We start from the raw sequence: 51,923 nt of genomic DNA, 5'->3' as shown, positions 1-51,923 counted from the left end.
TCTTAAACGATCGGCATTATAGCGCATGCTAGGTCTTTTTGTTTTTGACGCACTCGATATCAAGAAGCTCTCAATATCAATAAGTACTCAATATTAAGAAGTACTCACAGGAGTGAAAAAATCATCATTCACCCGCTTTAACAAACGAGCTTAGCTCTTGCTGTGGATGTTCAGCCGTCAGTGTCTCTATCGAGTCTGCAACCAACACCTTACCTAGCGCTACAAAAACGAACTTATTTGCGATACTGCGTGCATCACCTAAGTGGTGAGTAACCATCAATACCGTAATGTTTCGCTCTGCGGCTAATCGCCTAACCAGGTTAAGCATTTCCTCACGAAGCAAAGGGTCAAGCGCAGAGAAAGGTTCATCAAGCAACCAAATATCATGAGGCTGAACAAAACAACGCGCTAACGCGACACGCTGACGTTGACCGCCCGATAAGTGCTCAGGCAGTCTATCTAAATACTCCGCGACACCCACTTGTGCAGCGGCCTGTTCGACTTCGTGCTTTTGGGTTGCCGTAAGCTTTAACCCTGGATGCAAGCCTAAGCCAATATTTTCACGTACGGTGAGATGGGCAAACAAATTGTGCTCTTGAAACAGCATAGCCAATGGGCGTTGATGTGCTTCTTTGCCAATCAGTGACTGTCCCGCTACAGAGATCTCACCCGAAGTGGGCTCAATAAACCCAGCAACCAGTGCCAACAGCGTTGATTTACCTGCGCCACTTGGCCCCATCAGCGCAACAATATCGCCCTGCTCAGCTTGAAAATCAAAGCAAAACAACTCTCTGTGATAGTGGTAGTCCACATCTTTCATCACTAACATCATCGGTTCCTCAACTCTTTAGCATCGAGCTTAGATCTTCGAGTAAATAAAAATTCAATCAGGCTAAAGCTGCCAACACTCAGTAACAGTAAGCTCACGGAAACCACAGCTGCGGCTTCCATTTGATAGCTGCCTAATAATTGGAATAGGTACAAGGGCAGAGTTCTAAAATCTTGGCTACCAAACAAAGCAATCGCGCTTAAGTCACCCATTGCTAACATAAAGCTGATCGAGAAGGCTTGTGCCATCGGTTTACGCAATGCGCGCCACTCCACTAGCCTAAAACGCGTGAAACCAGTCATTCCCAAACTTGCGCACACATACTGATACTGCTGAGACAAATGCAGCATAGGTTGAGCCAAGGTTTTAATTACGTAAGGAAGCGCCATTAAACTGTTTACTGCAATCACGATAAAGAAAGCTAAGCTGAAAACATCGGTGAATGAACGCAGTAATAAGAAGAGGCCCGTACTGATCACAAGCCCCGGCGTCACTAAGATAATAGTGCCAATCAGCTCGATTTTATCGGCTCGAAAATTCTTGTTCTGTAAACGCCATGCTCGACTAGTCAGCAGTATCGCGATACCAATACCAACAGCGATAACACTTGCTAATGACGCGACTTTAACCGAGGTCATTAACGCAGCCCAAAACGGCTCGCTGCTCAGTACGATTAATGCCTGCGAGTTAATGCCACTGACGATAACCATAGCTAATGGCGGCAATACCAGCATTGAGACGGTGATGATCCAAAAGCTATCCCAAGCTTTTGACCACCAGCAGTCCTTAACCAAATATTTCTCTTCCGACAATTGACTGGCTATCACTGAAATAGGTTTCGATAGACGTTGAATGCTCACAGCTAACACACCACACAGCAGCATTTGCCATATTGCGAGCAAGGCACCAGCCTGCAGGTCAAAGTCGAATTTAATCGCCTGATAAATAGCGAGCTCGATAGTAGTTGATTTAGGTCCACCGCCTAGTGCCATCACGGTAGTAAAGCTGGTAAAACACAGCATGAAGACCAAACCACACACATGTGGCAGTTGCTGTCTTAAACGAGGCCATTCAACCCATCTGAATTTGTTCCAATGACTCATACCCAAATGAGCACAAAGCTTATGCTGCTCGGCAGGTACGGTATCTAAAGCTTGTAAAAGTAAACGGCTAGCATAAGGCAGGTTAAAGAAGACATGTGCGAGCAAAATACCATTCAACCCATAAATCGAGAATGGTAGTTTAATATCGAAGTTCGCCAGAAATTTAGCTAACCAACCACTGTTACCATAAATAGCTAGCAAACCAAATACGCCAACTAATACGGGCAAAACCAAGGTCGAAGCAAACAGCCTTAACAACAAGGCCCGTCCAAAAAAATGTCTGCGACACAGCGCATGAGCAATAGGTATAGCAAAGCCAACACTCAGCACCGTTGAGAGTGTCGCTTGATAGAAACTGAATTTCGTTACATGCCAATAGTAAGGATCGGACCATACTTGGCTGATATCAAGAGAAGGGGCATTGCTTAGCAATGCCCCAACTGCTGAAACCACGAAGGCGGTAATGAATATCGCAACCCAAACCCCGACCTTAGGTGTTTTCTTTATCATAAATTGATTTTTTACCGTAAATGGTTCACTCCAAACATAACGAATGAACCTTTAAATACAGAAAGCTAGTTTTTTAAAAGTACGTTAGAAAACTCATTTTCTTAAATAATAAGTTAAATAGTAAGTTAAAAAGTAAGCGCACTCTGCCATTCACGAATCCAAGGCTTACGCTTCTCAGCGATCTCTTCTGGTGTGAAGCTTAGCGCTTTCTGAGGAACCGTAAGTTGCTCGAACCCTTTTGGTAGCTCAACATCGGTCACTGGGTACATCCAGTTGCCAGTAGGCATCGCCGATTGGAACTCATCACTTAAGATAAATGCCATAAACTCATCGGCAAGCTTTTCGTTCTTGCTTCCTTTAACCTTCGCTGCCACTTCCACTTGAGTGTAATGACCTTCTTCAAAGCTTGCAGCTGCGTACTTAGAGTCGCTTTCTGCAATGATGTGATAAGCAGGAGAAGTTGTGTAAGACAACACTAAATCAGACTCGCCTTCTAGGAACATAGAGTAAGCTTCAGACCAGCCTTTAGTCACAGTCACAGTTTTCTGAGCAAGCTTCTTCCATGCTGCAGTTGCTTCATCACCGTAAACCGACTTCATCCATAGCATCATGCCTTGGCCTGGTGTTGATGTACGTGGATCTTGATAGATAACCTTAAGATCGTCACGTTGCTCAACCAGTTCTTTCAGGCTCTTTGGCGGATTTGCTAGCTTCTCTTTGTTATAGATAAACGCAAAGTAACCAAAATCGTAAGGAACAAAAGTGCTGTCGTTCCAACCGTTAGGAAGTGTCACTGATGACGTATCAACACTGTGCTCAGCCAATAAGCCCGTAGATTTCGCTTCAGCCATGAGATTATTATCTAGGCCTAAAATGATGTCAGCTTTGCTGTTGCCACCTTCAAGACGTAAGCGGTTTAGAATAGACACACCATCTTCTAACGCGACAAAATTCACATCACAACCACACTTTTCTTCGAATGCTTTTTCAACGGCAGGACGAGGACCCCAATCCGCAGCAAAAGAGTCGTAAGTGTAAACCGTTAAGGTATTGTCTGCTGCGAAGGCAGAAAAAGAGGTGGCTGTAGTAACAGCAAGAGTTGTTAATGTTAATTTCACTGGACGCTCTCCATGGTCTGAGCGGCACAGGTTTGAGGGAGGAGAACGGTAGAGGTTGTTCCTAACTCAATTCCTACGCCAGCATTATCTGGTTCAGGTTTACGGGTCCCAAGTGTCTGCTTGATCTCAGCTCGCATTCATTATTTGAATGGTTCGCTCCCCGATGAGTGTTCAGGATTGTAATTTGATTTTTAACAATAAGCCATCAAGTTTGGATCAATTACGTTGATCGTAACCCCAACGTGGCACTAAATCTTGCTCGATACCAAGGTGATCAAGAATACGTGCCACCATAAAGTCGACCAGGTCTTCAATCGACTTAGGTTGATGATAAAAACCCGGAGCTGCAGGCATAATCGTCACGCCCATGGTCGAGAGTTTGTGCATATTCTCTAAATGCAACGTAGAAAATGGCGTCTCACGAACCACCAACAACAACTGTCCTCGCTCTTTCATAACCACGTCGGCTGCACGCTCGATTAAGTTATCTGATAGGCCATGAGCAATCGATGCCAAGCTTCCTGCAGAGCATGGACACACCACCATCTGCTTCGGTGCTGCTGAACCAGATGCAACCGGTGAGAACCAATCATCTTTGCCACACACCACCAGCTTTTCTGGGTCGCAATCTAAATGCTTAACCAAAGCTTGTTTCGCAGCATCTGGCCCAGCAGGTAACTTAAGTTCATGCTCGGTCGCCAACACCACTCGCGCTGCCGATGATATCAGCAAGTAGACCTGATAATCGGCGGCCAAAAGGCATTCAAGTAAACGCAGGCCATAAGGCGCACCGGATGCGCCAGTGAAAGCCAGAGTTATCGCTTTATCGTGTTTTGTCATGTTCTCAATTACTTCAAATTATAAGGTCGAGGATGCGTTAACCTTTGAGTGCCAATCCATCCAACAGTTTCTGGTGAATACCACCAAAGCCACCATTACTCATTACCAAGATTTGGTCACCCGCTTGTGCCTCAGAGACAATTTTAGCAACGAATGCATCCATGTTATCACTCACGTGCGCGGGTTGGTGACACGCATCGGCGACGTCTTGTACCGACCAATCAATGTTATCGGGTTGGAATAAGTAAGTAGAATCCGCTTGCTTCAACGAATCAGCCAGCGTTTCTTTGTGCACTCCACATTTCATTGTGGCAGAACGAGGCTCTAAAACGGCAATTATTTTTTTCGTGTCGACCTTATTACGTAAACCGCCCAGCGTAAGTTCAATTGCTGTTGGGTGATGAGCAAAATCGTCATAGACAGAAACGCCTGCCACTTCGCCTTTAAACTCTAGACGACGTTTGGTGTTGATGAACTTCGCCAACGATTCACACGCTAAATCAGGTGTCACCCCTACATGTCGCGCAGCTGCAATCGCCATCAAAGCATTATTGACGTTATGGTCGCCAACCAAATCCCAGTCGACAGTTCCTACGCATTCGCCTTGGAAGTACACTCCAAATTGAGACCCGTCTTTAACCAGCTTCTTGGCATCCCAATCACCTTGTTCACCACTCGATTCTGTCTCACTCCAGCATCCGCGAGATAAAACATCTTGAATAGCCGTATCTTCTTTAGGAGAGAAAATTCGGCCATTACCTGGCACAGTGCGCACTAAGTGGTGGAACTGACGCTTAATCGCCTCAAGATCATCGAAGATGTCAGCATGATCGAACTCGAGGTTATTCATTACCAAGGTTCTTGGGTGGTAGTGAACGAACTTAGATCGTTTATCAAAAAAAGCACTGTCGTATTCGTCAGCTTCGACCACGAAGAACATGCTTTCACCAAGGCGAGCAGAGATACCAAAGTTACCTAACACGCCGCCCACTAAGAAGCCAGGCGCATAGCCACAGTCTTCTAAAATCCAAGCCAGCATGCTCGATGTTGTTGTCTTGCCATGCGTTCCCGATACCGCTAATACCCAACGATCATGCAACAAGAACTCTTGCAACCATTGCGGGCCTGAGGTGTATCTAAGGTTGTTATCCAATACATACTCAACACACGGGTTGCCACGACTCATCGCATTACCAATCACCACGAGATCAGGCCTTGGTTCTAACTGGCTTGGGTTAAACCCTTCAATAATTTCAATCCCTTGAGACTCCAACAAAGTGCTCATTGGTGGGTAAACATTCGCGTCACTACCGGTAACCTTGTGACCTAATTGACGAGCCAATACCGCTGCACCTCCCATGAAGGTGCCACAAATTCCTAAGATATGAATATGCATAAATTGCTTCCAAACGCTTGGCTAAATGAACCATGTCTAAATCAAACTACTGCACTCATTATCATTAAATGGCGATTAAAAGCGAGTAGCAATGCAAAACAAATTTAGTCGACATAGTAAGTGAGATCTGCGTCGCTTAGTTCATTACCATTAAAAAGATCTAACCTTTAGAATTTAAGTAGGCGTCTAGGTGAATAAAGCCCGAGTAAGAGGCAAATTCTATAGTGCTCAAATCCCCCTAATATTGAGAGAAGTTTAAGGAAATAACATGTCTGAGATGCGCACCCTTGGTGAGTTCATTGTTGAGAAACAGAGTGACTTCCCCCATGCAAGCGGTGATCTATCATCCCTTTTGTCGTCTATTCGACTTGCTGCAAAAATTGTTAACCGTGAGATCAACAAGGCTGGTCTAGTCGACATCACTGGCGCTGTTGGTACAGACAACGTTCAAGGTGAAGAACAGCAAAAGCTAGACCTTTACGCGAACGACAAGTTTAAAGCGGCTCTAGAGGCTCGTGATCAAGTTTGTGGTGTTGCAAGTGAAGAAGAAGACGAAGCTGTCGCCTTCAATAAAGAGCTCAACAAAAACGCAAAATACGTCGTTCTGATGGACCCACTTGATGGTTCTTCAAACATCGATGTCAATGTATCTGTTGGTACAATCTTCTCTATCTATCGTCGAGTATCGCCTGTTGGTACCCCACCAACACAAGAAGACTTCCTACAGCCAGGACACAAGCAAGTAGCCGCGGGGTACGTAATTTACGGCTCTTCAACTATGCTTGTTTACACAACTGGTGCAGGTGTAAATGGCTTCACCTACGACCCATCTCTGGGCACCTTCTGTCTGTCTCATGAAAACATGATGATCCCTGATGAAGGTAAGATTTATTCCATCAACGAAGGTAACTACATTCGCTTCCCTACGGGTGTTAAAAAGTACATCAAGTACTGCCAAGAAAATGAGCCAAGCGACAACCGCCCTTACACATCACGTTACATCGGTTCTCTAGTATCAGATTTCCACCGTAATCTTCTGAAAGGCGGTATCTACTTATACCCGAGTACGCAAAGCCACCCTCAAGGTAAACTGCGTCTGCTGTACGAGTGCAACCCAATAGCCTTCATCATGGAGCAAGCTGGCGGTATTGCCTCCGATGGCGCCCAACGCATCATGGATATAAAACCAACAGAACTGCACCAACGTGTGCCTTTCTTTGTCGGTTCTAAGAACATGGTGAAAAAAGTAGAAGAGTTCCTTGAACTTAACCGAGACTAACCGTCTCGCTTATTTTTCAAGTTAACGCCATTAAAAAAGCCAGCATTTACATGCTGGCTTTTTGTTCGACAACTCAGAATACATAGATGTTACGGATAGATAACTATTTACGGATTGTCCCGCTTACACCAGTCACCCGAAAGTATTTCTTTATTAGCCGTTAGATCAAGCTGATACAAATATACCCATGCTAATCCAAATATAGTCTCTATTTGTTCGCGACGATACTCAACAGGAACATCTTCTAGCCGATCGAGCGAAGCCAAAACTTCATCGTTAATGATATAGACCTCGCCAACGACATTTTTCTTTCCAGAAATCATCGCCGGATAGGCACCTAAATCAAAAAGAGCGTATTCCTCAGGGGTGTCAAACCTTCCTAAGCATTCGTCATCCGCTAATCATTCACGACTCAAGTGTTACTCGAATTCAAATTGATAGAGAAGATCCACGGCACTGTCTAGCCCCGATACGGCTTCAACATAGAGATCCTGCATCAATCGATAACGAACAGTAAACTCACCTAACGAGTTAAAGATACCTACGCCATACTTCACCTGTAAACCAGGGAGAATGTAGCCGCTGACCGTAACCTGGGAATCATCTCCAGAGCCTGCAGTATCCAGTTGCAAGTCCTGTACGCCAAAAGCCTCACCAATTTCGCCGACAACCTTGCCGCTCTTCGCCAAGCTTAAGCCAATTAAGGTCGTTGTCATTGAACCATTCGACTCACCATCAATATCTTGACCACGCAAAATATAAGACAACGCATTGGCTTGCGGCATCGCAGGATCAGAATAAATTTCGATGGTCGGCTCTGTCGCCGGGCCTGTCACTCGAATACCAGCTGTCACATCATCCTGAGTATTATCAGGGTTACGTATCGCATTGATCGCTACATATGGCTGATCTGGAGGACCATTCATTAGAATCTTACCTTCTTTGATCAAGAGATCTTGTCCAAAGGATTGGTAAGTACCATCGACGATGTTTACCTCACCTGTGATAAAAGGACCTTGGTCTTTTTGAGCCACATTGAGCTTACCAACCAAGTCGCCTTCAAGACCGAATGCTGACAATTTAAAGTCATCACCAATGGAGATATTAATATTGGTCATCACATTGAATGGAATCGTGTCTTCGCTCTCTGGCTCAAGATCTTTATTCAAGATAACTTGATCAGAAGAGACGCCGACCGCTGACGGTGGTAAGTCTTCGACAACGATACGTCCCCACGGTAATGCGATATCACCCGTAATTTTTGCAAGCTCTGGAGTGACATCAATGGTCATGTCAGGCACGACCTTCACCTTAACCATAGGCGGAATATCAACCATCAACTCGTCGGCAAACACTCTGACATTAGAGTGCCATGCTTTAAGATCCTGCCAATCCCCGGAGCCTTCGATATCAAGGTGACCATCGGGTGTTTCAACATTGGCATCTAACTTCGCGCTGTAGCCGTCAAAATCGAGGTCAATACGACCATCTTTAATATCGACTGGTGTGACATCGCCTTTGACTTGAATACCATCAACAGAGAATTGACCAAAGACTTGAGGATGCATCAAAGAGCCTTTTACCTGTAGGTCACTCTCAAGATCGGCCTTCAACAGGTTGTATTCGCCGAGGATTGGCTGTAAGAAGTCCAGATGGAAAGTTGTCAGCTTAATTGCCGCATCGACCATTTTGTCTTCTGCGAGAATGTCTGGTAACGACACCGAGCCAGACAGGTCACCATTGTCGGAAACATCCAGTTTAAAGTCGGCGTTCAGTTGGTTGTCTTTCAACTGTGCATTCAATGCAACGCTTTCCCAACCGAGTGTGATTGGCTCACCAACTTGTTGAACAGCCTGACCTTTCGGCATATCGACGCTTACCGTCACCTCAGGTTCACCTTGTTCCGACCATTTGGCATGAGCGGTCGCATTGACTAAACCCTGTAATTGCGTTTCTTTAGGCATGAGGGCTTGGATCTGCTCAAAGTCGAATTGGTTAACGCCCAGTTTGGCCTCACCTGACTTTCCAGCGCGGATATCCTCATCCAGACACACGCTCGAACCCGATTGCTTCCAACAGTGCGCTTGAACGTCGGCATACTGCTTATCGACATCCGCCTTAATCGCAACGGGTTGGTCTAATACCCAAGGTCCCTGTTGAGTGGTAATTCTGACTCTGTCTAACGACCCATCCCAAATAAGAGAAGGCTTCTGAATCAATTCTCCAGAGATAGCCAAACTGGTCGACACTATATCGGATATCACATCAAGTGTTACGGTATGCTGCTTCTCACCGCCATTCACGGTTAAATCAATGCTTTCCACATTTTGTTCTTGATAGGTTAAGTTCTTAGCTTTCAATACAAGATCGGCTTGAGCTTCAGGCAATGGCAGAGGAACCACTGAGCCATTAAGCGATAAGGATTCTAGTGTTGCTTCGTTATTCCAATCGACCTTATCAACATTAAGTGCGAGATCGACCTTTGGCTCTTTCGTTGGGCCACTAAGCTGGATATTACCCATCACTTTACCCGTCAGCTCTGGAACACTCTTATCTAACTGTGGAAAATTAATCGCAACGCCCATACCCCATTGCTTATCCAGTTGCCCTTGAGCCTTAATCGAATTAACACCGTGAGCCAAGCTCAAACCACTGGTTTTCAGTTTAGGTTCACCGCTCGCGCTGCGATCTGACGCTGACAACTGCCCTTTGATATCCAGAGGGTATTCTCGTAGGATCCCCTCGATATCGAGCTTAGGTAGTTCAATCGCCCAACCACCCGCTTGTGTCAGTTCACCCGAAGTTACGATGCTTCCGCTAATGTTACCCTCGGCTTCTGGCCACTGCAGACCCGGTTGTATGTCTTTGAGCGTCACATCGGCTTGCCAATTAACGAGCTTCTTCCAGTTAGCTTTAACTACACCATTTAGTTCGCCACCCAAGGTATTCAGTTTCAAGCGTTCAAGTTCAATCTGTTCCGTGGTGCCTTTACCTTGTAGATCTATTGTTAAGGCAGGTATCTCCTTACCATCGGCTTCAGCTTTAAGCTGCACATTAAAACCATCTAATGAACCATCGGCTTTGAATTTCTCAATTGCAGCTTGGTAGTCACTTTTACCTGTCAAAGGCCATTGCGCTTTACCTCCCTCTAAAAGAAGGTCAAATGGCAGAGTCGGTTCTAAGGGTTGAATATCCCCAGACAACTTTGCCTCAATCAATTCGGAGAACTGAGACTCTAGGCTTAACTTAGCCACGCTGCCTTGTGCTTTCAGAGACAGTTTCTGACCAGCAAGATCGGTTTCTTTCACCAACGCCCCCAAAGAAAGCTCTAGCGGATAGCCGCCCTTGAGCTCAACCTTCGTCGTTAGGTTCGCGCTTGCTTGTGGCATATCGAGTTCGAGACTGGAAACGTCAACCGTGTGTTTACCCGCGCGAGCTTCTAACCCGAGGTGATTCACAACAATTGGCGCTTCTTGTTCTAGAGTGAAACGGTTGAGATCAAAACGCTCCAACACAATCTGTAAAGGAATCCAAACTTCAGGCAACTCGATAGCTGTCTTAGTTGCAGTATCTGGCTCGACAATTTCTGATTGTGGATCTTCAGTAGACTCTGCAAGTTTAACCTTAAGATCATTGAATAAGGTTGGCGATACTGTCAGCTTTTCCCCCTGCATACTCAGGGCAGTAGAGAACAAACCCCATTCAATTTCATGACCTAAGATATTCAGTTTGATATCAGATAAAGCGATTCGATTAATGACGATTGGTAGTGGTGTTTTTACCGATGTTACGGGCGGAGTAGGTTCTGCCTCTTCTGTAGAAGCTGGTGGCAATTCAGTAAGTGCAAAGTCCAGCCCTTGAATTGCTAAGCGGTCAACACATACTTTAGGGTCAAGCAGACAGCGCGGATTGATCGCCAATACCAAATTTTCAACCTTGGTATCGATATGCAGGCTATCATCTTTGAACTGGACATTATTAAGCGTAAAGCTTGGGAAAAGAGCGCCTTTAGTACTTTCCACTTTCAGTTGTGGCAATGCTTTTTCAGCGCCCCACAACACAGTGTTCAACCCCGAATTGGTGAACAAAACAAAACCTAGTAGGGCTATCAACAATAACAAAATAGACGTCAATGAAATCGACGCCCACTTTATACACTTACCCACCACTTTGATCATAATTCTGGCCCTAAACTAAAGTGCAGTTGGAACTCATCACCTTTTTTCGCATCTAGACCCCAAGCAAAATCTAAACTCACAGGACCGACGGGGGACGCCCAACGAATCCCGACACCAGTACCATGTTTCCACTCTGGCGTGTCATTGAATGCATCACCAATATCGTAGAAAGCCGCTCCCCACCAATTCCCAACTAAGCGATATTGGTATTCAAACGAACTGGTTGCAATGAATTTCGCCCCCGTTAGTGCGCCACTTTCATCTCGAGGAGAGATAGACTCATAGCCATAACCACGGATGCTATTATCACCACCCGCAAAAAATCTTAAAGAAGGAGATAACTTATCAAATTCGTCCGCAAAGTTTCCGCCGAATTGAAGGCGGGTTAAACCTCGGTGGTTATTACCAATGCTTCGAATCCATGCGGTTTGCCCTTGAAAACGTACGACTTGGGTTTCAGATAACAAGGTATCATCAGCCGCTTCAACCATGATGGTTTGTTTATCGCCCCACATCGGCATTGAACCGCCTCGGGTTCGAGTGCGTGAGAAAGAGACACCTGGCAACACAAACTGCGCCAAATCGTCTTGTAAACCTTGTTTATAGTTTTCGACTAGGTATCGAATGAATACCGTGCGTTGCCAACCATTATCTAGACGCCAGTACCTTTCTAAGGCTAAGTTTGACTCCAAACTCTTGGTATCACGGTTATCCAGATTCTTCATTCCATACTTAATTTGATAGTAGTCATTAAGCACGTCATCCAATGGGATTTTATAAGCCGCCGTAATCGTCTGCTCAGGCTTGGAGATCGATAAACTACTATTAAAACTATGACCTTTCTCATTAACCCAAGGTTTCTTCCATTTAAGGGTACCTTTTACACCCAAGTCTGTTGATACACCGATACCCGTTTCAATTTGGTTCCGCGCTTGCGGAGCAAGGCTTACCTTCATCGGAATTTCTCGACCTTCACCCAATTGACTTAAATCAGGCTCAACAAAGACTGAAGAGAACCAATCCGTATTGGAAAGGTTTTGGTTGTATTCACCAACTTTGGTTATCGAGTAAGGTTCGCCATCTTCAAATGGTTTAAGTGACTGCACCTTCTCTTCTTCTATTTGGCTACCAGTAACCTGAGTAGAGCCAAAGTGATAACGAATACCACTGTTATAATGAAGGCGGACATAAGCGCGGTTTAATTCAGGAGCGACTTCTAGTTTGCTAAGATCATACGCCCCATCGAAGTAACCTTTCGCTAATCCAAGATTGCGGATCGATGATTTTAAAGAGTCATAGTTACCATGATTCAAAATCGAACCTTTAGACAACTTGCTCTTAGCTATTAAGGCCAAAAAATCAGGATCATCTTTGGCTTCACCAGTCAGAACAATATCTGAAGCATAAATAACAACCGGCTCTCCCGGCTCAACCGTAACAGTCAATTCGGTATCATCTTCAGAATGAGTAAATGTGATATTAGGTTGGTAGTAGCCTAATGCATTCAACGCTTCGTTGATCATCGACTCCAAGCGAGATTGAAATCTTAATGAGACCGAATACTCTTCTTCAGGAATCGCACTCAGATAAGCATCCACATTATCTGCAAGCGCGCCATCCAACCCTTTAATATCAAGGGAAACGTCAGCAAAAGCGAGCGTCGATGACAGTAGAGTGCCAATCAGAACTGGTAAAGTTTTTCTTATCATGTTTAATTGGTGAAGAAGTTATCAATACGTTAATAAGTGAAAAGAAATCATACCGCTAAAACGACATTGAGTCTGCAATAAATCCGGCAATAACACGGTCTAATGTAAAGACTTAATCAATATTAACCGGCCGTTAATATGAGCCTCCAGTTAATATAAACCTAGATCTAATGTTAACTAACGCGGTAAACGTATGCGAAAAGGAATATAACATGCTAAACAAACAACAACTGGTTTCCGCAGCAACCGCATTACCGGGAAATGCTGACCCAATCCGAATCACTGAGCGCCATTTCGTCAATCAAACTGACTTGCTCAATGCTCCTACGGGTTCTCAACAAGAAGTCCTACTTGGTATGGGATGCTTCTGGGGAGCTGAGCGTTTGTTCTGGCAGTTGAACGGCGTTATTTCAACATCTGTTGGCTACGCTGGTGGATACACAATTAACCCCACTTATGAGCAGGTATGTAGCGGACAAACTGGCCATACCGAAGTCGTTCGTGTCATTTTTGATAGCGAACAAACATCTCTCGCTCAAGTACTTGAAACCTTTTGGGAGCGTCATGACCCAACTCAAGGGATGCGCCAAGGCAACGATTTAGGGACTCAATACCGTTCTGCGATATACACCTTCAGCGAAGAACAACAGACTATCGCTGAGCACTCTAAACGTGAATACCAACGAGCAATGACTGAATCTTTGGGCAACGAAATCACAACGGAAGTTCTGCCTGCTGGAAAATATTTTTTCGCAGAAACCTACCACCAGCAATACCTAGCTAAAAATCCGAATGGTTATTGTGGATTGGGTGGAACAGGTGTGTGCTTCCCTCCGCAATAATGTGTTATACCAATCACAGTAAGTAAGTGATCATAAATAGCGCAGGAAAAATGCTTGAGAACAAGGCAGAAATTTTTGATAAGTAGTTATTCTACAATCAAAATTTCTAACGATGTTATCGAGTGTTTTAACCAGCTAGGATGAACAGTTATTTACTACGATTGGTATTAGGCATACAAACTAGAACAACATCCATTAAAAAAGGGCTTCCGCTAGGAAGCCCTTTTTTAATGGAAATCTATTTGACGAAATGCAAATCTATAACAGTCAGTTACACCGGCAGCGCAGCAATGGTGCCGTTAACCTCTTTAAAAATCGTTAGCTTTTGTTTGTCTGAAACTTCAGGAAGAAGCACCTTGCCTTGGTCGAAGCGAAACTCTCCGATACCCTCTATAGCAAACTGGCCTTTGAACAGGACTTTAACGAAACGCGCCACCTGATGTGGACGGTAAGTAGAAAATTTTCTTAACATAATACAACCTCAATTCCATTTGAGTACTACAGCCACGTACCTGAACACCAACGTATTCAAAGCACATTAAATCGCTAATTCCTTTAGCAAACAGCAAGATAATCTATTGTTCATCTCGATATTGATGCATTATACCTTTTGGTAACAAGCCTGCAACTTATTTCTACACCGTACGATAAAAAAGTTAAAGAGGCATTTTTCAAATTTCATATTATACTTCCAGAGCAAACCAATAAGCGGAACAAAAATATAATGAAAAACAAAACTCTACTGGCTTTTTTAGCCGCAGCCTCTCCACTTTTCGCCAATGCTCATAATCTATCAGTCGGTGCAACTCTGCCTGCTGTCGATGTTAGCAACTATGGTGAAATCGTACTAAACGACGGAAATACTGGATATCAAGCTTGGGCAACCAATGATCTTCTAGGTAAAGTTCGCGTCGTTCAAGCTATTGCTGGCCGTAGCAGCTCGAAAGAGCTCAACGCACAACTGATGGCAGCAATTACAGCATCGAAATTCGCAGAAGACAGCTACCAAACCACTACCATCATCAACCAAGATGATGCGATTTGGGGGACTGGGTCTTTTGTTAAATCGTCAGCAGAAAGTAGCAAAGAAGAATTTCCATGGTCTTCTATGGTGCTAGATGAAGACGGAACCGTAGCGTCATCATGGGCTTTAAAAGAAGAGAGCTCAGCGATTATCGTTCAAGACAAGCAAGGTAAAATATTGTTTGTTAAAGAAGGGGCATTAAACGACTCAGAAGTCACTCAAGTTATTGAGTTGATTAAAGCGAGCCTTTAATAAGATATTCGCGTCTTTTTCGAGACCTGACCAAAGGATATTGTTATATTATAACAGTATCCTTTTTTAATTCTGTGGTTAATCATCCTGATGTGGAAAAACACACCTAATAATGTGAAACGTAAAACAGGCTTCTTGCTTGGGCTGATGCTCATGTTGAGCGTGTTAGCAGCGACACATATTGTGGATATCGACCCACATCATCACTCTTCACATCATTGTGAGCTGTTTTCGATAAATCAGTTCATAACGGCGCATTCACTTCCACAGATCCCAGAGTTCCATTCGGAATTTACTGTCGCTATCACAGAGTCAGTCGTTTCGTTACAGCGCCTGTATTTCGCTTATTTAGCACGTTCACCTCCTGTAAAGATTTCTTAATTACCACTACTTTTTAATTAACCTTTATTCAGGAAAAAAACATGAAACCTACTATTCTAGCCGTTGTTATCGGTATGACTGTCTCTACTAATGTTCTAGCTAACGAAGAATTCCGCTCTCACGAAGCACACGTGCACGGTAAAGTTGAGGTGAACATCGCTCAAGATGGGCAAGAACTACTTGTTGAAGTAACAGCTCCCGGCGCTGATGTGGTTGGCTTTGAACATGCTCCAGAAACTGCTGAGCAAAAGAAAGTATTTGAACAAGCGATTGCGCAATTAAACAAGCCAGATGAGCTATTTGGTTTCAAAAATGCAAGCTGTACTCTGAAGTTCAAGTCGGTGACGAACACCTTGGAAGGCGATCATGATGACCATGAAGGCCATGACCACGCTGAACACGATCATGACGACCACAAAGGCCATGACCATGCTGAACACGATCATGACGACCACAAAGGCCATGACCATGCTGAACACGACCATGACGACCACAACGGTCATGATCACGCAGAACACGACCATGATGACCACAAAAGCCATGACCATGCTGAACACGACCATGATGACCACAAAGGCCATGACCATGCTGAACACGATCATGATGACCATGAAGGCCATGACCATTCAGAAGGTGGGCACGGCGAATTCACTGTCGAGTACCATTACCAATGTTCAGATATTGCGAAGCTAGATACCGTGAGCACTCAATGGTTCTCTAAGTTCAGCAACACAAAATCAATGACGGTAAACCTTCTAACTGACAGCGCTCAAATTCAAGAAGTGCTTAACGCAGATCGTATTAGTTTTCGATTCTAATCAGTATTAGATTGAATTAAACGTAGATACGCAGCCAAGTAAGTAGTCACTTACTTGGTTGTGCAAATCGGTGTGTTCTGGGAATTTATTTTTCTAGTAGCTGTCCAGTAAATACACCGCTTTAATCATTGGAGCTAATATGTCTTTTGACAGTTCATCACTTGTGGTCAAACTCGAAAATATCAGCTTTCGTTGGAAGCCTGAATTACCCCCAACGCTAGAGATCCCCTCACTGCATATCCAAGCCCAAGAGCACCTTTTCATCAAAGGGCCTAGTGGTTGTGGAAAGTCAACATTGCTAGGGTTACTGACCGGAATCAACCAAGCTGAACAAGGTGAAGTTTCAATCCTTGGCCAAGACCTCACACAGCTAACACCTCGTCAGAGGGACAAGTTCAGAGCCGATCATATTGGCTATATATTCCAACAATTTAATCTGCTTCCTTACTTGTCAGTGATCGACAATGTGACGCTTCCTTGCCAGTTTTCTAAGATTCGTAAGCAGCAAGTCACTGAAAGTCAGAACAGCCTGCAAGCAACCGCTCAAGAGTTGTTGCTCAGATTAAAGCTACCTCAAGCTCTAATGGACAAGCCTGTTACCGAGTTGAGCATTGGTCAACAACAACGTGTTGCTGCCGCTCGCGCTTTGATCGGCCGACCGAAAATCATTATTGCCGACGAGCCAACCTCGGCTTTGGATCATGACAACCGAGAAGCCTTCATCGAATTGTTACTAGAGCAAGCAAATCAAGCCGGGTCTACTCTGATATTTGTCAGTCACGATCCAACATTAGAAAAGCTGTTCACTCGAACCATAGATTTAAAAACCGTTAACCAAGCTAAGGTTGTCGTATGAAAGTAATTACTCACTTAGCCCTAAAAAGCGTACTCAACCGTAAAGCCACCGCTATTCTGACGATTCTCACCGTGGCAGTATCAGTGATTCTATTACTCGGTGTTGAACGTGTAAGAACCGAAGCAAAGAGCAGTTTTGCTAATACGATTTCAGGTACCGACCTTATTGTTGGTGGCCGCTCTGGTCAGGTAAACCTACTGCTTTATTCGGTATTTAGGATTGGTAATGCAACCAACAACATCGACTGGAAAAGCTATCAAGAATTTAGCCAACATAATGCTGTAAAGTGGGCGATACCCATCTCATTGGGAGATTCACATAAAGGCTTTCGTGTAATGGGCACGAACCATAGTTACTTTGATAATTATCGCTATGGAAGTAAGCAACCACTTACTTTTCAACAAGGCAAAGAGTTCAATCAGCTATTTGATGTCGTGATTGGTGCCGATGTCGCGAAGAAGTTAGATTACAAGATTGGCGATCACATCATTCTGGCGCACGGTATCAGTGATGTCGCCTTCAGTCGCCACGACAACCTGCCCTTCACCATTGTCGGAATACTCGCGCCAACCGGCACACCAGTAGATAAAACGGTGCATGTTTCGTTAGAGGCCATTGAAGCGATTCACGTTGGTTGGGAATCGGGGGCTAACCTAGGCCACACACCGAATGCTGAAGCGCTAAAGCAACGTGACTTCCAACCAAAGCAGATTACCGCGATGATGGTTGGCCTTAAATCGAAGATCCAAACCTTTGCACTGCAACGAGAAATCAATAACTACCGCCAAGAACCTTTGAGCGCCATTATGCCAGGTATTGCGCTTCACGAATTGTGGGGAATGATGGCCGTAGCAGAGCAAGCACTACTGATTGTTTCAGGGTTTGTGGTAATCGCGGGACTGTTAGGGATGCTGAGTAGTCTACTCACTAGCTTGCAAGAAAGACGTCGAGAGATGGCCATTCTGCGCGCGATGGGAGCAAGGCCTCGTCATGTGTTCGGTTTACTGATCAGTGAAGCAAGTGCCCTAACCTTCCTCGGTATCACATTGGGTGTTGCCGTGTTGTTTGCGCTAATCGCAGTAGTTGCTCCTATTGTGCAACAAAGTTATGGTATCAACATATCGGTATCCGCAATCACACCCCATGAGTGGAAACTGCTTATGTTGGTGCAAGTTGCCGGAATCATTATTGGCTTTATTCCCGCTTTCAGAGCTTACCGTCAGTCATTGTCTGATGGCATGACTATCCGAATCTAAAATAGGAACCTACGATGCAACGCAAATTCCTACTGATACTTGGGTTACTTATGTTCCCATTTATCAGCACAGCTCACGCTGAAACCACTCAGACTGACGAATCGGTATTAACACTCGATTGGATTGACTTGATTCCAGAGTCAGAGCGAGCACAACTCGACTCATTTGGTATGCCTATGGTTAACCACGACAGTATGGACAAACCTCAACAATCGACACTTGGCGCTGTTCGCCCAGAGCTGAATGGCAGCACAGTCAAGATTCCTGGCTTTGTGATTCCATTGGAAGGCGATGAGAACATGATCACTGAGTTTCTGTTAGTACCGTACTTTGGCGCATGTATCCACGTACCGCCACCGCCGCCGAACCAAATCATCTACGTGAAGTTCCCACAAGGCGCTCCAATCCAGCAGCTATGGGATGTGATTTATTTAGTAGGTACACTAAAAACCGAGTCAATAAGCCACGACTTAGCTCAAACCGGTTATCTTATTGAAGGTACTGCGATTGAAGAATATGACGACATGTAGTCATTAGAAGGGTGGCTCACGGATGAGCTGCCGTCACTGAACGAGTGAGATCATTCAATAACAGTTTAATAACGATAATTTTATTCTAAATTATGCGATGTAATTAGACAAGTACGCTAGAACAGCGACGTAAGTAGCGAGTAATAACCCTATACTAAGCTGTTTCTTCAGCTTGTTATCATTGACTTGATTCATAACTCCTCCTTGAGAATTACAACAAATTTAACATTTTATTATCATTAGCAAAAGTAAAATTTTGTTGAAACCTTCAACTCTGCACGCAAAATCTAGCCACCAATAAGATAAAGAGTTACATTTTAGACAGTTAAGTCGTTTCCTTAGGGTACTCTTATGTCAGAAACCAAACAGCCAGTGATCATTGAGCATGCTAGCGATACACAGCAAAAGCATGAGAAAAAGCCTCATATTGCCGATAGTGCAAGCAGAATGCGGCACATCGCACAAAGCTTCGGCCTCGATTCCTTAATTGGTCATAGTGCAAAGCCAAACGATAAAGCTGAGAGTACGCTTATCGAACGGGCACTATTACGAGAGAAAAAACGTAGAGAGCTTCGCCAAAAGAACCTAGAACAGATTCTAAAGTTGGCACACTCTTCATGTAAGGATGAAGCGGCTGGAGATCCTGATCAGGACTGGCTATACCGTTTCTTCGATATGGCACAAGAGATCCACAATACATCGATGCAGAGGCTATGGGCTCAAGTACTGAAACGAGAAGTCACCAACCCAGGCTCGACTTCGATGAAAGCGCTGCAGATCTTAAAAGACATGACACCAAAAGAAGCGCTCACCCTGCAAAGAGCAGCGTCACTTGGTTGTAGCTTTGGTAGTGATAACAGCAGAAAACTGTTACTCGGCTTTAAATCCCATGCTGGAATCTTCAGCTTTGGTAAAAGGGACACCACCAACACCATCAATCTTGGTGGACACAACCTTCCCTACTCTAGCTTGCTCCACTTGATTGAACTCGGGATTATTCTGGGCACAGAACTAGAATCTGGAGAGATTGATTTCGATCCTGCTCTGCACTTAACTTATCAAGGTAAGGGCATGTCACTGGCACCATTATCAAAAGGGGTAAAGCTGATTTACTACCGATTCAGTCCAACAGGCAATGAGCTTTGCAACTTACTTGGCAACAAGCCTAACACGCAGTATTACGACCAGCTGATTGCGCTATTGAGCCAAAAATTTACGGTTCAAACAGAAGTTAAAAGCAGTGTGAACTACACCGTCTAGACAATCGATACTGTAAAAAATAGACGGTGTACGCTGTGAAGAGTATTGATAAGAGTGAAGAGAATCTAGAGGATAAGGTTCTTGTCTCGGAAAACCAAGGCTGCACTATTTATCCGCAGTGAATTAAGCAGATAAACAGGAGAGTAGCCTTAGTCATACCATCGATCTCAATTGGATAAAATATTACGCTTCTCTAAAGCCTCAATACACAATTCGACCAGTTCATCGAGTGTCTTTTCGCCCGCGGGTAGATCTATCTCAGGGCTCTGAGGCGCTTCGTAAGCTGAACTGATACCAGTGAAGTTCGGGATCTCTCCAGCACGTGCTTTCTTATACAGGCCTTTAGGGTCACGCTGTTCGCAAACCTCAAGTGGTGTATTGACGAACACCTCAAGAAACTCACCTTCCGGCAATAAATCACGCACCAACTGTCTCTCCGCTTGATGTGGAGAAATAAACGCTGACAATACAATCAAACCCGCATCCGCCATCAATTTAGCAAGTTCACCAATACGACGGATATTCTCTCGGCGATCCTGCTCAGAGAAGCCAAGGTCGCTACATAACCCATGACGCACATTATCGCCATCCAATAAGTAAGTATGGTAACCAAGCTGTGCCAAGCGATTTTCTAATGCTCCAGCGACTGTCGACTTCCCAGAACCAGATAATCCCGTGAACCAGAGCACGGCTGGCTTTTGTGATTTCAGATCAGAGCGGAATGTTTTATCAATCGAGTGTTGATGCCACACAACATTCTCATCTTTTGGTTTGAGTACTGCGGTCATAATTAGTCCTTTAAATAAACAGCATTAAAATGGGAAAAAATAAGGAATTAGGGTCAGCACCAAACCCGAATAAACAATCGAGATTGGGATGCCGATGCGCAGATAATCCGTAAGGTGGTAATTACCTACGCTATAAACAAGTAAGTTGGTTTGGTAGCCGTATGGCGAAATAAAACTGGCACTGGCACCAAACAGAACCGCCATAATAAACGGCATTGGGTCAACGCCATAACCGACAGCCATACTGTAGCCAATTGGGAACGAGAGTGCCGCGGCCGCATTATTGGTCACCAACTCAGTCAGGACCAACGTCATGAAATAGGTCGCGACTAGCGCTCCAAACACGCCCCAGCCATTAAAGGCTTCCATAAACATCAGCCCCATTCGCTCAGACAACCCAGATGAAATCATCAGTTGAGCAATAGAGAGTGCCGAACCAACGATCACGACAATATCGACGGGGAAGCGGCGGCGAAGCTCACCAAGTTGTACTACACCAAATGCCACTAGCAATAATAAAAATCCCGCTAGCCCTTTAATAATAGGGACTACATCAGCGAGCGATAACCCAATCACACTGGCAAAGCCGAGCAACACAAACGTCGATTTATCGGCATCAAGCTTGGCACTCGAGTCCAAGTCATTCATCAACACAAACTCTTTGTTGTGTTGCTGGCGCTGTTCTTCAAAGCGTTTACCGGGAACCAAAATCAAGGTATCACCAGCGGTCAATGTGATATTCCCTAGCCCACCTTCAAGGCGCTCATGGCCACGACGAATAGCAACTACAACTGCATCGAAACGGTCTCTAAACTGGCTTGTTTTGAGGGTTTTATTACAGAAGCTTGCCGACGAACTCACCACCACTTCAACAAAGCTCTGGCCGTTAAGGTGATGCTGGCCAAACAGGGTCAACCCTTGAATTTCTTGTAGTGTCGCTACGCTTTCAACGTCGCCACAAAACAGCAACCGGTCACGAGCTTGAAGAATAAAATCAGGGTCAATCGAAGCCGTGGTCTTACCGTCGCGAATCACTTCGGCTAAGAACAATTTTCTCAAAGCTCTGAGATTATTTTCGCTAACACTGCGGCCAACTAACGGTGAGCCAGGTTCAACTCGCGCCTCTAGAAAGTAAGGCAGATCGTCCTGCGACCCATCATCGTAGCTTGGTAAGAAGTAACTCAGAGGGATAAGAATCAAAACACCACCCACCAAGACCGCTAAACCGATCAAGGTTGGTGTGAAAAAGTTTAAGCTTGGCAATCCCGCATCTTCAACAAAACTATTGATGATCAAATTGGTTGAAGTGCCGATCAATGTCAGGGTTCCGCCTAAAATGGCAGCGTATGACAAAGGGATAAGTAACTTAGATGGCGCGTGCTGTTGATTGCGTTTGATCGCACCGATCAAAGAGACAACCACCGCTGTGTTATTAGTAAAAGAAGAAAGTAGCGCTGTGGAAATACCCAACTTCGCAACCACGGTACCTAGCCTACCTTCAGAGATATTGCGGCTAACCCAGCTGATTAAGCGAGTTTTCTCCAACGCACTTGATGCGAGGATCAGAAGAATTAAAGTCAGTAACGAGGAGTTAGTGAAGTTATTGGCTAGGCTCGACAAGTCGATCATACCAGCCATAAAAGCAATAAAAGCCGCGCCAGCAAAGATAAAGCTTGGCTTAATACGGGTAACGAGCAGGCAAGTAATGATGCCGAGCAAAATCGCTAATACAAATCCTTGTTGCCACATATACCCGTCCTTTATGGCGGAAACAATCGGTTTCCGCCTGATTCAATAAGCTGTTACTTGGTCGTTTATGACTTCAGTAGTTGGCTTAGATCTTTGGCATCCCAATGAGGGAAGTGCTTACGAACTAGAGCGTTGAACTCAAGTTCAAATGCAGAGAAGTTACCGACTTGCTGTTCAACAGAGTCCAAACGGTCTCGAATCAAACCAGCACCAACCGTCACGTTGGTTAGACGGTCGATAACGATGAAGCCACCGGTCTCGGCACTTTCACGGTATTTATCCAATGCGACAGTCTCGTTCAGTGACCATTCACACAAGCCAATACCATTCAGTGGCAACTCATCGACAGCGTGGGTCGACAGGTTGTTGATGTCATACTGGTGACGAACCGTTTCAACTTGACCGACGGTTTTCTTGCCTGCGATCTTGATGTCGTAAGCTTTACCCGGTTGCAGTGGTTGTTCTGTCATCCACACGATGTCAGCCAATACATGGTTAGTAGATTCAATTTGCGCGTTTTCCAGCACAATCAAATCACCACGACTGATATCAATTTCATCTTCAAGAGTCAGTGTTACCGCCAAACCCGCTTGTGCTGATTCAAGTTCACCATCAAAGGTCACAATGCTTGCCACCTTAGAAGTTTTACCTGAAGGCAACGCCTTGATTTCATCACCCACGCTGACACGACCAGAAGCCACGGTGCCAGCAAAGCCACGGAAATCTAAGTTAGGACGATTGACATACTGCACAGGGAAACGGAATTCGCCCGCAGAGCGTTTTTGGTCAATGTCGACGTTCTCTAACACTTCTAATAGAGACGGACCTTCGAACCATGCAAGCTCTTTGCTTGGCGCAGCAACGTTAATACCTTCAAGTGCGGAAACTGGCAGAATCTGAATATTAGTTTCGCCCTCTAGGTTTTCAGCAAACTCTAGGTACTGATCGCGAATCTCCTCAAAACGATCTTGCGAGTACTCGACGAGATCCATTTTGTTGACTGCGACGATGAAATGCTTCAAACCAAGCAGGTTAGAAATAAACGAGTGACGACGTGTTTGATCCAGTACACCCTTACGAGCATCAATCAAGATCACAGCCAGATCACACGTTGAAGCGCCTGTTGCCATGTTGCGCGTGTACTGCTCATGCCCAGGAGTATCAGCAATAATGAATTTACGTTTTTGCGTCGAGAAGTAGCGATAAGCCACATCGATCGTGATACCTTGCTCACGTTCAGCTTGCAAGCCATCAACAAGCAGTGCCAAGTCAGGCTTCTCACCTGTGGTACCCACTCGTTGGCTATCCGAGTGAACCGCTGCTAGCTGATCTTCATAAATCTGTTTTGTATCATGGAGCAAGCGACCGATTAAGGTACTTTTACCGTCGTCTACCGAGCCACAAGTTAAAAATCTAAGCATAGATTTATGCTGATGCTGACTTAGATAACCTTCAATCCCTAGTTCAGCCAATTCGGCTTCTACTGCACTATTCATTTTTCTTTCCTTAGATTCTTAGAAATAACCTTGGCGCTTTTTCAGCTCCATAGAGCCCGACTGATCATGGTCAATCGCTCGACCTTGACGCTCACTGGACGTCGCCACCAGCATCTCTTCAATAATGCCTGTTAGCGTATTCGCCTCAGATTCAACGGCTCCGGTTAGTGGGTAACAGCCCAAAGTACGGAAGCGAACGCTTTTCTCTTCAATCACTTCACCTTCTTGCAGTTCCATACGGTCATCATCAACCATGATCAGCATGCCATCACGCTCAACCACAGGGCGTTTATCAGAAAGGTAAAGCGGAACAATATCGATGCTCTCTAGATAGATGTATTGCCAAATATCCAGTTCAGTCCAGTTTGATAATGGGAATACACGAATGCTTTCGCCCTTATTCACCTGACCGTTGTAGGTGTGCCACAACTCTGGGCGTTGGTTTTTTGGATCCCATGTGTGGTTCTTATCGCGGAAAGAGTAAACACGCTCTTTCGCTCGAGATTTCTCTTCATCACGACGCGCGCCACCGAAAGCCGCATCGAACCCATACTTGTTTAACGCCTGCTTAAGGCCCTGAGTTTTCATGATGTCTGTGTGTTTCGAAGAACCATGTACGAATGGGCTACAACCCATCTCGATACCTTCAGGGTTCTTATGTACCAAAAGGTCAAAACCGTACTTTTCTGCAGTGCGGTCACGAAACTCAATCATCTCGCGGAATTTCCAGTCCGTATCAACGTGTAATAGTGGGAATGGAATTTTACCTGGGTAAAACGCTTTGCGAGCTAAATGAAGCATCACAGAAGAATCTTTACCGATGGAGTACATCATCACTGGGTTATCAAACTCAGCCGCCACTTCACGGATAATATGAATACTTTCCGCTTCGAGCTGTTTTAGGTGGGTTAAACGTTCTTGGTCCATTTCAGTGCTTCCTTTAAGGCTCGCGTTACGAGCAATTCATTACTTGGTCTGCCAAGCATGGGATTTAACTCATCCACTTGAGTGAATGGGAGTATTGGCACTAGAAGAAAACAGAAGCTTCGTGTTGAGCTATCCTTGCTATTCGTCTGCCTGATACGTCCTTGATATAGGCATTATGACGAGCCTCTCATATTACTGGAAATTCTAAAATTTCATTTTTTATTCGAAAAGCTGATAAGGGGTTTAATTTATCGATAAGCAGGTGAAATGAATGGACTAATCTCATCGATATCAATTGTGCATTGATTGAGCAGGTTTGGGAGGCGTCTTGCAGAACACCATAAAGTAATCGATCTAAGTCACGAATTAACATTCGTTGTAATCATTGTTTCATTGCATTTTGTTACATTACGCAACGAATTTTCTACTATCCACTTTGGAGCTACAAAATGAAAGTTGCAATGAAACCTTTGTCATTGGCTGTACTTGCGGGTCTTGGTTTGACTCTGGCAGGCTGTACAACAACACCAGATACCGATGAAGTGATTAAACTACGTGTCGTAGAGACAACGGACATCCATACCAACCTAATGGATTACGATTACTACAAAGACAAGCCATCGAAAAAAATTGGCTTAGCACGTACTGCAACTCTAGTAAAAGAAGCTCAAAGCGAAGTAACCAACAGCGTATTAGTTGATAACGGTGACTTGCTGCAAGGTAGCCCAATGGGTGACTACATGGCAGACAAAGGCATCGAAGCGGGCGAAGTTCACCCTGCATACAAAGCTATGAACCAACTAAGCTACGACGCTGCAAACCTAGGTAACCACGAATTCAACTACGGTCTTGAGTTCCTAGAAGAATCTATCAACGACGCTGATTTCCCGTACATCAGTGCTAACGTTTACGACGCAGAAACCAAAGAACACTACTTCACGCCTTATATCATCAAGACGCACACGTTCGAAGATACTGCTGGCATAGAGCACGAAGTAAAAGTGGGTTACATCGGTTTCGTTCCACCACAAATCATGACGTGGGATAAGAAGAACCTTGAAGGTAAAGTGATCGCTCGCGATATCATTGAGACGGCTAACGAATTAGTGCCTCAAATGAAAGCGGAAGGCGCTGAAGTTATCGTTGCTATCCCTCACTCAGGCGTATCAACTGACCCATACAAAAATGGCGAAGAGAACTCAACGTTCTACCTATCTGAAGTAGACGGCATCGATGCGATCGCATTCGGCCACTCTCACGCAGTTTTCCCAGGTAAAGGTTTTGATGACATTCAAGGCATCGACAACGAAACTGGCACAATGAACGGCGTTGCGGCAGTAATGCCAGGTCGTTGGGGTAGCCACGTTGGTGTTATGGATCTAACACTTGCACAAAAAGACGGTAAGTGGGAAGTCGTTAAAGGCCAATCAGAAGCACGCCCAATCTACGACAAGGTAGAAAAGAAATCTCTTGCTGCTGCTGATGAAGGCATCGTTTCTGCACTAGAAAAAGACCACGCAGGTACTCGTGAATTTGTTAACCAACCGATTGGTAAAGCAGACGATGTGATGTACAGCTTCTTGTCTCTAGTACAAGACGATCCAACTGTTCAAATTGTGAACCTTGCGCAAAAAGATTACGTTGAGCAGTTCATCCAAGGTGATCCAGACTTAGATGGCACACCTGTACTTTCAGCAGCTGCACCATTCAAAGCAGGCGGCCGTAAGAATGACCCAGCGAACTTCACTGAAGTTGAATCTGGTCAACTGACATTCCGTAACGCGGCTGACTTATACCTTTACCCGAACACGCTAGTTGCAATGAAGGTAACAGGCCACGAAGTAAAAGAGTGGCTTGAGTGCTCTGCTGGTCAATTCCAACAAATAGATGTTAATTCGACCGCACCACAGCAGTTGGTTGAATGGGACGGCTTCCGCACTTACAACTTTGATGTCATCGATGGCGTTGAGTACCAAATCGATGTTACACAACCAGCAAAATACGATGGTAACTGTAAAGTTATTAATGAAGGCTCTGAGCGTATCGTAGGTCTAACTTACCAAGGTAAGCCAATCGACGTGAAGCAAGACTTCCTGATCGCAACCAACAACTACCGAGCATACAGCAATAAGTTCCCAGGTACGGGTGAAGACTTCATCGCATTTGATGCACCAGATGAGAACCGTACTGTTCTAGCAAACTACATCTCTCGAGTGAGCAAAGAGCAAGGTCAAGTGAGCCCAACGGCTGATAACAACTGGTCATTTGCGCCAATCAAAACGGATAAAAAGCTAGATATCCGCTTTGAAACATCTCCAAGCGACAAAGCGGCAGAGTTCATCAAAGAAAAAGGGCAATACCCGATGAAACGTGTTGCGACTGACGATGTTGGTTTTGCTGTTTACCAGATTGACCTAACTAAATAGATTGCTTAAGTAATCCATAGTTAACGTTCTGAAAGGCTGAGTTTAACGACTCAGCCTTTTTCTTTTGTTATTTATAAACCGAATCCACTGCCCTACTTTTCTCACCGTAAACACCCGCTAATTCAACCCCCAAACAGCACCACTCAAACCGTCAATCGATTTAAGTCCCCACAAAAAAACACTAATCAGCTGTAAGTTTTTCTCTGCTCCTCCTGTCTATTTAATTTACTACACTCAATGAATGGCCAATAAGCCATTCATCTATAGGATAGATAAGGGTATTTGATGAGCACCGTCGAGAGTATTCAAGCATGGTTAAATACAGGAGAAGAATCGCTGCTATGGCTGATGCTTGGCATTATCGCGCTTTCTTACTTGCTTGAAGATCTGGCGATTGTTACAGCGGCAGGTTTAGCAACTCAAGGACTCATGCTTCCTCAATATGCGTTGCTTGCCATTTTCATCGGCATTGCCACAGGTGATCTCGGTCTCTACTACCTAGGCAAATCAGGACGTTATTTCCGCGGCGTTCGTTACAAAGCCCTCACCAACCGATACTTTCGTGCACTTCGTACTAAATTACGTCAAAACGCTTTCAGCAGTCTTTTTGTCATCCGCTTTATTCCTGGGCTTCGTACCGTCGGTTTTACCTTAAGTGGCTTTTTCGCAATCCCACTGCCTACTTTCTTGTTTGCCGTTATTAGTGCCACTGCGCTCTGGACTGGCATTGTCTTCTCTGCCATCTACTATTTAGGGACATCAGCGTGGCTGCAAGCCTCTGAATATCAATGGGTCATCATCCCGTGTGCCATCGCTTTGCTGTTTATCGGCAATCGATTAATGAATAGAACCTACTCTAGAGGATTATCATGAGTTCACCGCAAGATATTCGCATCATTCCAGCACATCAAATCAATGCAGGTATGCCCTTGCTTGAAAAAGATACCGTGCGCAGTGTCTCTCCTTATGAGTTTTTTCCAACGTGGTTCTTCTACACGCCAGTGGTGATTCAAAGCCTGATGCAAGGGTTGCGGCACTTTGACTGGGCACTGCCGCTCATCGCCAACCCGAGTATTAAGTTAAGCGGCATGGTCGGCGAATCAAAACACGAGATACTGAGCCTTGCTGGATCATCGAGTCAGCGTTGGATCTCTCCGTTTATCACCTTAACCAAAACGGATCTTAGCAGTAAGAAACAAGCCGAAGATGCGCGCAGCGCACTCATACAGTCGGATCTCGATTTCCCCATTGTGGCTAAACCGGATCTTGGCTGTCGAGGTGTTGGCGTTAAGCTGATCAACACACAAGATCAACTTGAGCAGTATGTTGAGTCTTTCCCAAATAATGCTCGCTTTCTATTGCAAGAAAAGGCGCCTTATCAAGCCGAGGCGGGTGTTTTCTATGTTCGCTACCCAAATAAAAAGCAAGGCGAGATCATCTCGATCACACTCAAGTACGCACCAATGGTGACGGGTGATGGCAGCTCGACACTCAAGCAGTTAATTGAAAATAGCCCGCGTGCTGGGCAGCTTAGTCACCTGTATCTACCGAGACATGAAGATAAATTAGATCAAGTGCTCGCAGAGGGCGAAGAGTTCCAACTCGCGTTCGCAGGTAGCCATAGCCGTGGCTGTATCTTCCGAGACGGCAATCAATACATCACTCAGGCTTTAACCGAACGCTTAGATGAGATATTCGACGACTTCGATGGCTTTCACTTTGGTCGACTCGACGTCAAATTCAAGGACATGCACAGCCTAATGAACGGCGAGGACTTCACCATCCTTGAGGTCAATGGCGCAAGCAGTGAGGCCGGGCACATCTGGGATCGCAACACACCGCTGCGAGAGATATTTTCGACGCTACTCCTGCAATACCGCATTCTTTTTGATATTGGCGCTCAACAGAAACAAAGAGGCCACCAGCCTCCTTCTTTTAAGAGCTTATTTAACGCGTGGCAAGAAGAGCGACGTCTTGTTCAACAATATCCGACCACCGATTAACTTTGTACGAGGATCATGAATGAACCCCATAGCCCAACCGAGCGCCCTCACTTCTTTCTCTCCTAGTATCAAGGGAGCGGTAGAGATATTGAATCAGGGTTTAGAGTTTTTGTTAGCCATATCTGACAGCGACTATCTGACACGAGCAAAGCCGCACGTCACAAGTTCTATTGGTGAGCATACTCGTCACACGCTCGATCTTTTTCACGCTTTGATTTTAAAAGAGAATGCGACCGTTGATTACAACACTCGTCGTCGTGGTCACCCCGTCGAATTCGATAGGTCGATTGCGTTGAAAGAGATCCATTACGTGATCAATTGGCTTGAACGATTAGACCGTAGAGATCTCGAAGCACCTATCATGATCCAAACCGAAGTTTCGATGGATACACAAGTATTCGCCAGCCTGCCTTCTACGCTAGAAAGAGAGGTTACCTTTGCTGCGCTGCACGCCAATCATCATTACGCGATGATCAAAGTGATCACGACCTTTCTTGATGTCGAAACATGCAACACCTTTGGTTATGCCCCAACCACCAGCAGCTATTTGAGGGAGCAATAATCATGTGTTCAGTATCTTGGCTGCTTGAAGACAATGGCTATCAGGTCTTCTTTAATCGTGATGAACAAAAGACACGGGCACTGGCGATGCCACCTAAACAATATCGAGTTAACGGCGTCGATATCATCATGCCACTCGACCCAACCGGCGGTGGTAGCTGGATCTGTATCAATGAGTTAGGGCTTTCGCTATGCCTACTCAATAACTATCAAGGCATCGTACCTGATGGACTTTTAGTCAGCCGTGGTTTGCTACTCAAAAATCTATCATCGAGTCGTAACATCAGTAAGCTCTCTGAAGCATTTCATCAGCTCGACCTGCACTCTTTTGCCCCATTTACCTTGCTGGCTTTCGCGCCGAACTTAACTCAACACCATGGTTTGGTTATCGCCTACATGTGGGATGGCATTCAACAAAAAATAGTCGAAACCGATTCTCCGCTGTTCTCATCCGGTGTTGATTTAGAGCGAGTGCAAGCCTACCGACAAGCAAAATACGATCAGCTTATGGCAACGGGTAAGAATCAACAGAACTTACTTCAATTTCACTCTCACCATCACAGCGAACAGCCTCATTTAGCGACCTGCATGCATCGTGAAGACGCGCACACCGTGAGCTTTACACACTTACGCAATCTACACGGCCAAGCCTCTATGTTTTACGTACCCGGCTCGCCTTGTGAACCCATTAAACCATGCCAGATAAATCAACAGCGTTTTACCTTCGATTTATCACCAGCAATCAATCTATAGATGGAGTCCATCATGAGAAAACTATTAACCATGGTCATGCTACTTGTTAGCCCTTACGTATTTGCCGCCGATGAAATCTACACCGAATTCTTTAGCAGCAAGGCGCTCGATGGCTACGACACTGTGGCTTATTTCACTTCAGGTAAGCCTATTGAAGGCAGTAAAAAATTCAGCACCGAGTACAAAGGCGCAGACTGGTATTTCTCTTCTGAAAAGAATCTGACTTTATTTGTTAATAATCCTGAAAAATATGCCCCTCAATATGGTGGTTATTGCGCTTGGGCTGTTTCAGCAAAAAGTGATTTTGCACCCGGAGACCCGAATCAATGGACGATTGTTGATAACAAGCTTTACCTCAACTACGACCAAGAGATTAAACAGCGTTGGGAACAAGACCGAGCACAACATATTCAAAAAGCCGACACCATTTGGCCGCAACTGATCAAATAAGGTAGCTTCATTATGATTGATAGTCCTTTTCGTTTACCACGTTACACGCCTTTTGGTTTAGGTGAGTCTGTTGTCGAGTGGGCAACTGGGCTATCTAAGCTAGATAAGCTCTATCAAGATAGACCTGATGAGTTATCTAGCTTTGAATTCATGCATCACACCTTGTCAGCATTGAATATCGACTATTCCGTTTCAGCAGGCGCCACTGATAATATTCCCGAACAAGGGCCAGTAGTCATTGTGGCTAACCACCCGCTTGGTGCGATTGAAGGCGTGATCCTTGCAGATCTCGTAGGATCGGTAAGAAAGGATGTGAAGGTGTTGGCCAATGAGTTGCTCAAGCGACTGCCTGAACTGGATGATCTTTTCATTGGGGTCGATGTCTTTAACAGTAAAGAATCGAAACGCACCAATGCTAAAGCTATTCGAGATGCCAATCGTCATTTAGCAGACGGTGGACTCTTGATTGTGTTCCCTGCTGGCGAAGTATCGAGTTACCGTAAAGGGGCCAAGACACTAACAGACATCGAGTGGAGCAAATCAGTCGCAAAGTTTGTTAAGCGTCACCAAGCCACCACGGTGCCTATCTTTATCAATGGCAAGAACAGTGAGCTTTTCTACCAAGCGGGCCGTGTTCATCCACTACTGAGAACGGCTTTACTTGGCCGCGAACTTCTTAATAAACAGGCGACGACTATCTCTATCTCGATTGGCTCTTCGATTCCGTATTCAGAGATCAAATCGTTTGAACAAGAGATGGATATCGTCAACTACCTACGACTCAATACCTACCTAATGAGTCAACAAGATAGCCCGAATACGCCAATCCACGCGCCCTCTTTTGACACCCAAGTGATTGCGCCTATTCCACCAGAAGTGTTGGCAATAGAGGTCGATTCTCTTCCTGAAGAGATGAAGTTACTTGAGCAAGGGGACTTCGAGGTCTACTGTACGCCAAGCCAATCTATTCCTAACTTAATGCGCGAAATTGGTCGAGTTAGAGAAGAGAGTTTCCGAGAAGTCGGAGAAGGCAGCGGGCTTGCCTGTGATTTAGATGAGTATGACCTTTACTACCACCAACTGTTTGTTTGGAACAAAACCAAGGCTGAATTAGTGGGTGCATACCGACTAGGTATGGTCGACAAGCTCATCGCTGAGCACGGGCTTGATCAACTCTACTCTCGTAGCCTGTTTAACTACAATCAAAAATTCATCGATACTTTAGACAACAGTATCGAGCTTGGGCGTTCTGTAGTGAGCAAGCCTTATCAAAAGAGCCTTAACTCACTATTACTATTGTGGAAAGGTATCGCGGCCTTCGTGTATCGTCATCCTCAATACACTCACCTATTCGGCCCAGTCAGTATCAGTAATGATTACAGCCACAATGCGCGTCTGTTGATTGCGACGACCTTATCGATACATCATTATGACGAAGAAAAAGCAAACCTGGTTTCTCCTTCTTCACCACTCAATACCAGTAATCATGTGTTCTGGCAAAATCATCTGTTATCGTCATTGGCGAGTGTTCCTCTGCTCTCTAAAGTGTTAGCGCGTATGGAGCAAGGAAAAGGCCTGCCAGTACTACTCCGCCAATACCTAGGGATGAACGGTAAGTTGGTGTGCTTTAACGTCGACCCATCATTTAATGATGCTCTGGATGGCTTGATTGTGGTTAACCTTAAGAAAGTACCACTGAAAACTCTTGGTAAATACATGGGTAGAGAACTTGCTCAAGATTATCTAGCACAGCACGCTCGACGCTGATTTAGCCCGCTCTGTACCTAAACTCAAATAAGTGCGATGATTTCGACACTTATTTGGGTTAGGTTATTTCCATGCACACCTCTTTTATCGAACAACTACAAAGCTTCGACTTCTCTGAAAGTCAGATTGAATCTCTATTAGCCGTCGCGAAACCACTTGAGCTACCAACCAGACACATCCTGATCAATCAAGGTGAAATGGCGAGTTCAATCTACTTTGTACTTGAAGGCTTGTGCCACGCTTGTTATCTCACTGATGACGGCAAGCAATACAGCAAAGAGTTCTACTGGGAACAAGATTGGATCATCGGCTTTGAGAGTCTGATAAAAAACCAAGCGTCCCCTTACCTATTAGAAACGCTCACACCAATTACTATGTTAGAACTGCCAATGAACGCAGTTATCGAGTGGCGCGCATCAAACAACCCTTTGTATTTAAAGTTATTAGAAACTCAGCTGATGCATAAGGAAAACAAAGAACGCTTTATGCTGCTCTATACTCCAGAGCAACGCTATCAACTTTTCTGCGAACATTATCCCGACCTTGAACAGCGCTTGAACGACAATCAAATTGCTGCTTACCTCGGTATAACCGCGATCAGCCTGAGCAGAATCAAAGGTCGAATTAACAATAGTTAATGCCAACAATCATCGCACATAGTACATTCAGAGCATCGATAATCTCTGGATGTAAACATGATCACTTGGCACTCAATTCCCTTCTCTGAACTTTCAACACAGCAGCTTTATCAACTACTTCAATTACGAGTAGATGTGTTCGTCGTTGAACAAAATTGCCCTTATCCAGAACTCGACGGTAAAGATACACTCGCGGGTGTTGAACACTTGCTTGGCTATGCTGATGCAGAGTTAGTGGCGTGTGCACGCTTGTTACCACCAGGAACTTCTTACGACAACACGAGCATCGGTCGAGTGGCAACGAAGCAATCGGCAAGAGGTGATGGTTTAGGGCATCAATTGATAAAAGAAGCGTTAACACGCTGTGAGGCTCTTTGGCCGAGCAAGACCATCGATATTGGCGCGCAACAACACCTAGAAAACTTCTATGCGAATCACGGGTTCGAAACTATCTCTGAGATGTATCTGGAAGACGATATTCCGCATGTAGACATGAGATTTGAAAAGTAATGACGAATATCACTGTCGGTATTCTATTGTTGGTTGCAGGTAACTTGTTTGCCTCGCTTTCCGACGTAGCGGTAAAACTGTTGAATGGCGAAGTACCGCCTCTTCAGTATATTTTTTTCCGACAGTTGATATCTCTGCTCATCATCACCCCTTTGTGGCTACAACAGAAAAAAGAACAACGACGCTTACAACAAGCTAAAGTGACCTTTATTCGAGGACAACTGATCCTAATCGGCAGCGGATGTATGGTCGTCGCGATCACCCACCTTTCTTTGGCTACCGCCAACGCAGTATTTTACGTCGCGCCCCTGTTGATGTTACCTCTCTCTATGTTTCTACTGAAAGAGCAACCGGCACTTGGCAAGGTTATCGCCACCACTATCGGTTTTATTGGTGCATTGATTGTCTTGAGGCCATCACAATTTCATTGGGCAGCACTGTTTGCTTTGGGTACAGCACTCACCCTCGCACTATTCAATGTATTGGTAAGAAAGCTTCCTAGTGAGCAAACGGTGGTCACTACGCTGTGGTGGACAACCTTATGCTCTATTCCAGCCTCATTAGTACTGTGCTTCTTATACTGGCAGCCGGTGTCTGTGGAGCATTTGGGATACATAGCATTAAGTGCGACGCTAATCTTAAGCTACAACGGACTTGCGGTCGCTGCCTACCAAAAAGCACACTCTAGTCAAATTGCCTTGGCTGAATACTCAGGCTTAGTGTTTGTCGCCATAATAGGCGCGATATGGTTTGATGAGATTCCAGATACGTTAACCTTTATCGGAATTATGCTCATCATCTTACCGCTTGCACCTTTCAAGCGACCAAAAAAAAGAGCTAATCATTAGCTCTTTTCTATCGACTATCTGTATCTGACAAAACGCTTAAACGCAGGCTCAGAATTGAGCTACTTACTACGGCCAAAGCCACCGTCTGACAATCGGAAAAACATCACCGAAGTGTTGCCTTTTTCTAGCTGAAGAATGTCTAGTTTCCCGGTCTCGGCGAGTTTGAATCGAACTAGCTGGCCTTTACGAATCTGACTAAGTGGTTTGTCTGCCCCTTCAATACGCACTAGCGCGTTCAAGTCAGACAACGGTAAGTCGTTATTTCGAAAAACCTGCGCTAACGTATCCCCTTGCTTAACAAGATACTCTTGCCAACTGGTTAGCTCAGAAGAATTACTTTTAGCATTTTTCTGCTCGCTTAAGCCAACAGTATTTATCTCAAGCTCAACACGAGATGTTGCTGGTGCGTTGTCTACTTTAGGCTCTGGTAGCGGTGCAAACAATAAGATTAATATGATCGGCGAAATCACCATCAATAATTTCTGGTGTAATTTCGGCAATGATCCCCAAGTTTGCACTGTTGAGGTTTTCATTTTCTTTAGATCGATCGAGCTTAGTTTCTCTTTGACCTGATTCAGTCGGTCCTTGAACTCTGCTAAGTGGTCTACTTTCTGTTTTTTCTTTTGACGACGATTCATGCCACTGCGTCCTATACATTGAATAACTACAGTATAAAAACCAAAGTACCAACAGTATAGATCTTTCCGCGACAACAGAGAGCAAAGCAAGAAAATTGACATAGCTGTGATTTGGACACGGTAAAGCGTAAGTGATCAGAGGCTAGCCGTTTATTCAGGCTGCTAATACTGGTATTCTTACCCTTTTAGTACTGACAAAAAGAGTGACTTTTCATGTCTGAAGTAAAATTTGAAACTGTAGAGCAAAAAGCTAGCTACGGTATCGGTCTACAAATGGGCCAACAACTTGCTGGTTCTGGTCTTGAAGGCCTAAACGTTGATGCAATCGCTGCTGGTATCGCAACAGCTCTAGTTGGCGACATGCCAGCTATCGAAGTTGACGAAATCAACAACGCACTACAAGAGCTACACACTCGTGGTGAAGCTGCACGTCAAGAACTAGCTAAAGCTGCTGCTGCTGACGGCGAAGCTTTCCTAGCTGACAACGCTCTTCGTTCAGAAGTTACAGTTCTTGAGTCTGGTCTTCAGTACGAAGTACTAACTGAAGGTACTGGCGAAATCCCAACTGCAGACAAGCAAGTGCGCGTTCACTACCACGGCGAACTAACTGACGGTACAGTTTTCGATAGCTCTGTATCTCGCGGTCAACCTGCTGAATTCCCAGTAACTGGCGTAATTCAAGGTTGGGTACAAGCTCTACAAATGATGCCTGTTGGCTCTAAGTGGAAGCTATACATCCCTCAAGATCTAGCATACGGTGAGCGTGGCGCAGGTGCTGCAATCCCACCATTTGCTGCTCTAGTATTCGAAGTAGAACTTCTAGCAATTCTTTAATTTCTATAAAAACCTTTAGTAAAACAAAAAACTATAGGTAAATTAGACTGAATTAGCTCAACGGCGATGTGACTACATCGCCGTTTTTCGTTTATAGTGAAAGAGTAAATTACTTTATTACTTAAGGACGAATAATGAAGAAAGTACTCATCACCGTTTTAAGCAGCCTTGCTGTGGTATCTTGCGCTAGTACTAGCGAGTCAGAACAAGTTAGCCCAACTTCTGATATTAACTATTCCCAACTATCACAAACAGCCCTTATGGCCGCTGTAGACATGTGGTCTCAAAAAAATGAAGCAACACCATTTACGAGCACCCTTGCTAATTCCCTAAGTGACAAAGCATCTGTAACAAATGAGCAAGCTATAGGTGGAGTAGGCTCCATGCTAGCTCTTGCCCAAAATACCCTTGATAACTTTGACAACCAAGAGCTCGAAATGCTTTTCCCTGGAATGTCGACGCTTGATTCTACCGGTTTAACGTCAGTATTGGACTCAAAAACATCTGTTGAAAATGCATTTTCAGGATTAGGTATGGATTCATCAATGGTTGCGGCGTTTGCACCAATCATTATTCAAGGGCTAGAGTCACAAGGCGCAACAAGCGGTCTCGTTGATTCACTCGAAGCTATTTGGTTGTAATAACCAGTGATTAATAATTGATTTAAAATACTTAAAGGGCGCTTCGGTGCTCTTTTTTGTGCGCTGAACAAAAGAGATACGAGATACGAGATACGAGATACGAGATACGAGATACGAGATACGAGATACGAGATATTATTGAGAAATGGAGCAGAGAAGGTAAAGAAAAGTGCCAAATATCGTGGTGCAATTCTTATGTCGGTCTCCTAATTCTACAGATACAAAAAAGCCGAGCTAATGCTCGGCTTTTGTATTAAGAATCTAGTATAGATTACTCAGCAGCTTCTTCAGCAGCTGGGCGGTCTACAAGCTCAATGTAAGCCATTGGAGCTTTATCACCAGTACGGAAACCACATTTAAGAATGCGAGTGTAACCACCTTGGCGAGCCGCGAAACGCGGGCCTAGTTCATTAAATAGTTTTGCCACAACTTCGTTATCACGAGTGCGAGCAAATGCAAGACGACGGTTAGCAACACTGTCTGTCTTAGCTAGGGTAATCAATGGCTCAATTACGCGACGTAGTTCTTTTGCTTTAGGCACGGTAGTTTTAATAACTTCGTGACGAACAAGAGAGCTAGCCATGTTGCTGAACATCGCTTTGCGATGACTGCTGTTGCGGTTGAGTTGACGACCACTTTTACGATGGCGCATGACCTAATCCTTCTAACTTTTCGATTAATCTTCAGCGATTGACGCTGGTGGCCAGTTTTCTAGGCGCATGCCTAGAGAAAGACCACGTGAAGCAAGCACATCTTTAATCTCTGTAAGAGATTTCTTACCAAGGTTTGGCGTTTTAAGTAGCTCAACCTCAGTGCGCTGTACAAGATCACCGATGTAGTGAATCGCTTCTGCTTTCAAACAGTTAGCAGAGCGAACTGTTAGTTCAAGATCGTCTACAGGACGTAGTAGGATAGGATCGAATTCTGGCTTCTCTTCCTTCTCCTCAGGTACACGTACATCACGAAGATCTACGAACGCATCCAGTTGTTCAGCTAAAATAGTAGCTGCACGACGGATTGCTTCCTCAGGTTCTAGAGTACCGTTCGTTTCCATATCGATAACAAGCTTGTCTAAGTCAGTACGTTGTTCTACACGTGCCGCTTCAACAGCATAGGCGATTTTATCGACCGGGCTGTAAGTAGCGTCAACAAGTAGACGACCGATTGGACGCTCATCTTCTTCAGTATGGATACGAGCTGAAGCTGGAACGTAACCACGACCACGTTCTACTTTGATACGCATAGCGATCTCAGCGTTGTCATCCGTTAGGTGACAAATTACGTGCTCAGGGTTAGCGATCTCTACATCACCATCGTGGGTGATGTCACCTGCAACAACAGGGCCTGAGCCTGATTTGTTCAGTGTAATAAACACTTCATCTTTGCCTTCAGCAACGCGTACAGCTAAACCTTTAAGGTTTAGAAGGATTTCCAGGATATCTTCCTGAACGCCTTCTTTAGTGCTGTATTCGTGTAGCACACCTTCGATTTCAACTTCTGTTACGGCACAACCCGGCATAGAAGATAGAAGAATGCGGCGAAGAGCATTACCTAGAGTATGGCCGAAACCGCGCTCTAATGGCTCAAGAGTTACTTTCGCGTGTGTCGTATTGATCTGTTCAATGTCAACAAGACGCGGCTTAAGAAATTCTGTTACAGAACCCTGCATTGTGTCCTCTCTTTTTTTAACCTTACTTAGAGTAAAGTTCGACGATCAAGTGTTCATTGATGTCAGCTGATAGGTCAGAACGCTCAGGCATACGCTTGAATGTACCTTCCATTTTGCCAGCATCTACTTCAATCCAAGTTGGCTTTTCACGTTGTTCAGCAACTTCTAGAGCCGCTTTAATACGAGATTGCTGTTTAGCTTTCTCGCGGATAGAAACAACGTCGTTTGCCGCTACTTTGAAAGAAGGAACGTTTACAACTTTACCGTTAACTAGAATAGACTTGTGGCTAACTAGTTGACGAGATTCAGCACGAGTAGCGCCAAAGCCCATACGGTAAACTACGTTATCAAGACGACCTTCAAGAAGCTGAAGCAGGTTTGCACCTGTGTTGCCTTTAAGACGTGCAGCTTCTTTGTAGTAGTTGCGGAATTGTTTTTCTAGAACGCCGTAAATACGACGAACTTTTTGCTTCTCACGAAGCTGAACGCCATACTCAGATAGACGACCGCGACGAGCGCCGTGTACACCTGGTGCGTTATCAATTTTACACTTGGTATCGATCGCACGGACACCAGACTTAAGGAATAAGTCAGTACCTTCGCGACGGCTAAGCTTCAGCTTAGGACCCAAATATCTTGCCATGATCTTTCTCCAATATTCCTAGAAACGAAACTTAAACGCGACGTTTCTTAGGTGGACGACAACCGTTATGAGGGATTGGTGTCGCATCAACAATGTTAGTGATACGGAAACCAGCAGCGTTCAGTGCACGAACAGTAGATTCGCGACCTGGACCTGGACCCTTAACCATAACTTCCAAGTTCTTTAGGCCATATTCTTTAGCCATTTCACCACAACGCTCAGCTGCAACTTGTGCTGCGAACGGAGTAGATTTACGAGAACCACGGAAACCTGAACCACCTGCTGTAGCCCATGCAAGAGCGTTGCCTTGACGGTCAGTGATAGTTACGATTGTGTTGTTGAAAGAAGCATGAATGTGCGCTACGCCATCAGCTACTTGCTTGCGTACGCGCTTACGCGCGCGAGTTGGTTGTTTTGCCATTGTACTCTACCTTATCCGACTATTTCTTGATCGGCTTGCGCGGACCCTTACGGGTGCGAGCGTTGGTTTTAGTACGCTGTCCACGTAGTGGTAGACTGCGACGATGACGAAGACCGCGGTAACAGCCAAGGTCCATAAGACGCTTGATGTTCATCGATACTTCACGACGTAGATCACCTTCTACAGTGTATTTAGCTACACCATCACGCAGTTGATCGATCTGCTCTTCAGTTAGTTCACTGATCTTAGCATCTTCAGCAATACCCACTTCAGCTAGAATAGCTTGAGAGCGAGTTTTGCCAATACCGTAGATTGCAGTAAGTGCAATTACAGAATGCTTATGATCAGGAATGTTAATGCCGGCTATACGGGCCATTATTCACTCCTAAGGGGGTTCATAAAAGAATTATCCGCAGCAAAGCCCGTTATGGATACGCTGCGGCATACTACTTCTTTTGCACGCAAAAGGTAGGCCGAGGAATATACTCGACTCTACCTAGTATTTCAAGTAAAAATTTCTGCTGATTAGCCTTGGCGTTGCTTATGCTTTGGCTCACTGCAAATCACGCGAACGACACCGTTACGCTTGATAACTTTACAGTTACGGCAGATTTTTTTAACGGAAGCACGAACTTTCATTGCTAAACTCCGTAAATGGAATCGAAATAATTACTACCGAATTAACGGCCGTAACCTTTCAGATTCGCTTTCTTTAACACAGAATCATACTGTTGTGACATCAGATGAGTCTGTACCTGTGCCATGAAATCCATGATAACTACCACTACGATTAGTAGTGATGTGCCGCCGAAGTAGAAACGAACGTTCCACGCGACCATCATGAATTCAGGAATCAGACATATAAAAGTAATGTATAGAGCGCCCGCAAGGGTTAGCCTAGTCATCACTTTATCGATATATTTCGCTGTCTGCTCACCTGGGCGGATACCGGGTACGAATGCACCAGACTTCTTCAAATTATCAGCTGTTTCACGCGGGTTAAACACCAACGCTGTATAGAAGAAACAGAAGAAGATTATAGCTGCTGCATAAAGCATTACATACAAAGGTTGACCTGGGCTAAGAGCTAATGACACGTCAGTTAACCAACCGAACGCGCTGCTTTCACCATTTTGACCAAACCATTGTGCTAATGTTCCTGGGAACAAAATAATACTTGATGCAAAAATCGCTGGAATAACACCTGCCATATTAATCTTAAGAGGCAAGTGAGAGCTTTGAGCTGCAAAAACTTTACGACCTTGTTGACGCTTCGCATAGTTAACGACGATACGACGTTGACCACGTTCCATGAAAACTACGAAGTAAATTACAGCAAAAGACAATACCGCGATAAACAACAGAAGAAGCACATGCAATTCACCTTGACGCGCTTGCTCGATTGTTTGACCGATTGCAGAAGGCAATCCAGCAACAATACCTGCAAAAATCAGAATGGAAATACCATTACCGATTCCTCGCTCAGTGATTTGTTCACCTAACCACATCAAAAACATGGTACCAGTTACTAAACTCACGGTAGCAATAAGCGTAAACATGGTTTGGTTGATAACAACCAGATTGTCGACCATGTTTGGTAAGCCTGTTGCGATACCAATAGCTTGGAATGTTGCAAGTACAAGCGTGCCGTAGCGTGTATATTGGCTTATCTTACGACGGCCTGCTTCACCCTCTTTTTTGAGTTCCGCTAACGCTGGATGAACTACAGTTAGCAATTGGACTACGATCGATGCCGAAATGTACGGCATGATACCCAATGCTAATATAGATGCACGCTCAAGAGCACCACCGGAGAACATGTTAAACATTTCTACGATGGTACCTTTTTGCTGATCGAACAAATCGGCAAGTACAGCTGCGTCAATACCAGGGATCGGCACAAAAGAGCCGGCTCGGAATACTAAAAGTGCACCAATTACGAATAATAAGCGCGACTTTAGTTCACTTAAGCCGCTCTGAGCACTACGAAAATCTTTTCCTGGTTTCTTAGCCATCTGTACCTCGTTCCTCGAGATTATTCCTCGATTTTACCGCCTGCAGCTTCGATTGCAGCTTTAGCGCCTTTAGTCACGCGTAGACCTTTAACAGTCACAGCTTTGCTTAGGTCACCAGAAAGAACGATCTTAACAAACTCGATGTTCTTAGTGATAACGTTAGCAGCTTTAAGGCTGTTAAGATCAACTACGTCACCTGTTACTTTCGCTAGCTCAGCTAGACGAACTTCAGCAGACACTAGGCTCTTACGAGAAGTGAAACCGAATTTAGGTAGACGTTGTTTTAGAGGCATTTGACCGCCTTCAAAACCTGGACGAACAGAGCCGCCAGAACGTGACTTTTGACCTTTGTGACCGCGGCCACCTGTTTTACCAAGGCCAGAACCGATACCACGACCTACACGCTTCTTAGAAGGTTTAGAGCCAGCAGCCGGTGATAGAGTATTCAAACGCATTCTGATTACTCCTCAATCTTAACCATGTAGTAAACCTTGTTGATCATACCGCGTACGCACGGAGTATCTTCAAGTTCTACTGTATGGTTGATGCGACGAAGACCTAGACCTTTAAGACACGCTTTGTGCTTAGGTAGGCGACCAATTGAGCTTTTAGTTTGAGTTACTTTAATAGTTGCCATCGTGTGCTTACTCCGAAATAGATTCAACAGTTAGACCACGTTTAGCAGCAACCATTTCTGGTGACTTAACGTCTACTAGAGCACCAATCGTTGCGCGAACAACGTTGATTGGGTTCGTTGAACCGTATGCTTTAGAAAGAACGTTATGTACGCCTGCAACTTCAAGTACGGCACGCATTGCACCACCGGCAATAACACCTGTACCTTCAGCAGCTGGCTGCATGTAAACTTTAGAGCCCGAATGACGACCTTTCACCGGGTGGTGAAGAGTGCCTTCGTTAAGCGCAACAGTAACCATGTTACGACGCGCTTTTTCCATTGCTTTTTGAATCGCTGCAGGTACTTCACGAGCTTTGCCGTAACCGAAACCTACGCGACCATTACCGTCACCAACTACTGTTAGTGCAGTGAAGCTCATGATTCGACCACCTTTAACCGTCTTAGATACACGGTTAACAGCGATCAGCTTTTCTTGCAAATCATTAGCTTGTTGTTGTTCTTTAGCCATCTTCCAACCCTACCTTAGAATTTCAGACCAGCTTCGCGAGCAGATTCTGCTAGCGCCGCTACTCGACCGTGGTATTGGAAACCAGAACGGTCAAATGCAACTGAAGCTACGCCTTTTTCAAGAGCGCGCTCAGCAACAGCTTTACCAACTGCTTTAGCTGCATCGACGTTACCAGTGTTCTTAACTTGCTCACGGATCGCTTTTTCTACAGTAGAAGCAGCTGCGATAACCTCAGAGCCGTTTGCCGAGATAACTTGAGCGTAAACATGGCGAGGAGTACGATGTACTACCAGGCGAGTTGCACCAAGTTCTGCAATCTTACGACGTGCACGTGTAGCACGACGGATGCGAGATGCTTTCTTATCCATAGTGATACCTTACTTCTTCTTAGCTTCTTTAGTACGCACATTTTCATCTGCGTAACGAACACCTTTGCCTTTGTAAGGCTCAGGAGCACGGTAAGAACGAATGTCAGCCGCAACTTGACCTACTACTTGCTTATCGCAACCAGTAATAACGATCTCAGTTTGGCTAGGGCACTCAGCTTTAATACCTTCAGGTAGAGCGTGCTCTACTGGGTGAGAAAAACCAAGAGTTAGACCTACAGCGTTGCCTTTCATAGCAGCACGGTAACCAACACCCTTAAGAGTTAGCTTCTTAGTGAAGCCCTCAGTAACACCCACAACCATGTTATTAACTAGAGCGCGAGCTGTACCAGCTTGTGCCCATGCGTTAGTAACACCTTCTTTCGGACCGAAAGTTAGGTTGTTTTCTTCCTGTGCAATAACTACGGCGCTGTTAAGAACGCGAGTAAGCTCACCTTTGCTACCTTTTACAGTAACTTCTTGGCCGTTTAGTTTCACCTCTACGCCAGCTGGAATAGCGACAGGTGCTTTAGCAACACGAGACATAATCTACTCCTTAAGCTACGTAACAGATGATTTCACCGCCAAGACCTGCTTTACGAGCAGCACGGTCAGACATCAGACCCTTGGAAGTAGAAACAACTGCAATACCAAGACCACCCATCACTGTAGGTAAAGAGTCTTTATTTTTATAAACTCTTAGACCAGGACGTGATACGCGCTTGATTTGCTCGATTACAGGTTTAGCTTGGAAGTACTTAAGAGTAACTTCTAGCTCAGGTTTTGCTTCGCTGTCAACAGCGAAGTCTACGATGTAACCTTCAGCTTTAAGTAATGCAGCAATTGCAACTTTAAGCTTTGAAGAAGGCATTTTTACAGCAACTTTATTTGCTGCCTGACCGTTACGAACGCGGGTCAGCATATCCGAAATCGGATCTTGCATGCTCATAAGATTTACTCCAAATGATTAAGTGGCAATTACCAGCTAGCCTTACGAAGACCCGGAATCTCGCCTTTCATGCAAGCTTCGCGAACCTTAATACGGCTTAGACCGAATTTACGTAGGTAACCGTGTGGACGACCAGTTTGGTTGCAACGGTTGCGCTGACGTGATGCACTTGAATCACGTGGAAGAGATTGCAGTTTAAGAACCGCATTCCAACGATCTTCTTCAGATGCGTTTACATCGCTAATGATAACTTTTAGCGCAGAACGCTTTTCAGCGAACTTAACTACTAGTTTTGCACGTTTAGCTTCACGTGCTTTCATTGATTGTTTAGCCATAACAGTAACCCTACCCTTACTTACGGAATGGGAAGTTAAAGGCAGCCAGCAGAGCTCGGCCTTCCTCATCGGATCCCGCAGATGTCGTGATAGTAATATCAAGACCGCGGACACGATCGACTTTATCGTAGTCGATTTCCGGAAAGATGATTTGCTCGCGAACGCCCATGCTGTAGTTACCGCGTCCGTCAAAAGACTTAGCGCTAACACCACGGAAATCACGTACACGTGGAAGTGCGATAGAGATTAAACGCTCTAAAAATTCCCACATGCGCTCACCACGCAAGGTTACTTTACAACCAATTGGGTAGCCTTCACGAATTTTGAAACCAGCTACAGATTTACGCGCTTTCGTGATAAGAGGCTTTTGACCAGAGATCGTTGCCATATCAGACGCTGCGTTTTCTAGCAGTTTCTTATCGTTGATTGCTTCACCAACGCCCATGTTTAGGGTGATTTTCTCAATCCTAGGGACTTGCATGACGCTTGTGTAGCTGAACTCTTTGGTAAGCTCAGCGACTACAGACGACTTGTAGTAATCATGCAGTTTCGCCATAGTAGAACTCCAAATTACTTCTAATTAGTTAGAAACAGTTTCGCCGTTAGATTTGAAGAAACGAACTTTCTTGCCATCTTCGATACGGAAACCGATACGGTCTGCTTTACCAGTAGCCGCGTTAAAGACTGCAACGTTAGAAGCATCAATAGCTGCTTCTTGTTCAACGATGCCACCTTGTTGACCTAGAGCCGGAACCGGCTTTTGGTGTTTTTTAACAAGATTGATGCCTTCAACAACAACTTTACCAGTTGTCAGAACCTTAGTTACTTTACCTTTCTTGCCTTTATCTTTACCAGCAAGAATGATTACTTCGTCATTACGACGGATTTTAGCTGCCATGTTGCCGCTCCTTACAGAACTTCAGGTGCAAGTGATACAATCTTCATGAATTTCGCGTTACGAAGTTCACGAGTCACAGGACCAAAGATACGTGTGCCGACTGGTTGCTCAGTAGTGTCATTTAACAATACACAAGCATTACTGTCGAAGCGAATGACAGAACCGTCTGGGCGACGAACGCCTTTACGGGTGCGCACTACTACCGCCTTCAGAACATCACCTTTCTTTACTTTACCGCGAGGAATCGCTTCCTTCACTGTAACCTTGATGACGTCACCGATATGTGCATAACGGCGGTGAGAGCCACCCAGAACCTTAATACACATTACCTTGCGCGCGCCAGAGTTATCTGCTGCGTCAAGTGTACTTTGCATCTGGATCATTGTTAGTGCTCCGCTAAATATTAAAACTAGACCCTCTCGGGTCGGGCTGCCTCTTTAAAAGGGACGCGAATTGTACCACCCTTTTTTTAAATTGGGTAGACAAAAAACAAGCGGCTCCAAAAAATTATTTGGAGCCGCTTATAAGTTATAGAATTACAAAGATTAAATCTTCGCTTTTTCTAGAACTTTAACCAATGTCCAAGACTTAGTCTTAGACAGAGGACGACACTCAGCGATTTCAACTTTGTCGCCTAGGCCACAAGTGTTGTCTTCGTCGTGTGCGTGTACTTTAGTCGTGCGTTTGATGAACTTACCGTAAATTGGGTGTTTTACAGTACGCTCAATAGCAACAACGATAGACTTGTCCATCTTGTCACTTACTACACGGCCTTGCTGGATGCGGTTAGTTTCGCTCATTATGCGCCTGCCTTTTCAGTCAAAACAGTTTTCACACGTGCGATGTCACGGCGTACAGCTTTTAGAGTATGAGTTTGCTGTAGTTGACCAGTTGCAGCTTGCATGCGCAAGTTGAACTGTTCACGTAGCAAATTCAATAGCTCAGCGTTAAGCTCTTCAACGTTCTTTTCGCGTAGATCTTGTGCTTTCATCACATCACCTGCTTAGTTACAAAAGTAGTTTTAACAGGCAGTTTACGTGCCGCTAGGCGGAACGCTTCACGTGCCAACTCTTCAGGTACGCCATTCATCTCGTACATAACTTTGCCTGGTTGGATTTGAGCAACCCAGTACGCAACTGAACCTTTACCTTTACCTTGACGAACTTCAAGAGGCTTTTCAGTAATAGGTTTGTCTGGGAACACACGGATCCAGATTTGACCTTGACGCTTAATGTGACGTGTCATAGCACGACGTGCCGCTTCGATTTGACGTGCAGTCAGGCGACCACGGCCAACAGCTTTAAGACCGAATTCGCCGAAGCTTACTTCAGTACCTTTAGCTAGACCACGGTTACGACCAGTCATAACCTTGCGGAACTTAGTACGTTTTGGTTGTAGCATCGTTCGACTCCTTACTTACGGCCTTTACGCTGCTTCTTAGGCTTATCGCCTTTTGGCTCTACTGCGTTAGCAGCTGGCATACCGCCTAGAATCTCACCTTTGAAGATCCAAACTTTAATGCCGATCACACCGTATTGAGTGTGAGCCGAAGAAGTTGCGTAATCAATGTCTGCACGTAGAGTGTGTAGAGGCACACGGCCTTCACGGTACCACTCTGAACGTGCGATTTCAGCACCGCCAAGACGGCCGCCTACTTGTACTTTGATGCCTTTAGCGCCTAGACGCATAGCATTTTGTACCGCACGCTTCATTGCACGACGGAACATAACACGACGCTCTAGTTGAGACGCGATGCTATCAGCTACAAGCTGACCATCTAGCTCAGGCTTACGTACTTCAGCGATGTTAATTTGCGCTGGTACACCTGCGATTTTAGCTACAGCTGCGCGTAGCTTCTCTACGTCTTCACCTTTCTTACCGATAACAACGCCAGGACGAGCTGTGTGAATAGTCACACGGATGCTCTTAGCTGGACGCTCGATAACGATACGAGATAATGATGCTTTTTGTAGTTCCTTGGTAAGGAACTGACGTACCTTGAAGTCGCCGTCTAGGTTGTCAGCGAATTCGTTGGTATTAGCAAACCATGTAGCATTCCAAGGCTTGACGATGCCAAGACGAATACCATTAGGATGTACTTTCTGACCCATTGCTTACTCTCCTAGTCTTTAGCGATCTGCTACAACAATAGTGATGTGGCTTGAACGCTTCAAGATACGATCCGCACGACCTTTAGCACGAGGCATAATACGCTTCATGATAGGGCCCTCATCTACGAAGATTTTAGCGACATTTAGATCGTCGATATCTGCACCTTCGTTATGTTCCGCGTTAGCGATAGCTGACTCAAGAACTTTCTTAACTAAAACAGCAGCTTTTTTGTTGCTGAAAGTTAGAATTTCTAGAGCCTGGTCTACCGACTTACCGCGAATTTGGTCTGCAACTAAGCGAGCTTTCTGTGGAGAAATACGAGCAAAGTTATGTTTAGCTAAAGCTTCCATCATCTACTCCTTATTTCTTCTTAGCTTTCTTATCTGCAGCATGACCGCGATAAGTACGAGTTGGTGCAAATTCGCCTAGTTTGTGACCGATCATTTCTTCGGTAACGAAAACTGGGACGTGCTGACGACCATTATGGACAGCGATGGTCAAACCAATCATTGTTGGGATGATCATTGAGCGACGGGACCAAGTCTTAATAGGCTTTTTGTCTCCGCTTTCCACCGCTTTCTCTACCTTCTTCAGCAAGTGTAGGTCAATAAAAGGACCTTTCTTGAGAGAACGTGGCATGGCGATTCCTCTTTATAAATTATTTAGTGCGACGACGTACGATGTACTTGTCAGTGCGCTTATTCTTACGAGTCTTGAAGCCCTTAGTAGGAACGCCCCAAGGAGATACTGGGTGACGACCACCAGATGTGCGGCCTTCACCACCACCATGTGGGTGATCCACCGGGTTCATTACTACACCACGTACGGTTGGACGTACGCCGCGCCAGCGTGAAGCACCAGCTTTACCAAGTTCACGTAGCATATGCTCAGAGTTACCAACTTCACCGATCGTTGCACGACCTTCAGAAAGAACTTTGCGCATTTCACCAGAACGTAGACGGATAGTTACGTATGCACCATCGCGAGCGATGATTTGAGCATAAGCACCAGCCGAACGAGCTAGTTGTGCACCTTTACCAGGCTTAAGTTCAACACAGTGTACAGTAGAACCTACTGGGATGTTGCGCATCGGCAGAGTGTTACCTGCTTTGATTGCAGCATCTACGCCAGATTGAATCTGGTCGCCTGCGTTAACACCTTTAGGTGCAATGATGTAACGACGCTCACCGTCTGCGTACAGAACTAGAGCGATGTTAGCACTACGGTTTGGATCGTATTCTAGACGCTCAACTTTCGCTGGGATGCCATCTTTAGTACGTTTGAAGTCAACTAGACGGTAATGGTGTTTATGACCACCACCGATGTGACGTACTGTAATACGACCGTTGTTGTTACGACCACCGTTCTTAGAGTTTTTCTCTAGAAGTGGTGCGTATGGCTTACCCTTGTGCAGGTCAGCGTTAACAACTTTAACGACGTGACGACGACCAGGGGAAGTCGGCTTACATTTAACAATAGCCATTTTTACTACTCCTGTTATTCCGCGCCGCCAACGAAGTCAAGATCTTGACCTTCTTTCAAAGTAACGTAGGCTTTCTTAACGTCTGAACGACGGCCTTCACGCATACCTTGACGTTTGGTCTTACCCTTTAATACAAGAGTATTTACAGACTTAACTTCAACTTCAAATAGCTTTTCTACAGCTGCTTTGATCTCTTTCTTAGTTGCATCTTTAGCTACTTTGAAAACGATAGTGTTCGCTTTCTCAGCTGCCATAGTTGCTTTTTCAGAGATGTGCGGAGCACGTAGAACTTTTAAGATACGCTCTTCAGTGATCATGCTAGCATCTCCTCAACTTGCTTAACTGCATCAGCAGTCATCAGAACCTTGTCGAAAGCGATTAGTGATACTGGATCAACACCAGCAACATCACGTGCATCTACTTTGTATAGGTTACGAGCAGCTAAGAATAGATTTTCATCTACTTCGCCAGTCACAATCAGAACGTCATTTAGCTCAAGCTCTTTAAGCTTAGCTACAAGTTCTTTTGTTTTTGGTGCTTCTACAGAGAAGTTATCAACAACGATTAGACGCTCTTGACGAATCAACTCAGAAAGAATGCTTTTCATAGCACCGCGGTACATTTTCTTGTTAACTTTTTGGCTGTGATCTTGTGGTTTCGCAGCAAAAGTAACACCACCTGTACGCCAGATTGGGCTACGAATTGTACCAGCACGTGCACGGCCAGTACCTTTTTGGCGCCATGGCTTAGCACCGCCGCCTGATACTTCAGAACGAGTCTTTTGAGCACGAGTACCTTGACGAGCACCTGCTGCATACGCAACAACTACTTGGTGTACTAGAGCTTCGTTAAAGTCACGTCCGAAAGTAGTCTCGGAAACAGTTAGTGCATCAGCACCTTTAACCATCAATTCCATTACTTACTCCTAGACGTTATGCTTTAACAGCAGGTTTTACGATCACGTTACCGCCTGTTGAGCCTGGTACTGCACCTTTAATAAGGAGTAGATTGCGCTCAGCGTCAACACGTACGATCTCTAGGTTTTGAGTCGTTACACGCTCAGCACCCATGTGACCTGCCATTTTCTTGCCTTTAAACACGCGGCCTGGAGTTTGACATTGGCCAATTGAACCCGGTGCGCGGTGAGACAAAGAGTTACCGTGAGTCATATCTTGAGTAGAGAAGTTCCAACGCTTGATAGCGCCTTGGAAGCCTTTACCTTTAGATGTACCAGTAACGTCTACTTTTTTAATTTCGTTGAAAAGTTCTACGTTTAGCTCAGCGCCAACTTCAAACTCTTCGCCGTTTTCTAAACGGAATTCCCAAAGACCGCGACCTGCTTCAACACCCGCTTTCGCGAAGTGACCAGCTTCAGGTTTAGTTACACGGTTAGCTTTCTTAGCACCAGTAGTTACTTGGATTGCTGCGTAGCCGTCTGTCTCAAGAGTTTTAACTTGAGAAATACGGTTCGCTTCAACCTCAACAACAGTTACTGGGATAGAAACGCCTTCTTCAGTAAATACGCGGGTCATACCCACTTTACGTCCGACTAGACCAATCATTATTCTTATCTCCCTTAACCTAGGCTGATTTGAACATCAACGCCAGCTGCAAGATCAAGACGCATTAGAGCATCAACAGTTTTATCTGTTGGCTCAACGATGTCGATCAAACGCTTGTGAGTACGAATTTCGTACTGATCACGTGCATCTTTGTTGACGTGTGGAGAGGTAAGAACAGTGAAACGCTCTTTACGAGTAGGAAGTGGAATAGGACCACGAACCTGTGCGCCAGTACGTTTTGCTGTTTCAACGATTTCCGCAGTTGAAGCATCGATTAGCTTGTAATCAAACGCTTTAAGGCGGATACGAATACGTTGGTTCTGCATGAGACAGAGCTCCAATTATTAAAAATTACACAAACAATATCGCCACTCAAGCTCGAAAGAACGAGAGAATGCCGATTGATTTATGTGAAACCGTAGCATCCAAGATTAGGACGCATTGTCAGTTAACTTTTGAAGTAAACACAAGGTTTACTATTTTTATTAACCGCGAACATAAGCTGAGTATACATTACTAGGTAAGACCTACTCCTCAGTGCTCATTGGTTCACAAACCGGCGTTAGCCAGTGCGATGCATTATACAGATCACATTTTAGTATGCAAGTGGTGTTGGAAAAATAATCGGAATATATTTGTGCAGAGCATTCGAAGAAAAGTTGTGTGACAAAAGCAGAACGACAAGGAACGGGGATGATACTAAGGGAAAGCAAAAAGAAGTGGTGGGAACGTGGAAAAATAAAAGGGAAGCCGAAGCTTCCCTTTTCTTATGCAGTTCTTCTAATGAAGAGTGTGCAAAAATCTAAATGCTATTAAGCGAAGATTTTAGCTACAACACCAGCACCAACAGTACGGCCACCTTCGCGGATTGCGAAACGTAGACCTTCGTCCATTGCGATTGGAGCGATTAGCTCAACAGTCATTTGAACGTTGTCACCTGGCATTACCATTTCTACGCCTTCAGGTAGAGTGATATCGCCTGTTACGTCAGTTCTACTTCCGTACAACTGACGTAACAGGCGATATCACTCTACCTGAAGGCGTAGAAATGGTAATGCCAGGTGACAACGTTCAAATGACTGTTGAGCTAATCGCTCCAATCGCAATGGACGAAGG

62 protein-coding genes, 3 pseudogenes and 1 riboswitch are annotated in these 51,923 nt (G+C 44.9%); of the genes and pseudogenes, 22 read left to right on the top strand and 43 right to left on the bottom strand.

Translation table 11 applies throughout. The features are described from left to right. Positions 1 to 124 precede the first annotated feature (124 nt). The 5 genes from thiQ to mpl form a co-directional block, all read right to left on the bottom strand. On the bottom strand, positions 125 to 829 hold the full coding sequence (thiQ, locus tag AB4180_RS16725) for a thiamine ABC transporter ATP-binding protein (protein ID WP_009847749.1): 705 nt from the start codon (positions 827 to 829) through the stop codon (positions 125 to 127). After that, the gene (gene thiP / locus AB4180_RS16720; protein WP_198592271.1) at positions 829 to 2,442 is read right to left on the bottom strand and encodes a thiamine/thiamine pyrophosphate ABC transporter permease ThiP; all 1,614 of its coding nucleotides are present in this window, start codon (positions 2,440 to 2,442) and stop codon (positions 829 to 831) included. The genes thiQ and thiP overlap by 1 nt, the downstream gene beginning before the upstream one ends. Positions 2,443 to 2,567: 125 nt before the next feature. Continuing rightward, positions 2,568 to 3,560: a thiamine ABC transporter substrate binding subunit gene (thiB, locus tag AB4180_RS16715; RefSeq protein ID WP_102250210.1), complete on the bottom strand. Its 993-nt coding sequence runs from the start codon at positions 3,558 to 3,560 to the stop codon at positions 2,568 to 2,570. A gap of 53 nt (positions 3,561 to 3,613) precedes the next feature. Continuing rightward, a riboswitch (TPP riboswitch) is annotated at positions 3,614 to 3,733 on the bottom strand. Between the two features lie 43 nt (positions 3,734 to 3,776). Then, complete coding sequence (locus AB4180_RS16710; protein WP_102250211.1) at positions 3,777 to 4,400, bottom strand: flavin prenyltransferase UbiX; 624 nt, start codon at positions 4,398 to 4,400, stop codon at positions 3,777 to 3,779. A 37-nt stretch (positions 4,401 to 4,437) separates the two neighbouring features. Further along, positions 4,438 to 5,796 carry a UDP-N-acetylmuramate:L-alanyl-gamma-D-glutamyl-meso-diaminopimelate ligase gene (gene mpl, locus AB4180_RS16705; RefSeq protein ID WP_102250212.1) on the bottom strand — a complete coding sequence of 453 codons (1,359 nt, stop codon included), beginning with the start codon at positions 5,794 to 5,796 and terminating at the stop codon, positions 4,438 to 4,440. 268 nt (positions 5,797 to 6,064) lie between these two features. Between mpl and fbp the strand changes: the two genes are divergently transcribed. Further along, positions 6,065 to 7,075 carry a class 1 fructose-bisphosphatase gene (gene fbp / locus AB4180_RS16700; protein WP_009847754.1) on the top strand — a complete coding sequence of 337 codons (1,011 nt, stop codon included), beginning with the start codon at positions 6,065 to 6,067 and terminating at the stop codon, positions 7,073 to 7,075. A gap of 107 nt (positions 7,076 to 7,182) precedes the next feature. Here the strand turns inward: fbp and AB4180_RS16695 are convergent. From AB4180_RS16695 to AB4180_RS16685, 3 genes and pseudogenes are all read right to left on the bottom strand, one after another. Further along, positions 7,183 to 7,464 (bottom strand): annotated as a pseudogene (locus AB4180_RS16695) (gamma-glutamylcyclotransferase); the annotation flags it as partial. A gap of 30 nt (positions 7,465 to 7,494) precedes the next feature. Next, complete coding sequence (locus AB4180_RS16690) at positions 7,495 to 11,253, bottom strand: translocation/assembly module TamB domain-containing protein (RefSeq protein ID WP_102250213.1); 3,759 nt, start codon at positions 11,251 to 11,253, stop codon at positions 7,495 to 7,497. Then, positions 11,250 to 12,962, bottom strand: a complete 1,713-nt coding sequence (locus AB4180_RS16685) for an autotransporter assembly complex family protein (RefSeq protein WP_017100024.1) — start codon at positions 12,960 to 12,962, stop codon at positions 11,250 to 11,252. Before AB4180_RS16685 ends, AB4180_RS16690 begins: the two co-directional genes overlap by 4 nt. Positions 12,963 to 13,174: 212 nt before the next feature. On the opposite strand from AB4180_RS16685, the gene msrA reads away from it, so the two are divergent. Beyond that, positions 13,175 to 13,804, top strand: coding sequence for a peptide-methionine (S)-S-oxide reductase MsrA (gene msrA, locus AB4180_RS16680; RefSeq protein WP_017100023.1), 630 nt, complete (start codon positions 13,175 to 13,177; stop codon positions 13,802 to 13,804). A gap of 271 nt (positions 13,805 to 14,075) precedes the next feature. On the opposite strand, the gene AB4180_RS16675 is transcribed toward msrA, so the two are convergent. Then, a complete protein-coding gene (locus AB4180_RS16675; protein ID WP_004735283.1) occupies positions 14,076 to 14,276 on the bottom strand; it encodes a DUF1107 family protein in 201 nt (66 codons plus the stop codon). A gap of 252 nt (positions 14,277 to 14,528) precedes the next feature. On the opposite strand from AB4180_RS16675, the gene AB4180_RS16670 reads away from it, so the two are divergent. The 7 genes from AB4180_RS16670 to AB4180_RS16640 all read left to right on the top strand — a co-directional run bounded on the left by AB4180_RS16670 (position 14,529) and on the right by AB4180_RS16640 (position 20,181). After that, positions 14,529 to 15,080, top strand: a complete 552-nt coding sequence (locus AB4180_RS16670) for a YtfJ family protein (protein WP_009847759.1) — start codon at positions 14,529 to 14,531, stop codon at positions 15,078 to 15,080. 90 nt (positions 15,081 to 15,170) lie between these two features. After that, positions 15,171 to 15,461 carry a DUF2607 domain-containing protein gene (locus AB4180_RS16665; RefSeq protein ID WP_012604884.1) on the top strand — a complete coding sequence of 97 codons (291 nt, stop codon included), beginning with the start codon at positions 15,171 to 15,173 and terminating at the stop codon, positions 15,459 to 15,461. 41 nt (positions 15,462 to 15,502) lie between these two features. Further along, positions 15,503 to 16,279: a DUF2796 domain-containing protein gene (locus AB4180_RS16660; RefSeq protein ID WP_372081891.1), complete on the top strand. Its 777-nt coding sequence runs from the start codon at positions 15,503 to 15,505 to the stop codon at positions 16,277 to 16,279. Between the two features lie 139 nt (positions 16,280 to 16,418). After that, positions 16,419 to 17,135 (top strand): ABC transporter ATP-binding protein, encoded by a 717-nt coding sequence (locus tag AB4180_RS16655; protein ID WP_017100021.1) that lies wholly within the window; start codon positions 16,419 to 16,421, stop codon positions 17,133 to 17,135. Then, positions 17,132 to 18,391, top strand: a complete 1,260-nt coding sequence (locus AB4180_RS16650; RefSeq protein WP_009847762.1) for an ABC transporter permease — start codon at positions 17,132 to 17,134, stop codon at positions 18,389 to 18,391. The genes AB4180_RS16655 and AB4180_RS16650 overlap by 4 nt, the downstream gene beginning before the upstream one ends. 14 nt (positions 18,392 to 18,405) lie before the next feature. Next, on the top strand, positions 18,406 to 18,921 hold the full coding sequence (locus AB4180_RS16645) for a DUF3299 domain-containing protein (protein ID WP_009847763.1): 516 nt from the start codon (positions 18,406 to 18,408) through the stop codon (positions 18,919 to 18,921). Between the two features lie 351 nt (positions 18,922 to 19,272). Continuing rightward, entirely contained in the window at positions 19,273 to 20,181 is a 909-nt protein-coding gene (locus AB4180_RS16640; RefSeq protein WP_017100020.1) for a TIGR03899 family protein, read from the top strand. Between the two features lie 167 nt (positions 20,182 to 20,348). On the opposite strand, the gene cysC is transcribed toward AB4180_RS16640, so the two are convergent. From cysC to cysD, 4 genes are all read right to left on the bottom strand, one after another. Continuing rightward, positions 20,349 to 20,969: an adenylyl-sulfate kinase gene (gene cysC, locus AB4180_RS16635; protein ID WP_017100019.1), complete on the bottom strand. Its 621-nt coding sequence runs from the start codon at positions 20,967 to 20,969 to the stop codon at positions 20,349 to 20,351. 24 nt (positions 20,970 to 20,993) lie between these two features. Next, a complete protein-coding gene (locus tag AB4180_RS16630; protein WP_017080873.1) occupies positions 20,994 to 22,718 on the bottom strand; it encodes an SLC13 family permease in 1,725 nt (574 codons plus the stop codon). A gap of 65 nt (positions 22,719 to 22,783) precedes the next feature. Then, a complete protein-coding gene (cysN, locus tag AB4180_RS16625; protein WP_102249938.1) occupies positions 22,784 to 24,214 on the bottom strand; it encodes a sulfate adenylyltransferase subunit CysN in 1,431 nt (476 codons plus the stop codon). A gap of 18 nt (positions 24,215 to 24,232) precedes the next feature. Next, on the bottom strand, positions 24,233 to 25,177 hold the full coding sequence (gene cysD, locus AB4180_RS16620) for a sulfate adenylyltransferase subunit CysD (RefSeq protein WP_258954156.1): 945 nt from the start codon (positions 25,175 to 25,177) through the stop codon (positions 24,233 to 24,235). Positions 25,178 to 25,590: 413 nt separating this feature from the next. Here cysD and AB4180_RS16615 point away from each other — a divergent pair, with 413 nt between their 5' ends. From AB4180_RS16615 to AB4180_RS16570, 10 genes are all read left to right on the top strand, one after another. Then, complete coding sequence (locus tag AB4180_RS16615; protein WP_102249937.1) at positions 25,591 to 27,567, top strand: bifunctional 2',3'-cyclic-nucleotide 2'-phosphodiesterase/3'-nucleotidase; 1,977 nt, start codon at positions 25,591 to 25,593, stop codon at positions 27,565 to 27,567. Between the two features lie 285 nt (positions 27,568 to 27,852). Continuing rightward, positions 27,853 to 28,440 carry a DedA family protein gene (locus tag AB4180_RS16610; RefSeq protein ID WP_102249936.1) on the top strand — a complete coding sequence of 196 codons (588 nt, stop codon included), beginning with the start codon at positions 27,853 to 27,855 and terminating at the stop codon, positions 28,438 to 28,440. After that, the gene (locus AB4180_RS16605) at positions 28,437 to 29,570 is read left to right on the top strand and encodes an ATP-grasp domain-containing protein (protein ID WP_102249935.1); all 1,134 of its coding nucleotides are present in this window, start codon (positions 28,437 to 28,439) and stop codon (positions 29,568 to 29,570) included. Before AB4180_RS16610 ends, AB4180_RS16605 begins: the two co-directional genes overlap by 4 nt. A gap of 19 nt (positions 29,571 to 29,589) precedes the next feature. Next, positions 29,590 to 30,132, top strand: coding sequence for a DinB family protein (locus tag AB4180_RS16600; RefSeq protein WP_017078811.1), 543 nt, complete (start codon positions 29,590 to 29,592; stop codon positions 30,130 to 30,132). A 2-nt stretch (positions 30,133 to 30,134) separates the two neighbouring features. Next, positions 30,135 to 30,884: an NRDE family protein gene (locus AB4180_RS16595; protein WP_102249934.1), complete on the top strand. Its 750-nt coding sequence runs from the start codon at positions 30,135 to 30,137 to the stop codon at positions 30,882 to 30,884. 12 nt (positions 30,885 to 30,896) lie between these two features. Next, positions 30,897 to 31,334 (top strand): YHS domain-containing (seleno)protein, encoded by a 438-nt coding sequence (locus AB4180_RS16590; RefSeq protein WP_102249933.1) that lies wholly within the window; start codon positions 30,897 to 30,899, stop codon positions 31,332 to 31,334. A gap of 12 nt (positions 31,335 to 31,346) precedes the next feature. After that, the gene (locus AB4180_RS16585) at positions 31,347 to 33,101 is read left to right on the top strand and encodes a lysophospholipid acyltransferase family protein (RefSeq protein WP_102249932.1); all 1,755 of its coding nucleotides are present in this window, start codon (positions 31,347 to 31,349) and stop codon (positions 33,099 to 33,101) included. Between the two features lie 71 nt (positions 33,102 to 33,172). Beyond that, positions 33,173 to 33,739, top strand: coding sequence for a Crp/Fnr family transcriptional regulator (locus AB4180_RS16580; protein WP_017067547.1), 567 nt, complete (start codon positions 33,173 to 33,175; stop codon positions 33,737 to 33,739). Positions 33,740 to 33,796: 57 nt separating this feature from the next. Beyond that, positions 33,797 to 34,249 carry a GNAT family N-acetyltransferase gene (locus tag AB4180_RS16575; protein ID WP_017096573.1) on the top strand — a complete coding sequence of 151 codons (453 nt, stop codon included), beginning with the start codon at positions 33,797 to 33,799 and terminating at the stop codon, positions 34,247 to 34,249. Continuing rightward, a complete protein-coding gene (locus AB4180_RS16570; RefSeq protein ID WP_017096572.1) occupies positions 34,249 to 35,097 on the top strand; it encodes a DMT family transporter in 849 nt (282 codons plus the stop codon). The genes AB4180_RS16575 and AB4180_RS16570 overlap by 1 nt, the downstream gene beginning before the upstream one ends. A 59-nt stretch (positions 35,098 to 35,156) precedes the next feature. Here the strand turns inward: AB4180_RS16570 and AB4180_RS16565 are convergent, their stop codons facing one another. Beyond that, complete coding sequence (locus AB4180_RS16565; RefSeq protein ID WP_102249931.1) at positions 35,157 to 35,735, bottom strand: LysM-like peptidoglycan-binding domain-containing protein; 579 nt, start codon at positions 35,733 to 35,735, stop codon at positions 35,157 to 35,159. A 213-nt stretch (positions 35,736 to 35,948) separates the two neighbouring features. Between AB4180_RS16565 and AB4180_RS16560 the strand changes: the two genes are divergently transcribed. Further along, complete coding sequence (locus AB4180_RS16560; RefSeq protein ID WP_008220519.1) at positions 35,949 to 36,569, top strand: FKBP-type peptidyl-prolyl cis-trans isomerase; 621 nt, start codon at positions 35,949 to 35,951, stop codon at positions 36,567 to 36,569. Positions 36,570 to 36,703: 134 nt separating this feature from the next. Then, positions 36,704 to 37,210, top strand: coding sequence for a DUF2780 domain-containing protein (locus tag AB4180_RS16555; protein ID WP_017096570.1), 507 nt, complete (start codon positions 36,704 to 36,706; stop codon positions 37,208 to 37,210). Positions 37,211 to 37,481: 271 nt separating this feature from the next. On the opposite strand, the gene rplQ is transcribed toward AB4180_RS16555, so the two are convergent. The 29 genes and pseudogenes from rplQ to tuf all read right to left on the bottom strand — a co-directional run. Further along, positions 37,482 to 37,862: a 50S ribosomal protein L17 gene (gene rplQ / locus AB4180_RS16550; RefSeq protein WP_004729812.1), complete on the bottom strand. Its 381-nt coding sequence runs from the start codon at positions 37,860 to 37,862 to the stop codon at positions 37,482 to 37,484. A 24-nt stretch (positions 37,863 to 37,886) separates the two neighbouring features. Next, the gene (locus AB4180_RS16545; protein ID WP_004729813.1) at positions 37,887 to 38,879 is read right to left on the bottom strand and encodes a DNA-directed RNA polymerase subunit alpha; all 993 of its coding nucleotides are present in this window, start codon (positions 38,877 to 38,879) and stop codon (positions 37,887 to 37,889) included. Positions 38,880 to 38,901: 22 nt separating this feature from the next. Continuing rightward, complete coding sequence (gene rpsD, locus AB4180_RS16540; protein ID WP_004738777.1) at positions 38,902 to 39,522, bottom strand: 30S ribosomal protein S4; 621 nt, start codon at positions 39,520 to 39,522, stop codon at positions 38,902 to 38,904. Between the two features lie 31 nt (positions 39,523 to 39,553). After that, the gene (gene rpsK, locus AB4180_RS16535; protein ID WP_004738778.1) at positions 39,554 to 39,943 is read right to left on the bottom strand and encodes a 30S ribosomal protein S11; all 390 of its coding nucleotides are present in this window, start codon (positions 39,941 to 39,943) and stop codon (positions 39,554 to 39,556) included. 19 nt (positions 39,944 to 39,962) lie between these two features. Beyond that, positions 39,963 to 40,319: a 30S ribosomal protein S13 gene (gene rpsM / locus AB4180_RS16530; protein WP_004738779.1), complete on the bottom strand. Its 357-nt coding sequence runs from the start codon at positions 40,317 to 40,319 to the stop codon at positions 39,963 to 39,965. A 149-nt stretch (positions 40,320 to 40,468) separates the two neighbouring features. Next, entirely contained in the window at positions 40,469 to 40,582 is a 114-nt protein-coding gene (rpmJ, locus tag AB4180_RS16525; RefSeq protein WP_000868186.1) for a 50S ribosomal protein L36, read from the bottom strand. A gap of 41 nt (positions 40,583 to 40,623) precedes the next feature. Next, on the bottom strand, positions 40,624 to 41,958 hold the full coding sequence (gene secY, locus AB4180_RS16520) for a preprotein translocase subunit SecY (protein WP_004736759.1): 1,335 nt from the start codon (positions 41,956 to 41,958) through the stop codon (positions 40,624 to 40,626). Between the two features lie 20 nt (positions 41,959 to 41,978). Beyond that, positions 41,979 to 42,413 carry a 50S ribosomal protein L15 gene (gene rplO, locus AB4180_RS16515; protein WP_004736758.1) on the bottom strand — a complete coding sequence of 145 codons (435 nt, stop codon included), beginning with the start codon at positions 42,411 to 42,413 and terminating at the stop codon, positions 41,979 to 41,981. A gap of 5 nt (positions 42,414 to 42,418) precedes the next feature. Further along, positions 42,419 to 42,595: a 50S ribosomal protein L30 gene (gene rpmD, locus AB4180_RS16510; RefSeq protein ID WP_004736756.1), complete on the bottom strand. Its 177-nt coding sequence runs from the start codon at positions 42,593 to 42,595 to the stop codon at positions 42,419 to 42,421. 7 nt (positions 42,596 to 42,602) lie between these two features. After that, positions 42,603 to 43,103 (bottom strand): 30S ribosomal protein S5, encoded by a 501-nt coding sequence (rpsE, locus tag AB4180_RS16505; protein ID WP_004736754.1) that lies wholly within the window; start codon positions 43,101 to 43,103, stop codon positions 42,603 to 42,605. Between the two features lie 14 nt (positions 43,104 to 43,117). Continuing rightward, entirely contained in the window at positions 43,118 to 43,471 is a 354-nt protein-coding gene (gene rplR / locus AB4180_RS16500; RefSeq protein WP_009847783.1) for a 50S ribosomal protein L18, read from the bottom strand. Positions 43,472 to 43,480: 9 nt separating this feature from the next. Further along, the gene (gene rplF, locus AB4180_RS16495) at positions 43,481 to 44,014 is read right to left on the bottom strand and encodes a 50S ribosomal protein L6 (protein WP_009847784.1); all 534 of its coding nucleotides are present in this window, start codon (positions 44,012 to 44,014) and stop codon (positions 43,481 to 43,483) included. Positions 44,015 to 44,024: 10 nt separating this feature from the next. Next, complete coding sequence (gene rpsH, locus AB4180_RS16490) at positions 44,025 to 44,417, bottom strand: 30S ribosomal protein S8 (protein WP_009847785.1); 393 nt, start codon at positions 44,415 to 44,417, stop codon at positions 44,025 to 44,027. Between the two features lie 29 nt (positions 44,418 to 44,446). Further along, positions 44,447 to 44,752, bottom strand: coding sequence for a 30S ribosomal protein S14 (gene rpsN, locus AB4180_RS16485; RefSeq protein ID WP_004736747.1), 306 nt, complete (start codon positions 44,750 to 44,752; stop codon positions 44,447 to 44,449). A gap of 16 nt (positions 44,753 to 44,768) precedes the next feature. Then, positions 44,769 to 45,308 (bottom strand): 50S ribosomal protein L5, encoded by a 540-nt coding sequence (gene rplE / locus AB4180_RS16480; RefSeq protein WP_004736744.1) that lies wholly within the window; start codon positions 45,306 to 45,308, stop codon positions 44,769 to 44,771. 24 nt (positions 45,309 to 45,332) lie between these two features. After that, positions 45,333 to 45,650, bottom strand: a complete 318-nt coding sequence (rplX, locus tag AB4180_RS16475) for a 50S ribosomal protein L24 (RefSeq protein ID WP_004736742.1) — start codon at positions 45,648 to 45,650, stop codon at positions 45,333 to 45,335. A gap of 11 nt (positions 45,651 to 45,661) precedes the next feature. Continuing rightward, on the bottom strand, positions 45,662 to 46,033 hold the full coding sequence (rplN, locus tag AB4180_RS16470) for a 50S ribosomal protein L14 (protein WP_004736740.1): 372 nt from the start codon (positions 46,031 to 46,033) through the stop codon (positions 45,662 to 45,664). Between the two features lie 162 nt (positions 46,034 to 46,195). Next, entirely contained in the window at positions 46,196 to 46,450 is a 255-nt protein-coding gene (gene rpsQ, locus AB4180_RS16465; protein ID WP_004736739.1) for a 30S ribosomal protein S17, read from the bottom strand. Beyond that, the gene (gene rpmC, locus AB4180_RS16460) at positions 46,450 to 46,641 is read right to left on the bottom strand and encodes a 50S ribosomal protein L29 (RefSeq protein ID WP_004736737.1); all 192 of its coding nucleotides are present in this window, start codon (positions 46,639 to 46,641) and stop codon (positions 46,450 to 46,452) included. The genes rpsQ and rpmC overlap by 1 nt, the downstream gene beginning before the upstream one ends. Then, positions 46,641 to 47,051, bottom strand: coding sequence for a 50S ribosomal protein L16 (rplP, locus tag AB4180_RS16455; RefSeq protein WP_004736736.1), 411 nt, complete (start codon positions 47,049 to 47,051; stop codon positions 46,641 to 46,643). Before rplP ends, rpmC begins: the two co-directional genes overlap by 1 nt. A gap of 11 nt (positions 47,052 to 47,062) precedes the next feature. Then, positions 47,063 to 47,761, bottom strand: a complete 699-nt coding sequence (rpsC, locus tag AB4180_RS16450) for a 30S ribosomal protein S3 (RefSeq protein ID WP_004736734.1) — start codon at positions 47,759 to 47,761, stop codon at positions 47,063 to 47,065. 18 nt (positions 47,762 to 47,779) lie between these two features. Next, on the bottom strand, positions 47,780 to 48,112 hold the full coding sequence (gene rplV / locus AB4180_RS16445) for a 50S ribosomal protein L22 (protein WP_004736732.1): 333 nt from the start codon (positions 48,110 to 48,112) through the stop codon (positions 47,780 to 47,782). 10 nt (positions 48,113 to 48,122) lie between these two features. After that, on the bottom strand, positions 48,123 to 48,401 hold the full coding sequence (rpsS, locus tag AB4180_RS16440; protein ID WP_004736729.1) for a 30S ribosomal protein S19: 279 nt from the start codon (positions 48,399 to 48,401) through the stop codon (positions 48,123 to 48,125). 19 nt (positions 48,402 to 48,420) lie between these two features. Next, positions 48,421 to 49,245, bottom strand: coding sequence for a 50S ribosomal protein L2 (rplB, locus tag AB4180_RS16435; protein ID WP_012604912.1), 825 nt, complete (start codon positions 49,243 to 49,245; stop codon positions 48,421 to 48,423). Positions 49,246 to 49,259: 14 nt separating this feature from the next. After that, on the bottom strand, positions 49,260 to 49,562 hold the full coding sequence (gene rplW, locus AB4180_RS16430; RefSeq protein WP_004736765.1) for a 50S ribosomal protein L23: 303 nt from the start codon (positions 49,560 to 49,562) through the stop codon (positions 49,260 to 49,262). After that, on the bottom strand, positions 49,559 to 50,161 hold the full coding sequence (gene rplD / locus AB4180_RS16425; protein WP_004736764.1) for a 50S ribosomal protein L4: 603 nt from the start codon (positions 50,159 to 50,161) through the stop codon (positions 49,559 to 49,561). Before rplD ends, rplW begins: the two co-directional genes overlap by 4 nt. A 16-nt stretch (positions 50,162 to 50,177) precedes the next feature. Continuing rightward, complete coding sequence (gene rplC / locus AB4180_RS16420) at positions 50,178 to 50,807, bottom strand: 50S ribosomal protein L3 (protein ID WP_004736763.1); 630 nt, start codon at positions 50,805 to 50,807, stop codon at positions 50,178 to 50,180. A 14-nt stretch (positions 50,808 to 50,821) separates the two neighbouring features. Beyond that, positions 50,822 to 51,133, bottom strand: a complete 312-nt coding sequence (gene rpsJ / locus AB4180_RS16415) for a 30S ribosomal protein S10 (protein WP_004736761.1) — start codon at positions 51,131 to 51,133, stop codon at positions 50,822 to 50,824. Between the two features lie 486 nt (positions 51,134 to 51,619). Beyond that, positions 51,620 to 51,817: pseudogene (tuf, locus tag AB4180_RS16410) on the bottom strand (elongation factor Tu); the annotation flags it as partial. Between the two features lie 38 nt (positions 51,818 to 51,855). Between tuf and AB4180_RS16405 the strand changes: the two are divergent. Then, positions 51,856 to 51,923: pseudogene (locus AB4180_RS16405) on the top strand (elongation factor Tu); the annotation flags it as partial.

This window comes from Vibrio sp. 10N.286.49.C3, assembly GCF_041469545.1.
Lineage (GTDB): Bacteria > Pseudomonadota > Gammaproteobacteria > Enterobacterales > Vibrionaceae > Vibrio > Vibrio tasmaniensis_A.
Note: the sequence above shows the minus strand (reverse complement) of the source record. Positions and strands in the feature narration are given on the sequence as shown.

Excerpts from the sequence above, each read along its gene's own strand:
- thiQ (WP_009847749.1), bottom strand. The coding sequence starts at position 829 with ATGTTAGTGATGAAAGATGTGGACTACCACTATCACAGAGAGTTGTTT.
- thiP (WP_198592271.1), bottom strand. The coding sequence starts at position 2,442 with ATGATAAAGAAAACACCTAAGGTCGGGGTTTGGGTTGCGATATTCATT.
- AB4180_RS16710 (WP_102250211.1), bottom strand. The coding sequence starts at position 4,400 with ATGACAAAACACGATAAAGCGATAACTCTGGCTTTCACTGGCGCATCC.
- mpl (WP_102250212.1), bottom strand. The coding sequence starts at position 5,796 with ATGCATATTCATATCTTAGGAATTTGTGGCACCTTCATGGGAGGTGCA.
- fbp (WP_009847754.1), top strand. The coding sequence starts at position 6,065 with ATGTCTGAGATGCGCACCCTTGGTGAGTTCATTGTTGAGAAACAGAGT.
- AB4180_RS16690 (WP_102250213.1), bottom strand. The coding sequence starts at position 11,253 with ATGATCAAAGTGGTGGGTAAGTGTATAAAGTGGGCGTCGATTTCATTG.
- AB4180_RS16685 (WP_017100024.1), bottom strand. The coding sequence starts at position 12,962 with ATGATAAGAAAAACTTTACCAGTTCTGATTGGCACTCTACTGTCATCG.
- msrA (WP_017100023.1), top strand. The coding sequence starts at position 13,175 with ATGCTAAACAAACAACAACTGGTTTCCGCAGCAACCGCATTACCGGGA.
- AB4180_RS16675 (WP_004735283.1), bottom strand. The coding sequence starts at position 14,276 with ATGTTAAGAAAATTTTCTACTTACCGTCCACATCAGGTGGCGCGTTTC.
- AB4180_RS16670 (WP_009847759.1), top strand. The coding sequence starts at position 14,529 with ATGAAAAACAAAACTCTACTGGCTTTTTTAGCCGCAGCCTCTCCACTT.
- AB4180_RS16665 (WP_012604884.1), top strand. The coding sequence starts at position 15,171 with ATGTGGAAAAACACACCTAATAATGTGAAACGTAAAACAGGCTTCTTG.
- AB4180_RS16660 (WP_372081891.1), top strand. The coding sequence starts at position 15,503 with ATGAAACCTACTATTCTAGCCGTTGTTATCGGTATGACTGTCTCTACT.
- AB4180_RS16655 (WP_017100021.1), top strand. The coding sequence starts at position 16,419 with ATGTCTTTTGACAGTTCATCACTTGTGGTCAAACTCGAAAATATCAGC.
- AB4180_RS16650 (WP_009847762.1), top strand. The coding sequence starts at position 17,132 with ATGAAAGTAATTACTCACTTAGCCCTAAAAAGCGTACTCAACCGTAAA.
- AB4180_RS16645 (WP_009847763.1), top strand. The coding sequence starts at position 18,406 with ATGCAACGCAAATTCCTACTGATACTTGGGTTACTTATGTTCCCATTT.
- AB4180_RS16640 (WP_017100020.1), top strand. The coding sequence starts at position 19,273 with ATGTCAGAAACCAAACAGCCAGTGATCATTGAGCATGCTAGCGATACA.
- cysC (WP_017100019.1), bottom strand. The coding sequence starts at position 20,969 with ATGACCGCAGTACTCAAACCAAAAGATGAGAATGTTGTGTGGCATCAA.
- AB4180_RS16630 (WP_017080873.1), bottom strand. The coding sequence starts at position 22,718 with ATGTGGCAACAAGGATTTGTATTAGCGATTTTGCTCGGCATCATTACT.
- cysN (WP_102249938.1), bottom strand. The coding sequence starts at position 24,214 with ATGAATAGTGCAGTAGAAGCCGAATTGGCTGAACTAGGGATTGAAGGT.
- AB4180_RS16615 (WP_102249937.1), top strand. The coding sequence starts at position 25,591 with ATGAAAGTTGCAATGAAACCTTTGTCATTGGCTGTACTTGCGGGTCTT.
- AB4180_RS16610 (WP_102249936.1), top strand. The coding sequence starts at position 27,853 with ATGAGCACCGTCGAGAGTATTCAAGCATGGTTAAATACAGGAGAAGAA.
- AB4180_RS16605 (WP_102249935.1), top strand. The coding sequence starts at position 28,437 with ATGAGTTCACCGCAAGATATTCGCATCATTCCAGCACATCAAATCAAT.
- AB4180_RS16600 (WP_017078811.1), top strand. The coding sequence starts at position 29,590 with ATGAACCCCATAGCCCAACCGAGCGCCCTCACTTCTTTCTCTCCTAGT.
- AB4180_RS16595 (WP_102249934.1), top strand. The coding sequence starts at position 30,135 with ATGTGTTCAGTATCTTGGCTGCTTGAAGACAATGGCTATCAGGTCTTC.
- AB4180_RS16590 (WP_102249933.1), top strand. The coding sequence starts at position 30,897 with ATGAGAAAACTATTAACCATGGTCATGCTACTTGTTAGCCCTTACGTA.
- AB4180_RS16585 (WP_102249932.1), top strand. The coding sequence starts at position 31,347 with ATGATTGATAGTCCTTTTCGTTTACCACGTTACACGCCTTTTGGTTTA.
- AB4180_RS16580 (WP_017067547.1), top strand. The coding sequence starts at position 33,173 with ATGCACACCTCTTTTATCGAACAACTACAAAGCTTCGACTTCTCTGAA.
- AB4180_RS16575 (WP_017096573.1), top strand. The coding sequence starts at position 33,797 with ATGATCACTTGGCACTCAATTCCCTTCTCTGAACTTTCAACACAGCAG.
- AB4180_RS16570 (WP_017096572.1), top strand. The coding sequence starts at position 34,249 with ATGACGAATATCACTGTCGGTATTCTATTGTTGGTTGCAGGTAACTTG.
- AB4180_RS16565 (WP_102249931.1), bottom strand. The coding sequence starts at position 35,735 with ATGAATCGTCGTCAAAAGAAAAAACAGAAAGTAGACCACTTAGCAGAG.
- AB4180_RS16560 (WP_008220519.1), top strand. The coding sequence starts at position 35,949 with ATGTCTGAAGTAAAATTTGAAACTGTAGAGCAAAAAGCTAGCTACGGT.
- AB4180_RS16555 (WP_017096570.1), top strand. The coding sequence starts at position 36,704 with ATGAAGAAAGTACTCATCACCGTTTTAAGCAGCCTTGCTGTGGTATCT.
- rplQ (WP_004729812.1), bottom strand. The coding sequence starts at position 37,862 with ATGCGCCATCGTAAAAGTGGTCGTCAACTCAACCGCAACAGCAGTCAT.
- AB4180_RS16545 (WP_004729813.1), bottom strand. The coding sequence starts at position 38,879 with ATGCAGGGTTCTGTAACAGAATTTCTTAAGCCGCGTCTTGTTGACATT.
- rpsD (WP_004738777.1), bottom strand. The coding sequence starts at position 39,522 with ATGGCAAGATATTTGGGTCCTAAGCTGAAGCTTAGCCGTCGCGAAGGT.
- rpsK (WP_004738778.1), bottom strand. The coding sequence starts at position 39,943 with ATGGCAAAACAACCAACTCGCGCGCGTAAGCGCGTACGCAAGCAAGTA.
- rpsM (WP_004738779.1), bottom strand. The coding sequence starts at position 40,319 with ATGGCCCGTATAGCCGGCATTAACATTCCTGATCATAAGCATTCTGTA.
- rpmJ (WP_000868186.1), bottom strand. The coding sequence starts at position 40,582 with ATGAAAGTTCGTGCTTCCGTTAAAAAAATCTGCCGTAACTGTAAAGTT.
- secY (WP_004736759.1), bottom strand. The coding sequence starts at position 41,958 with ATGGCTAAGAAACCAGGAAAAGATTTTCGTAGTGCTCAGAGCGGCTTA.
- rplO (WP_004736758.1), bottom strand. The coding sequence starts at position 42,413 with ATGCGTTTGAATACTCTATCACCGGCTGCTGGCTCTAAACCTTCTAAG.
- rpmD (WP_004736756.1), bottom strand. The coding sequence starts at position 42,595 with ATGGCAACTATTAAAGTAACTCAAACTAAAAGCTCAATTGGTCGCCTA.
- rpsE (WP_004736754.1), bottom strand. The coding sequence starts at position 43,103 with ATGGCTAAAGAACAACAACAAGCTAATGATTTGCAAGAAAAGCTGATC.
- rplR (WP_009847783.1), bottom strand. The coding sequence starts at position 43,471 with ATGGATAAGAAAGCATCTCGCATCCGTCGTGCTACACGTGCACGTCGT.
- rplF (WP_009847784.1), bottom strand. The coding sequence starts at position 44,014 with ATGTCTCGTGTTGCTAAAGCACCTGTCGCTATTCCAGCTGGCGTAGAG.
- rpsH (WP_009847785.1), bottom strand. The coding sequence starts at position 44,417 with ATGAGCATGCAAGATCCGATTTCGGATATGCTGACCCGCGTTCGTAAC.
- rpsN (WP_004736747.1), bottom strand. The coding sequence starts at position 44,752 with ATGGCTAAACAATCAATGAAAGCACGTGAAGCTAAACGTGCAAAACTA.
- rplE (WP_004736744.1), bottom strand. The coding sequence starts at position 45,308 with ATGGCGAAACTGCATGATTACTACAAGTCGTCTGTAGTCGCTGAGCTT.
- rplX (WP_004736742.1), bottom strand. The coding sequence starts at position 45,650 with ATGGCAGCTAAAATCCGTCGTAATGACGAAGTAATCATTCTTGCTGGT.
- rplN (WP_004736740.1), bottom strand. The coding sequence starts at position 46,033 with ATGATCCAGATGCAAAGTACACTTGACGCAGCAGATAACTCTGGCGCG.
- rpsQ (WP_004736739.1), bottom strand. The coding sequence starts at position 46,450 with ATGAGCGAAACTAACCGCATCCAGCAAGGCCGTGTAGTAAGTGACAAG.
- rpmC (WP_004736737.1), bottom strand. The coding sequence starts at position 46,641 with ATGAAAGCACAAGATCTACGCGAAAAGAACGTTGAAGAGCTTAACGCT.
- rplP (WP_004736736.1), bottom strand. The coding sequence starts at position 47,051 with ATGCTACAACCAAAACGTACTAAGTTCCGCAAGGTTATGACTGGTCGT.
- rpsC (WP_004736734.1), bottom strand. The coding sequence starts at position 47,761 with ATGGGTCAGAAAGTACATCCTAATGGTATTCGTCTTGGCATCGTCAAG.
- rplV (WP_004736732.1), bottom strand. The coding sequence starts at position 48,112 with ATGGAAGCTTTAGCTAAACATAACTTTGCTCGTATTTCTCCACAGAAA.
- rpsS (WP_004736729.1), bottom strand. The coding sequence starts at position 48,401 with ATGCCACGTTCTCTCAAGAAAGGTCCTTTTATTGACCTACACTTGCTG.
- rplB (WP_012604912.1), bottom strand. The coding sequence starts at position 49,245 with ATGGCTATTGTTAAATGTAAGCCGACTTCCCCTGGTCGTCGTCACGTC.
- rplW (WP_004736765.1), bottom strand. The coding sequence starts at position 49,562 with ATGATCACTGAAGAGCGTATCTTAAAAGTTCTACGTGCTCCGCACATC.
- rplD (WP_004736764.1), bottom strand. The coding sequence starts at position 50,161 with ATGGAATTGATGGTTAAAGGTGCTGATGCACTAACTGTTTCCGAGACT.
- rplC (WP_004736763.1), bottom strand. The coding sequence starts at position 50,807 with ATGATTGGTCTAGTCGGACGTAAAGTGGGTATGACCCGCGTATTTACT.
- rpsJ (WP_004736761.1), bottom strand. The coding sequence starts at position 51,133 with ATGCAGAACCAACGTATTCGTATCCGCCTTAAAGCGTTTGATTACAAG.